60 protein-coding genes and 1 tRNA gene (2 of these 61 cut by a window edge) are annotated in these 54925 nt (G+C 62.8%); 31 read left to right on the top strand and 30 right to left on the bottom strand.

The features are described 5' to 3' along the window. Positions 1-81 carry the end of a GNAT family N-acetyltransferase gene (locus tag Q4G24_RS01870; RefSeq protein ID WP_303364798.1) on the top strand. The gene continues 1056 nt to the left of window position 1, outside the view, so only the last 81 of its 1137 coding nucleotides appear in the window; the start codon falls outside the window, past its left edge; its stop codon occupies positions 79-81. 25 nt (positions 82-106) lie between these two features. Here the strand turns inward: Q4G24_RS01870 and Q4G24_RS01865 are convergent, their stop codons facing one another. Next, positions 107-592, bottom strand: coding sequence for a peroxiredoxin (locus tag Q4G24_RS01865; RefSeq protein WP_303364797.1), 486 nt, complete (start codon positions 590-592; stop codon positions 107-109). Positions 593-667: 75 nt separating this feature from the next. On the opposite strand from Q4G24_RS01865, the gene Q4G24_RS01860 reads away from it, so the two are divergent. Both Q4G24_RS01860 and rsmD read left to right on the top strand, forming a co-directional pair. Beyond that, positions 668-1825 carry an NAD(P)/FAD-dependent oxidoreductase gene (locus Q4G24_RS01860; RefSeq protein WP_303364796.1) on the top strand — a complete coding sequence of 386 codons (1158 nt, stop codon included), beginning with the start codon at positions 668-670 and terminating at the stop codon, positions 1823-1825. Then, a complete protein-coding gene (rsmD, locus tag Q4G24_RS01855; RefSeq protein ID WP_303364795.1) occupies positions 1822-2394 on the top strand; it encodes a 16S rRNA (guanine(966)-N(2))-methyltransferase RsmD in 573 nt (190 codons plus the stop codon). The genes Q4G24_RS01860 and rsmD overlap by 4 nt, the downstream gene beginning before the upstream one ends. Before the next feature lie 126 nt (positions 2395-2520). Here the strand turns inward: rsmD and speB are convergent, their stop codons facing one another. Next, positions 2521-3480, bottom strand: coding sequence for an agmatinase (gene speB / locus Q4G24_RS01850; RefSeq protein ID WP_303364794.1), 960 nt, complete (start codon positions 3478-3480; stop codon positions 2521-2523). A 125-nt stretch (positions 3481-3605) separates the two neighbouring features. On the opposite strand from speB, the gene Q4G24_RS01845 reads away from it, so the two are divergent. Beyond that, positions 3606-4715: a cytochrome-c peroxidase gene (locus Q4G24_RS01845; protein ID WP_303364793.1), complete on the top strand. Its 1110-nt coding sequence runs from the start codon at positions 3606-3608 to the stop codon at positions 4713-4715. 50 nt (positions 4716-4765) lie between these two features. On the opposite strand, the gene Q4G24_RS01840 is transcribed toward Q4G24_RS01845, so the two are convergent. Beyond that, positions 4766-5404, bottom strand: coding sequence for a YceI family protein (locus tag Q4G24_RS01840; RefSeq protein WP_303364792.1), 639 nt, complete (start codon positions 5402-5404; stop codon positions 4766-4768). Positions 5405-5624: 220 nt separating this feature from the next. On the opposite strand from Q4G24_RS01840, the gene rpsF reads away from it, so the two are divergent. Genes rpsF through rplI form a run of 3 tightly spaced genes read left to right on the top strand, consistent with a single transcriptional unit; the run spans position 5625 to position 6818 of the window. Next, the gene (rpsF, locus tag Q4G24_RS01835) at positions 5625-5978 is read left to right on the top strand and encodes a 30S ribosomal protein S6 (protein WP_303364791.1); all 354 of its coding nucleotides are present in this window, start codon (positions 5625-5627) and stop codon (positions 5976-5978) included. A gap of 12 nt (positions 5979-5990) precedes the next feature. Next, on the top strand, positions 5991-6218 hold the full coding sequence (gene rpsR / locus Q4G24_RS01830) for a 30S ribosomal protein S18 (protein WP_085867363.1): 228 nt from the start codon (positions 5991-5993) through the stop codon (positions 6216-6218). Positions 6219-6230: 12 nt separating this feature from the next. Further along, complete coding sequence (rplI, locus tag Q4G24_RS01825; RefSeq protein WP_303364790.1) at positions 6231-6818, top strand: 50S ribosomal protein L9; 588 nt, start codon at positions 6231-6233, stop codon at positions 6816-6818. 58 nt (positions 6819-6876) lie between these two features. Here the strand turns inward: rplI and Q4G24_RS01820 are convergent, their stop codons facing one another. Further along, positions 6877-7320 (bottom strand): GFA family protein, encoded by a 444-nt coding sequence (locus Q4G24_RS01820; RefSeq protein WP_303364789.1) that lies wholly within the window; start codon positions 7318-7320, stop codon positions 6877-6879. A 108-nt stretch (positions 7321-7428) separates the two neighbouring features. Here Q4G24_RS01820 and Q4G24_RS01815 point away from each other — a divergent pair, with 108 nt between their 5' ends. Both Q4G24_RS01815 and Q4G24_RS01810 read left to right on the top strand, forming a co-directional pair. Continuing rightward, positions 7429-8055, top strand: a complete 627-nt coding sequence (locus tag Q4G24_RS01815) for a hypothetical protein (RefSeq protein ID WP_303364788.1) — start codon at positions 7429-7431, stop codon at positions 8053-8055. Next, a complete protein-coding gene (locus Q4G24_RS01810; RefSeq protein ID WP_303364787.1) occupies positions 8055-9065 on the top strand; it encodes a YihY/virulence factor BrkB family protein in 1011 nt (336 codons plus the stop codon). Before Q4G24_RS01815 ends, Q4G24_RS01810 begins: the two co-directional genes overlap by 1 nt. A gap of 120 nt (positions 9066-9185) precedes the next feature. Here the strand turns inward: Q4G24_RS01810 and tig are convergent, their stop codons facing one another. From tig to Q4G24_RS01795, 3 genes are all read right to left on the bottom strand, one after another. Continuing rightward, positions 9186-10520: a trigger factor gene (tig, locus tag Q4G24_RS01805; RefSeq protein WP_303364786.1), complete on the bottom strand. Its 1335-nt coding sequence runs from the start codon at positions 10518-10520 to the stop codon at positions 9186-9188. 20 nt (positions 10521-10540) lie between these two features. Next, positions 10541-10625, bottom strand: a tRNA-Leu gene (locus tag Q4G24_RS01800). Positions 10626-10707: 82 nt separating this feature from the next. Then, on the bottom strand, positions 10708-12231 hold the full coding sequence (locus tag Q4G24_RS01795) for an NAD(P)H-hydrate dehydratase (RefSeq protein WP_303364785.1): 1524 nt from the start codon (positions 12229-12231) through the stop codon (positions 10708-10710). A 140-nt stretch (positions 12232-12371) separates the two neighbouring features. Between Q4G24_RS01795 and Q4G24_RS01790 the strand changes: the two genes are divergently transcribed. From Q4G24_RS01790 to gap, 6 genes are all read left to right on the top strand, one after another. Continuing rightward, on the top strand, positions 12372-12710 hold the full coding sequence (locus Q4G24_RS01790) for a P-II family nitrogen regulator (RefSeq protein WP_303364784.1): 339 nt from the start codon (positions 12372-12374) through the stop codon (positions 12708-12710). Between the two features lie 67 nt (positions 12711-12777). Further along, a complete protein-coding gene (glnA, locus tag Q4G24_RS01785; RefSeq protein WP_303364783.1) occupies positions 12778-14184 on the top strand; it encodes a type I glutamate--ammonia ligase in 1407 nt (468 codons plus the stop codon). Between the two features lie 98 nt (positions 14185-14282). Further along, positions 14283-15599 (top strand): adenylosuccinate lyase, encoded by a 1317-nt coding sequence (gene purB / locus Q4G24_RS01780; protein ID WP_303364782.1) that lies wholly within the window; start codon positions 14283-14285, stop codon positions 15597-15599. Between the two features lie 57 nt (positions 15600-15656). Then, entirely contained in the window at positions 15657-16694 is a 1038-nt protein-coding gene (locus Q4G24_RS01775) for a flagellar motor switch protein FliG (RefSeq protein WP_303364781.1), read from the top strand. Between the two features lie 64 nt (positions 16695-16758). Beyond that, positions 16759-16902, top strand: a complete 144-nt coding sequence (locus Q4G24_RS01770) for a hypothetical protein (RefSeq protein ID WP_303364780.1) — start codon at positions 16759-16761, stop codon at positions 16900-16902. Between the two features lie 117 nt (positions 16903-17019). Then, positions 17020-18021, top strand: coding sequence for a type I glyceraldehyde-3-phosphate dehydrogenase (gap, locus tag Q4G24_RS01765; RefSeq protein ID WP_303364779.1), 1002 nt, complete (start codon positions 17020-17022; stop codon positions 18019-18021). Positions 18022-18074: 53 nt separating this feature from the next. Here gap and Q4G24_RS01760 read toward each other — a convergent pair whose 3' ends face one another. Then, a complete protein-coding gene (locus tag Q4G24_RS01760; RefSeq protein WP_303364778.1) occupies positions 18075-18422 on the bottom strand; it encodes an antibiotic ABC transporter in 348 nt (115 codons plus the stop codon). Between the two features lie 115 nt (positions 18423-18537). Between Q4G24_RS01760 and pyrC the strand changes: the two genes are divergently transcribed. The 8 genes from pyrC to Q4G24_RS01720 all read left to right on the top strand — a co-directional run bounded on the left by pyrC (position 18538) and on the right by Q4G24_RS01720 (position 26951). Continuing rightward, positions 18538-19581: a dihydroorotase gene (gene pyrC / locus Q4G24_RS01755; RefSeq protein WP_303364777.1), complete on the top strand. Its 1044-nt coding sequence runs from the start codon at positions 18538-18540 to the stop codon at positions 19579-19581. Further along, on the top strand, positions 19578-20249 hold the full coding sequence (locus Q4G24_RS01750; protein ID WP_303364776.1) for an orotate phosphoribosyltransferase: 672 nt from the start codon (positions 19578-19580) through the stop codon (positions 20247-20249). The genes pyrC and Q4G24_RS01750 overlap by 4 nt, the downstream gene beginning before the upstream one ends. Positions 20250-20330: 81 nt before the next feature. After that, positions 20331-21812, top strand: a complete 1482-nt coding sequence (locus Q4G24_RS01745; RefSeq protein WP_303364775.1) for a replicative DNA helicase — start codon at positions 20331-20333, stop codon at positions 21810-21812. After that, positions 21803-22159 (top strand): DMT family protein, encoded by a 357-nt coding sequence (locus tag Q4G24_RS01740; protein ID WP_303364774.1) that lies wholly within the window; start codon positions 21803-21805, stop codon positions 22157-22159. Before Q4G24_RS01745 ends, Q4G24_RS01740 begins: the two co-directional genes overlap by 10 nt. Further along, the gene (locus Q4G24_RS01735) at positions 22146-23339 is read left to right on the top strand and encodes a multidrug effflux MFS transporter (protein ID WP_303364773.1); all 1194 of its coding nucleotides are present in this window, start codon (positions 22146-22148) and stop codon (positions 23337-23339) included. Before Q4G24_RS01740 ends, Q4G24_RS01735 begins: the two co-directional genes overlap by 14 nt. 213 nt (positions 23340-23552) lie before the next feature. Further along, complete coding sequence (locus Q4G24_RS01730; RefSeq protein WP_303364772.1) at positions 23553-24938, top strand: short-chain fatty acyl-CoA regulator family protein; 1386 nt, start codon at positions 23553-23555, stop codon at positions 24936-24938. A gap of 200 nt (positions 24939-25138) precedes the next feature. Further along, positions 25139-26470 (top strand): DUF5930 domain-containing protein, encoded by a 1332-nt coding sequence (locus tag Q4G24_RS01725; RefSeq protein ID WP_368660915.1) that lies wholly within the window; start codon positions 25139-25141, stop codon positions 26468-26470. Further along, positions 26460-26951 (top strand): polymer-forming cytoskeletal protein, encoded by a 492-nt coding sequence (locus tag Q4G24_RS01720; RefSeq protein ID WP_303364770.1) that lies wholly within the window; start codon positions 26460-26462, stop codon positions 26949-26951. The genes Q4G24_RS01725 and Q4G24_RS01720 overlap by 11 nt, the downstream gene beginning before the upstream one ends. Before the next feature lie 53 nt (positions 26952-27004). On the opposite strand, the gene Q4G24_RS01715 is transcribed toward Q4G24_RS01720, so the two are convergent. The 4 genes from Q4G24_RS01715 to Q4G24_RS01700 form a co-directional block, all read right to left on the bottom strand. Continuing rightward, on the bottom strand, positions 27005-27799 hold the full coding sequence (locus Q4G24_RS01715; protein ID WP_303364769.1) for a DUF2189 domain-containing protein: 795 nt from the start codon (positions 27797-27799) through the stop codon (positions 27005-27007). Positions 27800-27879: 80 nt separating this feature from the next. After that, positions 27880-28371: a pantetheine-phosphate adenylyltransferase gene (coaD, locus tag Q4G24_RS01710; protein WP_303364768.1), complete on the bottom strand. Its 492-nt coding sequence runs from the start codon at positions 28369-28371 to the stop codon at positions 27880-27882. A 75-nt stretch (positions 28372-28446) separates the two neighbouring features. Further along, complete coding sequence (locus Q4G24_RS01705; RefSeq protein WP_303364767.1) at positions 28447-28905, bottom strand: CBS domain-containing protein; 459 nt, start codon at positions 28903-28905, stop codon at positions 28447-28449. 63 nt (positions 28906-28968) lie between these two features. After that, complete coding sequence (locus tag Q4G24_RS01700) at positions 28969-29868, bottom strand: LysR family transcriptional regulator (RefSeq protein ID WP_303364766.1); 900 nt, start codon at positions 29866-29868, stop codon at positions 28969-28971. Between the two features lie 93 nt (positions 29869-29961). Between Q4G24_RS01700 and Q4G24_RS01695 the strand changes: the two genes are divergently transcribed. The 7 genes from Q4G24_RS01695 (at position 29962) to Q4G24_RS01665 (ending at position 35501) form a co-directional block, all read left to right on the top strand. After that, entirely contained in the window at positions 29962-31461 is a 1500-nt protein-coding gene (locus Q4G24_RS01695; RefSeq protein WP_303364765.1) for a CoA-acylating methylmalonate-semialdehyde dehydrogenase, read from the top strand. 158 nt (positions 31462-31619) lie between these two features. After that, positions 31620-32765 (top strand): acyl-CoA dehydrogenase family protein, encoded by a 1146-nt coding sequence (locus Q4G24_RS01690; protein ID WP_303364764.1) that lies wholly within the window; start codon positions 31620-31622, stop codon positions 32763-32765. 1 nt (position 32766) lies between these two features. Next, entirely contained in the window at positions 32767-33753 is a 987-nt protein-coding gene (locus tag Q4G24_RS01685; RefSeq protein ID WP_303364763.1) for an enoyl-CoA hydratase/isomerase family protein, read from the top strand. Between the two features lies 1 nt (position 33754). Beyond that, entirely contained in the window at positions 33755-34633 is an 879-nt protein-coding gene (gene mmsB, locus Q4G24_RS01680; RefSeq protein WP_303364762.1) for a 3-hydroxyisobutyrate dehydrogenase, read from the top strand. A gap of 78 nt (positions 34634-34711) precedes the next feature. Further along, entirely contained in the window at positions 34712-34858 is a 147-nt protein-coding gene (locus Q4G24_RS01675; RefSeq protein WP_303364761.1) for a hypothetical protein, read from the top strand. A gap of 69 nt (positions 34859-34927) precedes the next feature. After that, a complete protein-coding gene (locus tag Q4G24_RS01670) occupies positions 34928-35224 on the top strand; it encodes a hypothetical protein (protein WP_303364760.1) in 297 nt (98 codons plus the stop codon). 82 nt (positions 35225-35306) lie between these two features. After that, entirely contained in the window at positions 35307-35501 is a 195-nt protein-coding gene (locus Q4G24_RS01665; protein ID WP_303364759.1) for a DUF2892 domain-containing protein, read from the top strand. On the opposite strand, the gene recN is transcribed toward Q4G24_RS01665, so the two are convergent. The 15 genes from recN to ftsW all read right to left on the bottom strand — a co-directional run bounded on the left by recN (position 35498) and on the right by ftsW (position 50597). After that, the gene (gene recN / locus Q4G24_RS01660) at positions 35498-37141 is read right to left on the bottom strand and encodes a DNA repair protein RecN (protein ID WP_303364758.1); all 1644 of its coding nucleotides are present in this window, start codon (positions 37139-37141) and stop codon (positions 35498-35500) included. The genes Q4G24_RS01665 and recN overlap by 4 nt on opposite strands. Positions 37142-37146: 5 nt before the next feature. Beyond that, positions 37147-37995: an outer membrane protein assembly factor BamD gene (locus tag Q4G24_RS01655; RefSeq protein WP_303364757.1), complete on the bottom strand. Its 849-nt coding sequence runs from the start codon at positions 37993-37995 to the stop codon at positions 37147-37149. Positions 37996-38136: 141 nt separating this feature from the next. Continuing rightward, positions 38137-39069, bottom strand: a complete 933-nt coding sequence (gene lpxC / locus Q4G24_RS01650) for a UDP-3-O-acyl-N-acetylglucosamine deacetylase (RefSeq protein ID WP_303364817.1) — start codon at positions 39067-39069, stop codon at positions 38137-38139. Positions 39070-39298: 229 nt separating this feature from the next. Beyond that, positions 39299-40945, bottom strand: a complete 1647-nt coding sequence (gene ftsZ / locus Q4G24_RS01645) for a cell division protein FtsZ (protein ID WP_303364756.1) — start codon at positions 40943-40945, stop codon at positions 39299-39301. A gap of 217 nt (positions 40946-41162) precedes the next feature. Then, positions 41163-42491 (bottom strand): cell division protein FtsA, encoded by a 1329-nt coding sequence (gene ftsA / locus Q4G24_RS01640; protein ID WP_303364755.1) that lies wholly within the window; start codon positions 42489-42491, stop codon positions 41163-41165. Between the two features lie 11 nt (positions 42492-42502). Then, complete coding sequence (locus Q4G24_RS01635; protein WP_303364754.1) at positions 42503-43489, bottom strand: cell division protein FtsQ/DivIB; 987 nt, start codon at positions 43487-43489, stop codon at positions 42503-42505. Then, positions 43477-44355, bottom strand: a complete 879-nt coding sequence (locus Q4G24_RS01630; protein ID WP_303364816.1) for a D-alanine--D-alanine ligase — start codon at positions 44353-44355, stop codon at positions 43477-43479. The genes Q4G24_RS01635 and Q4G24_RS01630 overlap by 13 nt, the downstream gene beginning before the upstream one ends. Before the next feature lie 152 nt (positions 44356-44507). After that, positions 44508-45446, bottom strand: a complete 939-nt coding sequence (gene murB / locus Q4G24_RS01625) for a UDP-N-acetylmuramate dehydrogenase (RefSeq protein WP_303364753.1) — start codon at positions 45444-45446, stop codon at positions 44508-44510. 39 nt (positions 45447-45485) lie between these two features. Beyond that, a complete protein-coding gene (locus Q4G24_RS01620; RefSeq protein ID WP_303364752.1) occupies positions 45486-45914 on the bottom strand; it encodes a hypothetical protein in 429 nt (142 codons plus the stop codon). Further along, a complete protein-coding gene (locus Q4G24_RS01615) occupies positions 45907-46392 on the bottom strand; it encodes a hypothetical protein (RefSeq protein ID WP_303364751.1) in 486 nt (161 codons plus the stop codon). Before Q4G24_RS01615 ends, Q4G24_RS01620 begins: the two co-directional genes overlap by 8 nt. Further along, positions 46385-46675: a hypothetical protein gene (locus Q4G24_RS01610; RefSeq protein WP_303364750.1), complete on the bottom strand. Its 291-nt coding sequence runs from the start codon at positions 46673-46675 to the stop codon at positions 46385-46387. Before Q4G24_RS01610 ends, Q4G24_RS01615 begins: the two co-directional genes overlap by 8 nt. Before the next feature lie 4 nt (positions 46676-46679). Then, entirely contained in the window at positions 46680-46940 is a 261-nt protein-coding gene (locus Q4G24_RS01605; RefSeq protein WP_303364749.1) for a hypothetical protein, read from the bottom strand. Continuing rightward, positions 46937-48361, bottom strand: coding sequence for a UDP-N-acetylmuramate--L-alanine ligase (gene murC, locus Q4G24_RS01600; RefSeq protein ID WP_303364748.1), 1425 nt, complete (start codon positions 48359-48361; stop codon positions 46937-46939). The genes Q4G24_RS01605 and murC overlap by 4 nt, the downstream gene beginning before the upstream one ends. After that, entirely contained in the window at positions 48358-49437 is a 1080-nt protein-coding gene (locus Q4G24_RS01595; protein ID WP_303364747.1) for a glycosyltransferase, read from the bottom strand. Before Q4G24_RS01595 ends, murC begins: the two co-directional genes overlap by 4 nt. Continuing rightward, entirely contained in the window at positions 49434-50597 is a 1164-nt protein-coding gene (gene ftsW, locus Q4G24_RS01590; protein WP_303364746.1) for a putative lipid II flippase FtsW, read from the bottom strand. Before ftsW ends, Q4G24_RS01595 begins: the two co-directional genes overlap by 4 nt. A 149-nt stretch (positions 50598-50746) precedes the next feature. Between ftsW and chrA the strand changes: the two genes are divergently transcribed. Next, entirely contained in the window at positions 50747-51943 is a 1197-nt protein-coding gene (gene chrA, locus Q4G24_RS01585; RefSeq protein ID WP_303364745.1) for a chromate efflux transporter, read from the top strand. 220 nt (positions 51944-52163) lie between these two features. Here chrA and murD read toward each other — a convergent pair whose 3' ends face one another. From murD to murF, 3 genes are all read right to left on the bottom strand, one after another. Then, positions 52164-53561, bottom strand: coding sequence for a UDP-N-acetylmuramoyl-L-alanine--D-glutamate ligase (murD, locus tag Q4G24_RS01580; protein WP_303364744.1), 1398 nt, complete (start codon positions 53559-53561; stop codon positions 52164-52166). A gap of 77 nt (positions 53562-53638) precedes the next feature. Continuing rightward, positions 53639-54721 (bottom strand): phospho-N-acetylmuramoyl-pentapeptide-transferase, encoded by a 1083-nt coding sequence (gene mraY / locus Q4G24_RS01575; RefSeq protein WP_303364743.1) that lies wholly within the window; start codon positions 54719-54721, stop codon positions 53639-53641. Positions 54722-54724: 3 nt separating this feature from the next. Further along, positions 54725-54925, bottom strand: the end of a protein-coding gene (gene murF / locus Q4G24_RS01570; protein WP_303364742.1) for a UDP-N-acetylmuramoyl-tripeptide--D-alanyl-D-alanine ligase. Its footprint extends 1194 nt past the window's final position; the window shows 201 of its 1395 coding nt (coding positions 1195-1395); its start codon lies beyond the right edge, outside the window; it ends in the stop codon at positions 54725-54727.

The following is a 54925-nucleotide window of genomic DNA, read 5'->3' as shown; positions in this document are numbered from 1 at the left end:
CGCGAACGGCAGGCCATCGGTGAGGAACTGGATGCCCTCACCGACTTTGCCCCGTTCCGGCGTGGTCCCTTAGGCGGCTAAGCAGCCATGGGGGGCCTTTGGGCGGTTAAACCGCCTCCAGCAGCGATTCCCCGGCTGAAACCGAGCACATGCCGGGGCTGTCCTCGATCTGAATGACTTCGATCACGCCATCGGTTGCCGCCAGCGCGTAACGCTTGGACCGGCCGAACAGCCCGGCGGGCGGCGCATCAAAGGCCAGCCCCATGGCGCGGGTAAAATCTCCCGCCGCATCAGCCAGAATGGCGATCCCCGCCTTATCCGATCCGGTCGCTTCCGCCCAAGCCGCGCAAACAAACGGATCATTCACCGTCACGCAATAAATCGCATCAAAGCCCTTGGCCCGGAAGGCATCCGCCGTGCGGATGAAACTTGGCATATGCGCATTGCTGCACGTCCCGGTAAAAGCTCCCGGCAGCCCGAAAACCGCCACCCGGCCCTTGGTCAGATCGGCCATCTGCACCTGCTCGGGGCCATCAGCCCCCATCCGCAATACGGTCGCATCGGGCAATTTGTCGCCTTTGGAAACAGCCATTTCACACCTCCTGACATTGCAACACGGCTGCCCTGATCCTAGATTGCCCGGCGAAAATTGCCAGTGGGGGAAACCATGGCCGGAACTCTTATCATCGGCGCGGGACAGGCTGCGGCCTCGCTGGCGGCAAAGCTGCGTGCGCTTGGGGATACCGCCCCGATCACCATTCTGGGCGATGAACCCGCCGCCCCCTATCAGCGCCCGCCGCTGTCCAAAGCCTATCTGCTGGGCGAAATGGGCCTTGACCGGCTGGAACTGCGCGCCCCGGACTGGTGGGCCGAGAACGACATCCGCCTGCTGACCGGCACCACCGCACTGCATATCGACCGTGCCGCGAAAACTGTGGAAACCAGCGCCGCTGCCCTGCCCTATGACCGGCTGGCGCTGACCACCGGCGCCACCCCGCGCCCGCTGGCCGGGGCGCTGACCATTCGCAATCTGGCCGATGTGGACGCCCTGCGCCCCCGGCTGCAACCCGGCCAAAGGCTGGTGGTGATCGGCGGCGGCTATATCGGGCTGGAGGCCGCCGCTGTCGCCCGCAAGCTGGGGCTGGAAGTCACGCTGATCGAGGCTGCCCCTCGCATCCTTGGCCGCGTCGCCGCCACGGAAACCGCCGATATGATCCGCGCCCTACATCAGCGTCACGGCGTCACCCTTCTGGAAAACACCGCCATCACCGGCATCACCCCCACCGCTGTCACCCTGACCGATCGCAACATTCCGGCGGATCTGGTCATCGCCGGCATCGGCGTCACCCCCAACACCGCGCTGGCCGAAACTGCCGGGCTGGCGTCGGACAATGGCATCGCCACCGATGAACAGGGCCGCACCTCTGACCCCGCCATCTGGTCAGCGGGCGACTGCGCCAGCTTTCCGTGGCGTGGGACGCAACTGCGGCTGGAAAGCGTCGGCAATGCCATCGACATGGCGGAACTGGTGGCCGAGAACATGCTGGGCGCGGGCAAACCCTATGTGCCGAAACCGTGGTTCTGGTCGGATCAGTTTGACGCCAAGCTGCAAATTGCGGGCCTCAACACTGGCTTTGACCGTACCGTGACGCGGCCGTCGGATCAGGGCGGCAGCGTATGGTATTTCGCCAAAGATCGCCTGCTGGCCGTGGACGCGCTGAATGATCCCCGCGCCTATATGGTCGGCAAGCGCCTGATCGACGCGGGCCGCAGCGCAGATCCGGCGCTGATCGCTGACGCCCCCGACCTGAAGGCATTGCTATGAGGATCGTCGGCGGTCGCCTGCGCGGATTGAAACTGGCGGATGTGGGCGAAGGCGACCCCGCCGCCCATTTGCGCCCGACCACCGACCGGGTGCGCGAAACAATCTTCAACCTGCTGGAAAACGCCCATAGCCTGCGTCTGGATGGGATGCGGGTGCTGGACCTGTTCGCCGGCACCGGGGCGCTGGGGCTGGAGGCCCTGTCGCGCGGCGCGGCGCGGGTAGCCTTTGTCGATGACGGCGCCAAGGCTCGCGCCCTGCTGCGAAGCAATATCGAAAAAGCCCGCGCCATGGGCGAAACCGATGTCTGGCGGCGCGATGCCACCCGGCTTGGCCCAAACCGGGGGCCGGGCTATGATCTGATCCTGCTGGACCCGCCCTATGATACGGGCCTTGGCGAAGCCGCCATCGCCAGCGCATTGGATGGCAACTGGATCGCCCCCGGTGCCACGATCATGTGGGAAGACGCCCGCCCACCCCTGATTCCCGCGCCGCTGCGCCAGATCGACCAGCGCCGCTATGGCGATACCACAATCACCATCTGCCGGATGCCGGATCCGCTTGTTGGATAAGTAAAGGGGGCTTTGCCCCCTCTTGGCCTGCGGCCAATTCACCCCGGGATATTTAAGGGCAAAAGATAGGATCGCTTTCTTCTTCATAAAAATATCCCGGGGGTGCGGGGGCAGCGCCCCCGCGACTTAACGCCGGGCCGCCGCCGCCAGACAGATCAGCGAGACAGCCACATGCGCCCCGGCTACGGCTGTAATGCCGGTCGGGTCGTAGGGCGGCGAAACCTCGACGACATCGCCCCCCGCAAAATTGATTCCGGCAAGGCCGCGCAGCAAAGCCTCGGCCTGCCAGCTTGCCAGCCCGCCCCAGACGGGCGTGCCGGTGCCGGGCGCAAAGGCCGGGTCCAGCGCGTCGATATCAAAGGTCACATAGCAGGGCCGGTCGCCCACCACGGCACGGATCCGGTCCAGCGTTGCCTCGATACCTGCCTGATGCACCCCCGGCGCATCAAGGATCGTGACCCCAAGCGTGTCCGGGTTGTCGGTGCGGATGCCAACGCTAACCGCAGCCGCCGGGTCCACCAGCCCTTGCCTGATCGCCTTATACAGAAAGGTGCCGTGGTCGATACGGTCCGGGTCGTCATCGACCCATGTATCAGAATGGGCGTCAAACTGGATCAGCGCCATCGGCCCATATTTCGCCGCCATCGCCCGCAGGATCGGCAGGGTGATGAAATGATCGCCCCCCAGCGTCACCGGCACCACGCCCGCCGCCAGAATCGCGGCGATATGGTCGGTGATCCGCCCCGGCGTCTCGCGGACATTCGCGTAATCGAAAGCCACATCGCCGTAATCCACCATCGCAAGTTCCTGCATCGGGTCGAAGCCCCAGCCGAAGGGTGCGTCGAACGGTTGCAGGCAGGATGCCTCGCGGATGGCACGCGGCCCGAACCGGGTGCCGGGGCGATGCGTCACCGCCTGGTCGAAGGGCACGCCGGTGATGGCCAGGTCCACCCCCGCCAGATCCTTGGTATAGCGCCGCCGCAGAAAGCTGGTTGCCCCGGCAAAAGCATTCTCGAAACTCTGGCCGCGCAGGTCGGCGCGGGTGAAGGCGTGGTCGATTTGGGTCGTTGCGTCACTCAGAGACATTCAGGCCACCGTTTGATCTGTGTCAGAACATTGTCGTGAAAATACTGCAATATTCTGCGCGGGCGAGCGGTCCGCAAGGATATTCGCCGGGAAACGCGAAAACCCATCCGTAAGGAGATGTAACGATGAAACGGATACTCCTTCTGACAGGCGCCGCGCTTGCAGTTGCTTCGCCCGCGCTGGCGCAGGATGCAGCCATCGACAATGCGGCACTGCGCGAAGAAGCCTTGGCAATTTTTGAAAAAATCCCCGCAGAGCCGCAACCGATTGCGAAGGCGGGCGCAGATGAAGCCCTGCCGCTGACCCCGGAAAAGGTCGAATTGGGCAAGATGCTGTATTTCGACCCGCGCATGTCGTCCTCGCAGCTGATCTCCTGCGCGACCTGTCACAACCTGTCGCTGGGTGGCGATGATGAGTTGCCGGTCTCGATCGGTCACGGCTGGCAGAAAGGCCCGCGCAACGCCCCCACGGTGCTGAACTCGGTCTTTAACGCTGCGCAATTCTGGGATGGGCGCGCGCCTGACCTTGCCGAACAGGCGAAAGGCCCGGTTCAGGCGGGTGTGGAAATGTCCAATACCCCCGAGCAGGTGGTGACGACGATCAATTCCATGCCGGAATATGTCGAGGCCTTCAAAGCCGCCTTCCCCGGCGAGGCTGACCCGGTGACATTCGACAATTTCGCCCATGCGATCGAGCAGTATGAGGCGACGCTGATTACCCCCAATTCGCCGCTGGACCTGTTCATGGCGGGCGATGACGCGGCGATGACCGATCAGCAAAAAATCGGGATGCAGGCATTTATCGACACGGGCTGCACCGCCTGCCACTATGGCATCAACCTTGGCGGGCAGGATTACCACCCGTTCGGCGTAGTCGCCAAACCCGGTGCCGATATTCTGCCGCCCGATGACGCTGGTCGCTTTGCGGTGACGCAGACCGCCAGCGATGAATATGTGTTCCGCGCCGCGCCGCTGCGTAATATCGCGCTGACCGCGCCCTATTTCCACTCGGGTCAGGTGTGGGATCTGCGGCAGGCGGTTCAGATCATGTCGGATTCGCAGATCGGCACGGAAATGTCGGATGAGGATGCGGATAATATCGTGGCCTTCCTGCACGCGCTGACCGGCGATCAGCCCGAAGTCACGATCCCGGTGCTGCCGAACCGCACTCAGGACACGCCGGCCCCGAACCCGATGGTGCCGCCCGCCCCACCGGCAGAGGCCAGCAACGGCTGACACGAAAAAAAGGGGCGCCAAAGCGGCGCCCCTTTCCCATTTCGCAGCGATTACTGTTTGTTCATCTCGGCGTCGATGCGGATTTGCACCTCATCGGAAACTGCCGGAACAAAAGCGCCCAGGTTGAAGTCAGAGCGTTTGATCTCGGTCGTCGCCTCGAAGCCGACGGTGGCGACATTGGTCATCGGGCTGGGAGCGGCCTTGTTCAGCGTCACATCAAGCACGACCGGCTTGGTCACACCGTTCAGCGTCAGATCGCCGGTGACTTTGGCCTTGTTGTCGCCATCCGGGGCAACTTCGGTCGAAACAAAGGTTACTTGCGTATCCGGTGCCGCACCTTTGAAGAAATCATCCCCCATCAGATGCTCGTCCAGACCCTTGGACACGGTTTGCAGCTTGGACAGCGGGAAAGATGCGGTGATCGTGGATTTTGCCGGATCGGCAGGGTCCAGAACCGCCTCACCCGACAGGCCGTTCACGAAGCCAAAGCTGGTCGAAAAGCCCATGTGATTGTAATGAAAAACGATCTGGCTGTGATCGGCGTCAAAGCCATAGGTGCCAGCCTCGACCGCAGCGGCGGTCGCCTCGGACGCCGGGACAGCCTCGGCGGAAACATCGGTCTGCGCAAAGGCCGACAGCGGCGCGGCGGCAAGGGCAAGGGCGAAGGGAAGGGCCAGAATGTGGCGCATGGGGGACTCCTTTGGTTGTCAGCGCATAACGCAAGCCTGACGGAAACGGTTCCCTTCATCTTTCAGAAGCCACGTTCCGCGATTGCCGTTGCAATCCTGCCGAATCCGGCTATAAGGCTGCATCCTTCCGCATATTGCGAAACCGGCGCAGCCTCTCGTGGCGGGGCGCGGAAGGGGTTTTCCCGCCTGTGAAGCCCGCCTGAAACGAAAAGGGTCTGACATGCCGCTTTATGAGCATGTGCTGATCGCCCGCCAGGACCTGTCCAATACGCAGGCCGAAGGGCTGATGGAACATTTCTCGACCGTGCTGGCCGATAACGGCGGCAAGGTGGTCGAATCGGAATACTGGGGTGTCCGCACCCTGGCCTATAAAATCAACAAGAACCGCAAGGGCCATTACGCCTTTCTGCGTTCGGACGCGCCTTCGGCCGCCGTTCAGGAAATGGAGCGTCTGGCCCGTCTGCACGAAGACGTGATGCGTGTGCTGACCGTCCGCGTGGACGAACACGAGGAAGGCCCCTCGGTTCAGATGCAGAAACGCGAAGAGCGCGGCGAACGCCGCCGCCGCGACTAAGGAGGACACGACATGGCTAACAAACCGTTCTTCCGCCGTCGCAAAGTCTGCCCGTTCTCGGGCGAGAACGCGCCGAAAATCGACTATAAAGACACGCGCCTGCTGCAACGCTATATCAGCGAACGCGGCAAGATCGTGCCGTCGCGCATCACCGCCGTCTCGGCCAAGAAGCAGCGTGAGCTGGCCCGCGCCATCAAGCGCGCCCGCTTCCTCGCCCTGCTGCCCTATGCCGTGAAGTAAGGGGACAGACACATGCAAGTCATCCTGCTGGAACGTGTGGCCAAACTGGGCCAGATGGGCGAAGTCGTCAGCGTCAAGGAAGGTTACGCCCGTAACTTCCTGCTGCCGCAAGGCAAGGCGCTGCGCGCCTCGGAAGCCAACATCAAGGCATTCGAAGCCCAGAAAGCTCAGCTTGAGGCCCGCAACCTCGAAACCAAAGCCGAAGCCGAAAAGCTGGCCGAAAAGCTGAATGGCGAAACCTTCGTCATCATCCGCTCGGCCTCGGACGCCGGTGCGCTTTACGGTTCCGTCACCACCCGCGACGTGGCCGATGTGGCGACCGAAGGCGGCTTCTCGCTGGACCGCAAGCAGATCGTGCTTGGCGCCCCGATCAAAGAACTGGGTCTGCACGGCGTTGCCGTTCACCTGCACCCCGAGGTCGAAGCCGAGATCGTGCTGAACATCGCCCGCTCGACCGAAGAAGCCGAGTTGCAAGCGCAGGGTAAATCGATTCAGGATCTGGCCGCCGAGGCCGATGCCGAAGCCGATTTCGAAATCGCTGAACTGTTCGACGACATCGGCGGTGCCGCCGATGATGAGGACGATCAGCCGGAAGTGTAATCACTTCTGCTGCCGAAAAGCAAACCGCGCCGCATCCCGGCGCGGTTTTTTTCATGGCTCAACGCGCCTCAGCAGCCTGAACCGCAGCATAAAACTGTTCCGGCGCGGGTGATTCGTCAAAGCCGGGGACACCCTCAGGCAATACCACCCACGGCTGTTTGCGCCGCAGCCAGATATGCGCCATCGGTTGCAGCCCCGCGCTGTCCGCCAGCGTGCCAGCCCGCAGAAAGATCATATCCGGCAAGGCACTGTTGCAATTAAACAGCCGGGTAAAGCATGTGGCGCAAAAGACTTCTTCAAAGCTGATGCCATGCGCGGCGCGGGTGCGGCTGACGGTTGCGCCCTGACAGTCGAGAACCGCCGCCGCCACCATCGCATGTTCGGCAAAGGCGCTGCCGCTACGGGTCTGGCAGTTCAGGCAATGGCAGGCATAAACATGCAGCCGCGCAGCAGAAATCTGATAGGTGACAGCGCTACATTCGCAGCTTCCGGTTTGGGACATTGGTTTTCCCTTATCTGTCCTGCCAGCCTAACAGCTATCATTCATCAGCGGAACATTCCTATGGCTGGCGGTGTTGATCCCCGAACACCTTGAACAAAGGGAAGCCCGATGAATGACCGCTATGATAACCGCCCGCGCCTGACGGATGCCGCCGTGACCAGCCAGACCCGCTTTGGCCCACGCCCTGCGCATCCCAACCACCATGTTGCCTCGCCCTACCGGCCCTCGACGCTGGACTCGCGGCGGGTGATCCCCAGCGGCGATGTCTCGCCCGGTGGGGACCGGGTCTGGCCGCGCCCGTCTCTGACCTCGAAGCTGCTGGTATGGGGCGGCATGGGGGTTGCAGCGGCCGCACTGACCGCTGGCGGGATTCTGGCGGCGCGCAAGGTTGTGGACGCGCTGGCCGGTGAACCGCAGCGACCGCAGAGCTTTGGATCGCAGGAGACAGCCCGGCGCCACGCCGCGCCGCAGCGGTTCTTGGATGAGGCGCCGCGTCCCAAGCGCCGCCCGCGCCCGTCTCTGCTGTCCGAGGTCAACAGCACCACGCAGCAGCTTTCCGGTGGGCTGAACAGTGTGATCGGCTCGCTGGCCGGAGCGGTGGCCGGGTTCCGCGCAGTCGCCCGCGATGCCGATGGGATCATCCGCGACTTTAACCAGACCGCCGATTCGATCCGCGCCATGATGCAGCAACGTGATAACCGCCGCCCCGGAGATGACGGGAACGGGTCGGCCTGATGTCCGGCCCCCGCTCGATCAGCGACGCTATTTTCGGCCCGCTGGATGACGACACCCGCCGTCGCTTTGGCCTGCTGCACGATCCTGCCCCGGACCTGCGGACGCAAGAGCAGGCACAGATCGAATCCGCAGGCGGGCCGCAATCCGGCTGGCAGCTTGACCGCACCGACTGGCTGGCCGTCGGCAAGCGCAGCCTTGCCGCGATCAGCAAGGACCGGGTGACTTCCGTGGCCGGGGGCGTGACGTTTTTCGGCCTGCTGTCGCTGTTTCCGGCAATTACCGCGCTGGTGTCGATCTATGCCGTGCTGGCCGATCCAATGACCATCGACAGCCATCTTCAGGGCCTGTCGCATCTGCTGCCCGAAGGCGCGATGCAGATTATTTCAGGGCAGGTTAACAGCATTGCCGCCGCCCCGAAAAATGCCCTTAGCGCCGCCGGGGCGGTTGCAATTCTGCTGGCACTTTACAGCGCCATGGGCGGGATCAAGGCGCTGCTGGAGGCGCTGAATATCGCGTGGTTCCAGCCTGAGACGCGCGGCTTTTTCCAGCTGAATCTGGTGGCGTTTTTGTTCACCATCGGCGCGATTGGCCTGATTATCGCGCTGATCGGGCTGGTGGCCGTGTTGCCGCTGATGCTGTCCTATCTGCCGCTTGGCGGGGGCACGGTGACAGGGTTGCGCTGGCCGCTGATGTTCGGGGCGTTGATACTGGCGCTGGCGGTGCTGTATCGCTGGGGACCAAGTCGGCATGATGCAACTTGGCAATGGATCACGCCGGGGGCGCTTATCGCATCCGTCGGACTGATCGCGGCCTCGCTGCTGTTTTCGTGGTATGCGGCCAATTTCGCCAATTACAATCAGACCTATGGATCGCTTGGCGCGGCGATCGGCCTGATGATGTGGCTGTGGATTGCCGCTATCGTAGTGATGGTCGGGGCCGAGGTGAACTCGGAAATCGAGCGGCAGGTGCGGATACGCGCCGGGTTGCCGGTGCCGGACAGCAAAGACTGAGCCTTGCACCCGCAGCACCGGCAGGTGCCTCCGGCGGGGATATTTAGGGACAAAAGATGCCCCGGAAATAAAAAAGGCCGCGATCCGCTCGCGGCCTTTTCCGTTTGAGATGGGCGTGGATTACAGCTCGTCCAGCGCCTCGATGGCTTTTTCGAGATCTTCTTTCGAGACTTCTTTCTCGGTTACTTTCGCCTGTTCGACGATGTGGTCGATCACTTTATCTTCGAAGATCGGTGCGCGCAGTTGTTGTTGCATCTGCGGGTTTTGCTGGACGAATTCAAAGAAAGCGCGCTCCTGACCCGGATATTGACGGGCGGCCATCATCACCGCCTGGGTCATTTCCTGATCCGTCACCTGAACATCGGCTTTCTGACCCAGTTCAGCCAGCAGCAGGCCCAGACGCACGCGGCGTTCGGCCAGCTTGTTGTGTTCGTCCGTCGGTTCAACGTGCCCGTGGTTATGGTCGTGAACGTCCGGGTTTTCCTCGTGCCAGAGCTGGTGCGCGATTTGCGCCGCCTCAGCCTTGACCAGCGATTCGGGCAGTTCAAAGCTGACCAGCCCGTCCAGTTGATCCAGCAGAGCGCGTTTCAGAACCGCGCGCGAGCCGCCCTGATATTCGGCTTCCAGCCGCTGACGGATCTGGCCTTTCAGCGCGTCGAGGTCTTCGGCACCGAATTTCTTGGCCAGTTCATCGTCGATCTCGGCCGGTTTCGGAGCCTTGACCGCGTGGACCTTACATTCGAACACGGCCTCTTTCCCAGCGAGGTTCGGCGCACCGTAGTTTTCCGGGAAGGTCACGTTGACCTTGACCTCATCACCGGCCTTCGCGCCGATCAACTGGTCTTCAAAGCCCGGAATGAAGCTGCCCGAACCAAGCACCAGCGGGTATTCGCTGGCTTCGCCACCCTCGAACGCCTCGCCATCCACGAAGCCTTTGAAGTCGATCACGACCTGATCGTCTTTCTTGGCTTTGGTGCCGGCCTTGCGGTCGGTGTAATTGGTCGCATTCTTGGCGAGGTTTTCCAGCGCCTCGTCAACGGCGGCGTCCTCAGCCTTGACGGTCAGGCGCTCCAGCTTGATGGCAGAGGCGTCCAGCTCAGGAATCGCGGGCAGGTTTTCATAGGTGACGTTGACCACAACGTCGTCGCCTTCTTTCCAGTTCTCGCCGTTTTCCATCTGTACATCGGGCTGCATGGCCGGGCGGTCGCCCGATTCTTCCATGTGCTTGCGCAGCGCGCCGTCGATCGCCTCTTGCATCGCATCGCCCAACACGCGCGGGCCGAATTGCTTCTTCAGCAGGGCCATCGGCACCTTGCCCTTGCGGAAGCCCTTCAGTTCGACTTCGGGCTGCACCTCTTTCAGCTTCTTGTCCACCTCGGCTGCCAGCTCTGCGGCGGGCAGGGTGAACTGATAGCCGCGCTTGAGGCCTTCGTTCAGGGTTTCGGTGACCTGCATGTTCAATCCTTCATCCATTTTGGTGCGGGTGGAGGGACTTGAACCCCCACGCCTTGCGGCGCCAGAACCTAAATCTGGTGCGTCTGCCAATTTCGCCACACCCGCATATGTCAACGGGCGGGCCGGACGCCCGCCAGAAAATCCGCGCCGTGATAGCAGGGTCAGGCGCGGGGTGCGAGAGGATTTTTCACAGATTCATGTCACGAAACACCGCTGGCAGCATTTCAGGCAGATCATCTGCAATCAGACCGGGGCCAAAGCGGCGCGCAGCAGCAGCGTGCAGCGCAGCCCCATAGCCTGCGGCGCTCAGCGGCGACAGCCCCCGCGCCAGCAGCCCGGTGATGATTCCGGCCAGCACATCGCCCGATCCGGCGGTCGCCAGCCAAGGCACATCGCGGCCCATATGCGCCAGCATTTTCCCATCGGGCGCGGCAATCAGCGTATCAGCCCCTTTCAGCAGCACCGTAGCACCGACCCGTGCAGCAGCCATGCGCAGCGCCTCGGTCCGGGGCAGGCCGGTGTCCATATCCGCCGCCAGATCGGGGAACAGGCGGGTGAACTCTCCCATATGCGGGGTCAGCACGCAGCGGTCATGCAGCGCCAGCTCCATTCCCGCCAGCGCCGTCAGCGCCGTCAGCGCATCCGCATCCAGAACCACGGCCCGACCCGAGGCCAGCACCACCGGCAGCAGCGCCTCTGCCCGCGCGACCCCCGCCCCCGGACCAAGGCACAGCGCATTGATCCGCCCATCCGTCAACAGCGCCGAAAGCGCCCCGGCATCATCCACCCCGCGCCGCATCAGCGCATCAGGCGGGCCAGCATGTTCAAACAGCGCGGCCTTGGGCGGGGCCAGCGTCACCAGCCCCGCGCCCACCCGCAGCGCCGCCCGCGCCGCCAGCCGCGCCGCACCGCCCTGCGCCACACCTCCGGCCAGAATCAGCGCATGGCCGTGGTTATATTTGTGCTGGTCGGGGCTTTTACGCAAAAGCTCAGCGCCAGCGATACCGCTGCCAATCCTGATATCCGCCACCACCACTTTACCGCAATGTTGTGGCCCCTCCCCGTTGACATGCCCCGGCTTGAGGCCGTGAAACGTCACCGTCAGATCGGCACCGGGAAACCAGTCCTGAAACAGCGGGCGGCCGCTGTCAGATGACAAGCCACTGGGAATATCCACCGCAATGATCCGATCAATCTGCGGCGACAACTCGCCATGAACCATATTACAATATGCTTCATTCATATCCTGAAACAGCCCGGCGAAAGCATCCACAGAGCGGGTCAGCCCAATCCCGAACAGCGCATCAATCAGCAGGTCGGTCTGAAAAAACGCCCCCTTCGGGTTCAGCGGCAGAACGGTCCCGACCTCTGCCCAACGCGCATGGCTGGCAGCCGCCGCTGCGGGCAGGCGCTCGACCTCGCCATAAAACAGCACCGAGACTTCCCAGCCGCGCTCATGCAGCAACCGCGCAATCACAAAGCCGTCGCCGCCATTATTGCCCGGCCCGCACAGCACCATGGCGCGCCATGGCAGATGCTTATGCGTCGCATATTCCGGCCACTCATCCAGAATCGCCTGCACGACGGCCGCACCTGCACGTTCCATCAGAGCGACACCATCATCATGGTGCAGACTGATAACCTTGGCTTCGAGCGCCCGCATCTGATCTGCAGTCACAATTTCAGTGATGGCCAGACTCTTTTTGCACATTTTTTCATCACACAGATCAAGTTTCAGGCACAAATCCCGGTTTTCTGCCTATCCACGCGGCCCCTCACCAAGCCCGCATTGTCCCTTTCGATCAAACCCGCCAATCAGGTTTCAAGCAAGCCACAAGGGATCGAACTGCCATGAAAAAGGTCGAAGCCATCATCAAGCCGTTCAAACTGGACGACGTGAAAGAGGCGCTGCAAGAGGTCGGCGTTCAGGGTCTGTCGGTGATCGAGGTCAAAGGCTTCGGTCGGCAAAAAGGCCATACGGAACTGTATCGCGGCGCGGAATATGTCGTTGATTTCCTGCCGAAAGTAAAAATCGAGATGGTCCTGCCCGACGATCAGGTCGATGCGGCCGTCGAGGCCATCATCAACGCCGCCCGCACCGAAAAAATCGGTGACGGCAAGATCTTCGTCAGCCCGGTGGAGCAAGCCATTCGCATCCGCACCGGCGAAACCGGCGATGACGCCGTCTGATTTCGGGCGGCTCTCAACCAATTCTTAACGGAATGGTGCCATACAGGCATCACAGAAAGGACGAATCATGAATGCCAACGATGTTTTGGAGTTGATGAAGGAAGAAGACGTCGAATACGTCGATGTCCGCTTTACCGACCCCAAAGGCAAACTTCAGCATGTGACGCTGGTCGCGGATCTGGTCGATGAGGATTTCTTTGAAGAAGGCTTCATGTTCGACGGTTCGTCGATTGCTGGCTGGAAATCCATCGACCAGTCCGACATGAAGCTGATCGCAGACCCGGCTTCGGCTTATATCGACCCGTTCTATGCGGAAAAAACCCTCTGCGTGCATTGCAACGTGGTCGAACCTGACACCGGCGAACCCTATGCCCGTGACCCGCGCGGCACCGCCACCAAGGCCGAGGCTTACCTGAAATCCTCGGGTGTCGGTGACACGGCTTATTTTGGCCCCGAGGCTGAGTTCTTCCTGTTCGACGACGTGCGTTATTCCGTGACCCCGCAAAAGGTCGCCTATGAAATCGACGCCGACGCGGCTGCTTGGAACACCGATTCCGAATATGAAATGGGCAATACCGGCCACCGCGCTGGCCATAAGGGCGGCTACTTCCCGGTTAACCCGGTGGACGAGGCGCAAGACATTCGCGGCGAAATGCTGTCCACGATGAAGCGCATGGGCATCAAGGTGGACAAACACCACCATGAGGTCGCCACCTGTCAGCACGAACTCGGCATGATCTTTGGCGGTCTGGTTGAGCAGGCCGACAACATCCAGAAATACAAATATGTCATCCACAACGTCGCCCACGCCTATGGCAAATCCGCAACCTTCATGCCCAAGCCGATGAAAGGCGACAACGGCAGCGGGATGCACGTCAATATGTCGATCTGGAAAGACGGCAAGCCGCTGTTTGCAGGCGATAAATATGCCGACCTTTCGCAAGAGGCGCTGTGGTTCATCGGCGGCATCCTGAAACACGCCAAGACGCTGAACGCCTTCACCAACCCCTCGACCAACAGCTACAAACGCCTGATTCCGGGGTTTGAAGCGCCGGTTCTGCGGGCTTACTCGGCGCGGAACCGTTCGGGTTGCGTGCGTATTCCGTGGACCGAAAGCCCCAAGGCCAAGCGTGTCGAGGCGCGTTTCCCCGATCCGGCTGCGAACCCCTATCTGGCCTTTGCCGCGCTGCTGATGGCCGGTCTGGACGGGATCAAAAACAAGATCGACCCCGGCCCCGCCTCGGATAAGGATCTTTACGATCTGCCGCCGGAAGAACTGGCCGAAATCCCGACCGTCTGCGGCTCGCTGCGCGAGGCGCTGGAGGCGCTGGCCGCCGATCACGACTTCCTGCTGGCCGGGGATGTGTTCACCAAGGACCAGATCGACGGCTATCTGAAACTGAAATGGGAGGAGGTCTATGCCTATGAGCATACCCCCCACCCGATCGAATATCAGATGTATTATTCCTGCTAAGGCAGTAACCACGATCACAACAGGCGCCCTCGGGCGCCTGTTTTGGTTGCCGCCCTACCAATCCGGCGCTAAACCCCTGATAACCACAGGAGGCCCCCATGATCCCGCGCTATGCCCGCCCCGAAATGACCGCCATCTGGTCGCCGGAAACCAAGTTCCGCATCTGGTATGAGATCGAGGCCCATGCCTGCGACGCGCAAGCCGATCTTGGGGTTATCCCACGCGCCAATGCCGAGGCCGTCTGGAAAGCCAGGGATGTGCAATTCGACGTGGCCCGCATCGACGAGATCGAAGCCGTCACCAAACACGACGTCATCGCCTTCCTGACCCATCTGGCTGAACATATCGGCAGCGAGGAGGCGCGTTTCGTTCATCAGGGCATGACCAGTTCGGACGTGCTGGACACCACGCTGAACGTCCAGCTTGTCCGCGCCGCCGACCTGCTGCTGGCCGATATGGACAAGGTTCTGGCCGCGCTGAAGCGCCGTGCTTACGAACATAAGGACACGGTGCGCATCGGCCGCAGCCACGGGATTCACGCCGAACCCACCACCATGGGCCTGACTTTTGCGCGGTTTTACGCGGAAATGGACCGCAACCGGAACCGGCTGGAACAGGCTCGCTGGGAAATTGCTACCGGCGCGATTTCCGGCGCGGTTGGCACCTTTGCCAATATTGATCCGGCGGTCGAGGCGCATGTCTGCGCCCAGATGGGCCTGCGCCCTGAACCGATCAGCACCCAGGTGATCCCGCGTGACCGCCACGCGATGTTTTTTGCCACACTCGGCGTCATCGCCAGCAGCATCGAGAATATCGCCATTGAAATCAGGCACATGCAGCGCACCGAAGTGCTGGAGGCCGAGGAATATTTCAGCCCCGGCCAGAAGGGTTCCTCGGCCATGCCGCATAAGCGCAATCCGGTGCTGACCGAAAACCTGACCGGCCTTGCACGTCTGGTCCGCATGGCCGTGATCCCGGCGATGGAAAACGTCGCGCTCTGGCACGAGCGTGACATCAGCCACTCCAGCGTCGAACGCGGCATCGCCCCCGATGCAACTATCACCCTGGATTTTGCCCTGAACCGTCTGGCAGGGGTGATCGACAAACTGGTGATCTACCCCGAAAACATGCTGAAAAACATGAACAAGTTCAAAGGGCTTGTCATGTCTCAACGGGTTCTTCTGGCACTGACGCAGGCCGGTGTCTCGCGCGAGGATGCCTACCGTCTGGTCCAACGCAATGCGATGAAAGTCTGGGAACAGGGCGCAGATTTCAAAGCCGAGCTTCTGGCCGATGCCGAGGTAACGGCGGCGCTTTCGCCTGCGGAAATCGAGGAAAAATTCGACCTTGGTTATCACACCAAGCATGTCGATACGATTTTCGCGCGTGTTTTCGGAGAAAATGACGCCCGCTAACCGGGCGTTAACGTCTTTCTGCCATTCTGACCCCGACGAATCATGCGGGGAAGGCAGATGTTGACCACAATGCTGACACCGCGGCAGAAAGCCGCGGTCATCGTCCGGCTGCTTTTGGCCGAGGGCGGGGAAATCGACCTGAACACCCTGCCCCCAGAGTTGCAGGACGGGCTGGCCGACGAAATGGCGCAAATGGATCTGGTGGACCGCCCCACCCGAGATTCCATTGTGGCCGAGTTCTGTGAAATGCTGGAAAATATCGGCATTTCTTTTCCCGGCGACATGGATGGCACACTGGCGATTCTCGGTGACAAGCTGTCGCCCGACACCACCGACCGGCTGCGACGCATGGCGGCGATGAATGGTGGTGGCGACCCTTGGCTGCGCATCGGTACCATGCCTGTGACTCAGCTTGTGCAGCTTGCACAAAACGAAGCGACCGAGATCGTCGCGGTTATGTTCTCTAAACTGCCCGTCCCCAAGGCAGCCGAAATCATGCAACACCTGCCGGAACAACGCGCCCGCGCCATCAGTTTTGCCATGTCGATGACCGGCGGCGTCCAGTCCGAGGCGCTGCGCCGCATCGGGCGGGCGCTGGTGCTGGCGGCCGAAGCGTTGCCCCGCCCCGCACTGGAAGGGGCGCCGGTGGAAAAGGTCGGTGCGATCCTGAACTTCTCGCCCGCCGGGATGCGCGAATCGGTGCTGACCGGGCTGGATGAGGACGACCCGGATTTCGCCCGCGACGTGCGCAAGGCGATCTTCACCTGGATCAACATTCCCCAGCGCATCGACCCACGCGACATTCCACGGGTCATCCGGGAATGTGACCAACAGGCACTGGTCAAAGCACTGGCTGGCTCGACCGGGGCAGAAACAGCAACGGTGGACTATATCCTTGGCAACCTTGGCTCACGCATGGCCGGTGCGCTGCAAGAGGAAATCTCAGAGCTTGGCAAACTGTCGCGCAAGGATGCAGAAGACGCCATGAGCGACATTATTAACCGTATCCGCAGCATGGAGGACGCGGGCGAGTTGTTCCTGATTGCTGGCGAAGCCAGCGAGGAGGAGGCGCAGATCAGCATGAAAACCGCCTGAACCAGCTTTCCCGAACCAGATGTTTGCCCTAAAAGAGCCGCAGTTTCGCAACAGAGGCCCTGCCATGACCAACAGCATTGCATTTGCGCTGGCTCTTTTGGTCATCGTGCTGACCGTTGCCGATATGATCCTGACAGGCGGGCAGAACCTGATTTTTCTGGGTAAAAAGGTGGCGGATCTGATTAACTGGGTCGCGTTCTGGCGCTGATCCTGTCTTCTTGCTGCGACCTTGTGGCGCTAACATTGTCAAAAGCCCGGCATGACCTTTGCAATCAGGCACAAATGGCGCGATAAAGCCGCCAACCACAAGCCAAGGAGTTCTGCGATGACTGTGAAAGTGGCAATTAATGGTTTTGGCCGGATCGGCCGCAACGTCCTGCGTGCGATCATTGAATCCGGTCGCACCGATATCGAAGTCGTGGCGATCAACGACCTTGGCCCGGTCGAGACCAACGCTCATCTGCTGCGCTATGACTCGGTTCATGGCCGCTTTCCGGCGACCGTCACCGTTACCGGCGATTCGATCGACGTTGGCCGTGGCCCGATCAAAGTCACCGCGATTCGCAACCCGGCAGAACTGCCCTGGGGCGATGTCGATGTCATCATGGAATGCACCGGCATCTTCACCAGCAAGGAAAAGGTCCAGCCCCACCTGTCCACCGGTGCCAAGCGCGTGCTGATCTCGGCCCCCGGCGACAATGCCGACAAGACCATCGTGTTCGGTGTGAACGACGATACGCTGACCGCTGCGGACCTCGTTGTGTCGAACGCCTCTTGCACGACGAACTGCCTGTCGCCGGTCGCCAAGGTGCTGAACGACACCGTTGGCATCACCCGCGGCTTTATGACCACCATCCACAGCTATACCGGCGATCAGCCGACGCTGGATACGATGCACAAAGATCTGTATCGCGCCCGTGCCGCTGCACTGTCGATGATCCCGACCTCGACGGGTGCGGCGAAGGCCGTGGGTCTGGTTCTGCCCGAACTGAAAGGCAAACTGGACGGCGTGGCGATTCGCGTGCCGACCCCGAATGTCTCGGTCGTCGATCTGGTGTTCGAGGCTGCGCGCGACACCTCGGTTGAGGAAATCAACGCCGCAATCAAGGCCGCGGCGGACGGTCCGATGAAGGGCATCCTTGGCTATACCGAGGAAAAGCTGGTCTCGACCGACTTCAACCACGACCCCCATTCGTCTGTGTTCCACATGGACCAAACCAAGGTCATGGAAGGCAAACTGGTCCGCATCCTGACTTGGTATGACAATGAATGGGGCTTCTCGAACCGGATGAGCGACACCGCTGTGGCCATGGGCAAGCTGATCTGAGCTGTCAGAATCACAAAGGCCGCCTCTTTGGGCGGCCTTTTCAATGCGAATGGTTAATGTGCGCGAATTGCGTTTTGGGTCAGGCGACGGGCATTTTCCCGTGTGCGGCGACGATAGGGTTTCAGTGCCGCCGACATGATCTGATCGACGCTTTTGCCATCCGTGGCGGCACGATACACCGCTGTCAGGGATTGCCCGGCAGCATCATGCTTTTCACGCACCATGCGCCGCGATTCCGCCGGAGAATGGGGCAGAAAACCCATCATTCCGGCCACGCGCAACCCGATCACCATTTGCGATTCCAGACCGATACGCGCCATTTCGGCCCAAATCACCGGCACATTCGTCAAGCCGAAAGGGTCCGCAAAGGGCTGACCCAGATATCCAGATTGTTTTGTCATCAGCCACTTTCCTGACTAAACGGCGTCTTTCGCATCAACCGCCCCCGACGACCAGAGCGACCTTGCGGCACTTCACCTCTGGAAACGCGCGGCGGCCCCTGTATAAAGTCAACCCATGAACAAATCGCTAAAGATCCTCCGCCCCGACGACTGGCACCTGCACCTGCGGGACGGCACGATGCTTAACGCCGTCGCGCGACATTCCGCCGCATACGGTCACGCAATCGTGATGCCCAATCTGGTGCCGCCCGTTGTGACCGGCGATCAGGCCCGCGCCTATCGGGACCGCATCCGCGCCGCATTGCCCAAAGACGCGGCACTGAAACCGCTGATGACGCTGTATCTGACCGAAACGACGGATCCCGCCGATGTGATGGCGGCGCAGGCCGAAGGGCTGATTGCTGCTGTCAAGCTGTATCCGGCGGGGGCGACCACCAATTCTGCAAGCGGGGTCAAGGACTTCGATAAGGTGCGCGGCGTGCTGGAAGCGATGGCTGACTCCGGCCTGCCGCTGTGTGTGCATGGCGAAGTCACCGATCCCGAAGTCGATATTTTCGACCGCGAGGCCGTCTTTATCGACCGTATTCTTGACCCGATCCGCCGTGCCACGCCCGGCCTGCGTGTGGTCATGGAACATATCACCACCAAGGAAGGCGCCGATTATGCACGCACTGGCGAGCCTGATCTGGCGGCAACGATCACCACACATCATCTGGTGATTAACCGAAACGCTATTCTGGCTGGCGGTATTCGCCCGCATTATTACTGCCTGCCCGTGGCCAAGCGCGAGACGCACCGGCTGGCGCTGCGTGCGGCGGCCGTCAGCGGCGACCCGACGTTTTTCCTTGGCACCGACAGCGCCCCGCATCCTGACAGCGCCAAGCTGCAACCCTGCGGCTGCGCGGGCTGCTTTACCGCGCCGAACACCATGTCGATTCTGGCGCAAGTCTTTGAGGAAGAAAGTGCTTTGGACCGGCTGGAGGGCTTTACCAGCCTGCATGGCGCCGCGTTCTATCGCGTCGCCCCGAACGCGGATCACATCACCCTGACCCGCCGCGACACACCCGCCGCCTATCCGACGCAGATCACCGCCGGGGACGAAACTGTGACCGTCTTTGACCCCGGCTTCCCGCTTTTCTGGCATCTGGAGGACGCATGAGCCTGCCCTATCCCACCGCGCAGGAAATGGCGCGACTGACCGCCCGCGCCCTCTTGGAAATCAAGGCTGTACATTTCAACGCCGCCGAGCCTTACACCTATGCCTCGGGGCTGAAGGGGCCGACCTATATCGACTGCCGCAAACTGATTTCCTATCCGCGCATCCGCAGCACCCTGATGGATTTTCTGGCCGCGACGGTGCTGCGTGACGCAGGCTTCGAGGCGTTCGACAATATCGCGGGCGGTGAAACCGCAGGCATCCCCTTTGCCGCGCTGATGGCCGAGCGCCTTGGCCTGCCGATGACCTATGTGCGTAAGAAACCAAAGGGTTACGGTCGCAACGCCCGAATCGAGGGCGACATGACCGAGGGCCAGCGTGTGCTGCTGGTCGAAGATCTGACAACAGACGGCGGTAGCAAACTGTCCTTTGTCGATGCAATTCGGGACACCGGCGCGACCTGTGCGCATACGGCGGTGATTTTCTATTACGGCATTTTCCCCGAAACCACCGAGCGGCTGGCCGCGCATGGCGTCCGCCTGCACCACCTTTGCACTTGGTGGGACGTTCTGGCCGAGGCCCGCGCGCAAGAAGCCTTTGACCGCGAGACTCTGCGCGAGGTCGAATCTTTCCTATCAAACCCACGCGCATGGCAGGCCGCGCATCCCTGAACCGCCCGCCCGTCCGTGGACCCCATGGACGGGCGGCCCGCGCTTGTGACATAACCGCATCCTGACAGCCAAGGATGCCCCATGTCCGAGATTCGCGCCATCATCCCCCAGCCTCAGGATGCCGAGGAACAGGCGGTTCCCTTCTCGATTGAGGCGGAGCAGCAGCTTCTCGGTGCGATTCTGGTGAATAACGACGTGCTGGACCGCATCGGGCGGCTGATTGAGGCGGACCATTTTTACGACCCGGTTCACGCCCGCATCTTTACCATCTGCAAGGAACGCATCGCCAAGAATGCGCTGGCCAGCCCGGTCACGATCAAGGCGTTCATGGAAAATGATGAGGGCCTGAAAGAGCTTGGCGGCCCCGCCTATCTGGCGCGTCTGGCGGGCGCGGCCATCGGTGCCTATGCGGCCCGCGACTATGCGCAGATGATCCGCGAGTTCGCGCTGCGCCGGGCGCTGATCTCTCTGGGTCAGGACATTTCCGCCCGCGCAACCACGGTGGCGCTGGATGATGACGCCGAGGACCAGATCAAGGAGGCCGAACAGCGCCTCTATAAGCTGGGCGAGCAGGGCGTTGAGGACAAAGGCTTTCAGTCATTCCTCAAGGCCGTAAACAAGGCCGTCGATGTTGCCAATGCCGCCTTTCAGCGCGAGGGCGACCTGTCCGGCATCCCCACCGGGCTGATTGATCTGGACCGCAAGATGGGCGGGCTGAACAATTCCGACCTGATTATTCTGGCTGGCCGGCCCTCGATGGGGAAAACCTCTCTGGCGACCAACATGGCCTTCAACGTCGCCAAAGCCTATCGTCAGGGCGAGCGCCCCGACGGCACCACCGGCGCGATTCAGGGCGGCGTGGTCGGTTTCTTCAGTCTGGAGATGTCCGCCGAACAGCTTGCCGCCCGGATTCTGGCCGAAGCCGCCGAGGTTTCCAGCCACCGCATCCGCTCGGGCGACATGACCGAGGATGAGTTCCGAAAGTTTTTGCAAGCCGCCCACGATCTTCAGGAATGTCCCCTGTTCATCGACGACACACCCGCCCTGCCGATTAACCAGCTTGCGGCACGGGCGCGGCGGCTCAAGCGGACGCATGGGCTGGATGTGCTGATCATCGACTATCTTCAGCTTCTGCGTCCGGCGACGGCCAAGGACAGTCGCGTGAACGAAGTCTCTGAAATCACGCAGGGCCTCAAGGCGATTGCCAAGGAACTGAACATCCCGGTCATCGCCCTGTCGCAGCTTTCGCGTCAGGTCGAGAACCGCGAGGATAAGCGCCCGCAACTGTCCGACCTGCGCGAATCCGGCTCGATCGAGCAGGACGCCGACATCGTGATGTTCGTGTTCCGCGAGGAATATTACCGCGAGCGGGAAAAGCCCGGCGAACATGATCTGGCCGCCATGGCCGAATGGCAGCAGCGCATGGAAGCCTGTCACGGCAAGGCCGAGGTCATCCTTGGCAAGCAGCGTCACGGTCCCATCGGCACGGTCGAACTGGCCTTCGAGGCGCAATTCACCCGCTTCGGCAACCTCGCACAGCACCGGCAAAGCGAATGGGACTGACCCTGCCCGTCCCCGTCGTGACCATTGGCCTGCTGATCGCCTCGAATGTCTTTATGACGCTGGCATGGTATGGCCATTTGCGGTTCAAAGCTGCGCCGCTGGTGCTGGTGATTTTCGTCAGCTGGGGCATCGCGCTGTTTGAATATATGATGCAGGTTCCCGCCAACCGGATCGGTTATGGCTATTTCAGCGCGGCGCAACTGAAAACCATTCAGGAAGTCATCAGCCTGTCTGTTTTCATCCTGTTTTCATGGTTTTATCTTGGCGAAAAGATCGGCTGGCAGCATGGTGTCGGCTTTGGCCTGATCTGCCTTGGCGCATGGTTCGTGTTCCATGACTGGGGTTAAGGCGCCCTCGCTTCTGACGCTGGTGGCGATGGCCGGGCTTGGGGCGCTGGCCACCAATATCTTTCTGCCCTCGCTGCCGCATATGGCGCAGGATTTCGGCACTGATTACGCCACGATTCAGCTGTCCATATCGGCCTATCTGGCGGCAAGTGCGGTGCTGCAACTGATGATCGGTCCGATCAGCGACCGCTTTGGTCGCCGCCCGGTGATGATCGGGGCGCTGCTGATCTTTCTGCTGGCAAGCGTTGGCACGCTGATCGCCAGCGATGTGTGGGTTTTCCTGCTGTTTCGCATGGCGCAGGCCGTATCCGCCGCCGGGATGGTCCTGTCGCGGGCAGTGATCCGCGACATCTCCGGCACCGAACAGGCCGCCAGCCGCCTTGGCTATGTGACCATGGGCATGTCCGTAGTGCCGATGATCGCCCCCGCAATCGGCGGCATGATCGAGGAAAGCATCGGCTGGCACGGAAGTTTCGTCGTCATGCTGATTGCCGGGCTGGTGGTTCTGGTGCTGGTCTGGACAGACCTGCGCGAGACCGCGACCGGCGGCGGCGTACCGATGCGCCAGCAGATCGCGGGCTATCCGGTGCTGGCGCGCTCCGTGCGTTTCTGGGGCTATGCGCTGGCGGCAACAACGTCTTCGGGCGCGTTTTTTGCCTATCTGGGTGGCGCGCCCTTTGTCGGGCAAGAGGTCTATGACCTGACGCCGGGGCAGCTTGGCTGGTGGTTCGGTGCGCCCTCGGTCGGGTATTTTCTGGGCAATTATATCTCGGGCCGATGGTCGATGCGGTTTGGCATTAACCGGATGGTGCTGGCTGGCTCGATTATCGTCGCAGCCGCGCTGCTGGTCGGGCTGGCGCTGGACCTGTGGGGATTACGTTCACCGCTGACCTTTTTCGGGCCGGTGGTGGTGATGGGGCTGGGTAACGGGCTGGTGCTGCCCAACGCCAATGCCGGCATGATGAGCGTGCGCCCCGAACTGGCTGGCACGGCCTCGGGCTTGGGTGGGTCGATGGCAATTGCAGGCGGTGCCGTGCTGGCGGCGCTGTCCGCACGGCTGCTGGATGCCGATGCAGGTGCCGCGCCGTTACTGACGATCATGTCGCTCTCGGCGCTTGGGTCCGTGCTGGCGATTCTTTGGGTCATGGCACGCGAAAAGCAGATTTTGCGGTCTGGTTAGCCCGCTCGCATCAACCTTTCCTTAGTGATTATCCGCTAGGCTGACAGGATGATCGCGACTCTTGATATGTTCCTGGTGATTCTGGCGGCGATTGGCACCGCTCTGACCCTGATGCTGCCCGCATCAGGGCGTTGTGCCATTTTAGCCCAAGCCCCCCTTGCTGAAGCCTGTTTGCAAAGGCTACAGCCGTATTTGCAAATCGCGGGGACAAGCATGGCTTTGCAGAAAATCTACGCTGGCGCGGCTTTGCGCGAAACGCGGGCGCGTGCCGGGCTGGCGCAGCGCAGCTTTGCCGAACGCTTGGGCGTGTCGCTGCCTTATCTGTCCCAGATGGAAAACAACCACCGCCCGATTTCGGCCGGGGTGCTGCTGCGCCTTGCGCAAGAGTTTGGGACCGACCTGTCCGCCCTGACTGCGGGGGACGCCGAACGGCTTGTCATCGACATGCAGGAGGCGCTGGCCGATCCGCTGTTCGACGCCACCCCACCGCTGACCGATCTGCGGCTTGCGGCCTCGAACGCACCGACATTGGCACGGGCGTTTCTGGACCTTTACCGCGCCCATCGTCAGGGGCAGGAACGGCTGGCCGCGCTGGATGAGGCTATCGGCGCGGCGGGTCAGAACAGCAGCTCAACCCCGTGGGAGGAGGTGCGCGACTTTTTCCACTATTGCGACAATTACATCGACGCGGTGGACCGGGCCGCCGAACGATTCGCCACCACAGAAGGGCCAGAGATCGAGACGCGGGCCATCGCCGCGCTGGCCCGGCATGGGGTGGGGGTCAGCAGTTCGGATCTTGACCCCCTGACCGTTTACCACCGGCAGGACAACGACCTGATTATGAATGCAGCGGCTGAACCAGAAACCCGCCGTTTCCAGCTTTTGCATCAGGTCGCACTGATCGACCAGGGGCCGCTGATCGAGGCGACGCTGGACCTTGCCCGTTTCCGCTCGGACACGGCCCGCGCTATCGCCCGCATCGGCATGGCCAATTATTTCGCCGGGGCTGCTCTGATGCCCTACCGCCGCTTTCTGCACGCTGCACGCGACGAACGACACGATCTGGAGCGGTTGGGGCATCTGTTCGGGGCCTCGCTGGAACAAGTCGCCCATCGGCTTTCGACCCTGCAACGCTCCGGTGAAAAGGGTATCCCGTTCTTTTTCGTCCGCGTCGATCAGGCTGGCACGATCACCAAGCGCCATTCGGCCACCCGGCTGCAATTCGCCCGGTTTGGCGGGGCCTGCCCGCTGTGGAACGTGCATCAGGCGTTTGAAACACCGGGCCGGTTCTTGCGCCAACTGGCCGAGACGCCTGACGGGGTGCGCTATCTGCTGCTGGCGCGGGACGTTTCGAAATCAGCCGGGCGTTTCAATGCACCGATTCGACGCTTTGCCATCGCCTTGGGCTGCGAGATCAGCCACGCCCATGCCATCACTTATTCCGACGGGCTGGACCTTGGCACAAGGGGCGAACCCATCGGCATTTCCTGCCGGATCTGCCCGCGCCGCCAGTGCCACCAACGCGCGGTTCCCCCCATCGACCGCGATTTGATCGTCCCGCAAGAGCGCCGCAGCCCCCTGCCCTATGAGGTTTTATGACCCCGATTCCCTGTCCCCGCACCAAAATCGCCCGGATATGTCCCTGCAATCTCGGTATGATAACTGAGGATAATAGGCTTAACCCATGAAACAATCGGCAGGTTCCAGCCGAAACACGCTGAATCACCTCTGCTTCACAGCGATGTGGCCCACGCCCTGTTGCGCCGCCGCCACGGATTGATTTTAACCTGCCCAAATTGATGCCGGGCCTGCCCGGCCTGCGAACCCCGAGGTTTCTTTTGCCCAGACGTATTGCAAGCCGTTTGAACTCTGCGCTTGAACGCTGGCTGCCCGAGCAGCGCCTGTTCCTCAAGTCCGACGATACCACCCGCTTTGTCCGGCTACGGCCCATGACGCAATTCGCGGCACTTGGCGGGCTGGCACTGCTCTGCGGCTGGACGATCATCGCCTCCGCGATTTTGGTGATTGATGCGATCAGTTCCGGCTCATCCCGCGATCAGGCGATGCAGGCGCAAAGCGCCTTTGAACAGCGCCTGAACGACCTGTCGGCAGAACGCGACGCCCGCGCCGCCGAGGCCGTGGCGGCACAAAACCGCTTTGCCGTGGCGCTGGAACAGGTCTCGCAGATGCAAACGCAACTGCTGGATTCCGAAGAACAGCGCCATGAATTGCAGACCGGGCTGGCGGCGATGCAGCAATCCCTGCATCTGGCGCTGGCAGAGGCGGGCAAGACTGACCTGTCCCCCGATGATCTGACCGGGCAAGCTGGCCGCGCCGAGGAGTTTTCGCTGGCGCTGGATATTCTGTCCGATGAGTTGCGCGATGCCGCCAACGCCCGCGACGAGGCCCGGACTGAAGCCGCCAAAGCAACCCTGACCGCCGAAGCCATCCGTCAGGACCGCGACCGCATTATTGCCCGTCACGATGAAATCTTCGCGGAGATCGAAGATGCCGTCACCGTGTCGCTGAAACCGCTGAACGACGTCTTCACCTCAATCGGGATGAACCCCGACACCGTGCTGGAAAAGGTCCGCGAAGGCTATTCCGGCACCGGCGGACCACTGACCTCTGCCGCGGTTTCAACCAGCGGCGATGCGGATTTTGGCGTCGGCGCGGGTCGTGCAACGGAAATTATGATCTCACTGGATCAGTTGAACACCTATCGAATCGCGATCGAAAAAATGCCGCTGGCCATGCCGGTAAAGTCGAACTTTCGCTATACATCAGGCTTTGGCCGCCGCTGGGGTCGTGCGCATGAAGGTATGGACTTGGCCGGACCGGTGGGCACGCCGATCTATGCGACAGGTGATGGTGTCGTAACTTTTGCAGGCTGGCAGAACGGTTACGGCAACCTGATTAAGATTGAACACGCCCTTGGGACCGAAACCCGCTATGGCCACCTGTCGCGCATTGGCGTGAGGGTGGGTCAAAAGGTGTCGCAAGGCGAGCAGATCGGTGCTATGGGAAACACCGGACGCTCGACCGGGCCGCATCTGCACTATGAGGTGCGTGTCAATGGCCGGGCTGTTAACCCGACAACCTTCATAAAGGCGGCGCAAAATGTTTTCTAAAACCCGTGTGACCGAACCCGGCCCGAGCAGTCAACCCACCCATGAGCCGGAGCATCGCCCAATGGACACGACCTCTGATTACACCACCTCGACCCGCAGCCGCAGCCCGGTTTCCGTGCTGTCCGCAGACCTGACCGTGACCGGCGACATCAAGACCGAAGGCGATATTCAGGTCGAAGGTCAGGTCGATGGCGACATCCGCGCCCACACTCTGACGGTTGGCGACAGCGCCACCATCCGGGGTGAGATCATGGGCGAAGACGTGATCGTGAATGGTCGCGTGATCGGCCGCGTGCGCGGCATCAAGGTGCGCCTGTCCTCGACCGCGCGTGTCGAAGGCGACATCGTTCACAAGACCATCGCCATCGAATCGGGGGCTCATTTCGAAGGCTCGGTTCAGCGTCAGGAAGACCCGCTGGCCGCTGGCGGTGCCAAGAAACTGGCCCCGCCGACGACTGATTTCGACCCTTCGGACGATTGATCCAGAGCGAATCGCAATCAAGGGCGGCCTTCGGGTCGCCCTTTTGCTATGGTTCAGCCGGGCATCAGCCGACGATACATGTGCCAGCTTGCGTGGCCCAGAACCGGCAGCACGATGAACAGCCCCAGAAAAACGGGCAAAATCCCCAAAAACAAACCACCGGCGATCACGGCTGCCCAGCGCATCATCACCTCCGGGTTCGCCCGCACCGCCGCAATCGAGGCAATGATGGCCGAGATGAAATCAACCTCCCGATCCAGCAACAGCGGCAGACCAACCACGGTGAAACAGAACAGCGCGATGGCGAACCCTGCACCGATCAGCCCGTTCACCAGCAACATCACCAGCCCCTGCCCCTGAAACAGAAGCTGCGGCGATGTGGTGATATTGGTCAGCGCCGACAGGCCCATGAACAGCGCAAAAATCGTATGAGCGACAAACACCCAGAACATGAACAACAGCAAAATGACCATCGCCATGGATGGCAACTGTCGGTTGCGCTGCGCAAAGACCACCCCAAGCACCGAGGCGCGATCCAGTGGCAAACCGGCTTCCAACCGGCGGCTGACCTCATAAAGACCAATCGCGGCAAAGGGGGCCAGCAGCGGAAAGCCGACGACAAACGGCATCAGCCACCATTCCTGACCTGCAGCAACCGCCACCATCAGCAGGACCAGCCCACCAAGGACATAAAACCCCGAGAAAAACAGCCCCCATCCCGGCGCCTGACGGAAATCGCGCCAGCCAGCGGCCAGAACCTCGAGAATCACCCTCGGGCCGATATGGGCCGGGTCAGGAATCGGATCAGGTGTCAGCCGATTCGGGTCGGGTGCGTCAATATGTGTCATTGCAGGCTCCTCCTCCCTTGAAAGGCTAGGGGCGAAACCTGCTGCAATCAACGAAAAGCTGTAAACGGGTAAAGGCGCGGTTAACGAAACCGCGCAATCAGCGCCTCATTCACCGCCGGGCTGACAAACTTGGATACATCCCCACCCAACCGGGCGATTTCCTTAACCAGCTTCGAGGCAATCGCCTGCCGCCGCGCATCAGCCATCAGGAAGACCGTCTCGACCGATGAATCCAGCGCCCGGTTCATGCCGACCATCTGAAACTCATACTCAAAATCCGCAACCGCACGCAGCCCGCGCACAATCGCCTGCGCCCCGACATCGCGGGCGCAGTCGATCAGCAGGTTCTCGAACGGGTGAACGACGATCTCACCGCCGGTCTGTGCGATGATATGGTCACATTCGGCCCGCACCATTGCCACCCGTTCGTCCAGATCGAACAACGGGCCTTTGTCGCGGTTGATCGCCACGCCGATCACCAGCCGATCCACCAGCGCCATTGCCCGCTGGATAATGTCGATATGCCCCAGCGTGATCGGGTCAAACGTCCCCGGATAAAGCCCGATGCGCATGGCATTCCCCCTGCTTGGCCGCATTCCGGCGCAGGCAACAGCAAAGGCGACCCGAAATCAAGGCCGCCCGCTGCGTCAGGCCCCCATAATCATGCCGGTGAGTGCTTCTTTCTCGGCGTGAAGCTCGCGCAGGCGCCCCGAAACGGCATCACCAATCGAGATGACCCCGAGCATTTCGCCATCCGCATCGACCACCGGCATGTGCCGGAAACGACCTTCGGTCATGCGCTCCAGCACGGTCAGGGCATCGTCGCCCTCTCGGCAGGTCTGAACCGAGGTTGTCATCAACGCGCTGACCTTCTGGCCGCGCAAATCGTCGTTGCGCCCCATCGCCCGCACAATGTCCCGCTCGGACAGGATGCCATCCGGGCGCTTGCCGTCAGCCGACACCACCACCGCACCGATGCGCTTTTCGGCCAGCACCTGCACGGCCTCGCCCACGGTCGCATCGGGGTTCAGGGTAAAAATCGCCCTCGCCGTCACCTCGGGCTTGCCCGAGTCATTCTTCAGCGCCAACATCTGCTTAACGATCATTGCGCAAAACCCTCGCTTTTTAATATGTATCTTGCCGCAGGGTCGCGCGATTGCTGCCATCCGTCAAGGATTCTGCATCGCCAGCCGTTGCAGCCGTGCGATTTCCCGCCGGAATGTCCGTGAAAGCGCCTCGGCCAGTCGGGTCAGCCGGTCGCTGCGGCGGTCATCGGCGTGGCGGATCAGCCAGAAGCTCCGGTTCAGTTCGACCTGATCGGGCAACACACGGACCAGTTCCGGCGCGGCGGGCATGGCGAAATCATGCACAATCCCCAGCCCCGCCCCGGCCCGGATCGCCTGCATCTGCACCGAAACCGAGTTCGAGGTCAGCCCCGCATGTTCCACCCCCAGCGCCGCCAGATAGTCCAGTTCGCGGTCAAAAATCATATCCGCAATATAGCCCACAACGCGATGCGCCCGCAGATCCTCGCGCTGCAAAATGGGCGGACGCGCGGCCAGCCAGTCGCGGCGGGCGGCCAGAAACAGTTGGTAATCCGCCAGTTTCTGCACCACCAACCGTCCCGTATCGGGGGGCGAGACGCCAATCGCCATATCGGCCTCGCGCCGGGACAGGTTGAACACACGCGGCAGCGCGATGATCTGCACCTCCAACCCGGGATGCGCGTCGCACAGCGCGGCGCAGACCTGCGGCAACAGATAATTCGCACAGCCATCCGGCGCACCGATCCGCAATTGCCCGGTCAGCGGCCCCTGCCCCGACAGCGCCTCGGCCGCATCTGCCGCCGCGCGTTCGGCAGCCTCAGCATGAGGGATCAGGCGGCGGCCTTCCGGGGTCAGCGCATAGCCCTGCGGTGTCTTGGCAAACAGCACCGCGCCAGCGTCGGCCTCCAGCCGCGCGACCCGCCGCCCAACGGTTGAAGCGTTCATCGCCAGCCGCCGCCCGGCCCGCGACAGGCTTTCATCCCGCGCCACGGCCAGAAATACCCGCAGATCGTCCCAATCCATGTTTTGCAATCCTGCAAAATGCTTTTGCTATATCCTGCCTTTATTTCGCGAAATCGCAAGCCTATCCTGACCGGAACGCAAAGGGAGGACATCATGCGCAAGGTTCACCACTGGATCGACGGCAAAGAGGTGGCAGGCACCTCCGGTCGCACCGCCGACATTTACAACCCCGCCACCGGCGAAGTTCAGGGCCAGGTCGATCTGGCCAGCAAGGCGGAGCTGGACGCCGCCGTGGCCTCTGCCGCCAAGGCGCAGAAAAAATGGGCCGCAACCAACCCGCAGCGCCGTGTGCGCGTGCTGATGAAAATGGTCGATCTGCTGAACCGCGACATGGACAAGTTGGCCGAAGTGCTGTCCAGCGAACACGGCAAGACCTTCCCCGACGCCAAGGGCGATATTCAGCGCGGGCTGGAAGTAATCGAGTTCTCGATCAGCGCCCCGCATTTCCTGAAGGGCGAATATACCGACAGCGCCGGGACCGGCATTGACCTTTACTCCATGCGCCAGCCGCTTGGCGTGGTGGCGGGGATCACGCCGTTCAACTTCCCGGCCATGATCCCGCTGTGGAAAATGGGGCCGGCACTGGCTGCGGGCAATGCCGTCATCATCAAACCGTCCGAGCGCGACCCCTCGGTTCCGATCATGCTGGCGAAACTGTGGCAAGAGGCCGGCCTGCCCGATGGCGTGCTGCAAGTCGTCAATGGCGACAAGGAATCGGTCGATGCGATCCTTGATAATGACATTATTCAGGCCGTGGCCTTTGTCGGCTCGACCCCGATTGCGCAATATATCTACGAACGTGCCGCAGCGACGGGCAAGCGGGCGCAGTGCTTTGGCGGAGCCAAGAACCACATGATTATCATGCCCGACGCCGATCTGGATCAGGCGGCGGATGCGCTGGTCGGGGCCGGGTTTGGCGCAGCCGGCGAACGCTGCATGGCGATCTCGGTCGCGGTGCCGGTGGGCCAGAAAACCGCCGATGCGCTGATTGAAAAGCTGATCCCACGGGTGGAAAAGCTGAAAATCGGGCCGTGGACGGCGGGCGACGACGTGGATTACGGCCCGGTCGTGACCGCCGCCGCCAAGGCAAACATCGAACGGCTGGTGCAATCCGGCGTCGATCAGGGCGCGAAACTGGTCGTCGATGGCCGCAATTTCAGCCTGCAAGGCTATGAGAACGGCTTTTTCGTCGGCCCCAGCCTGTTCGACAATGTGACCACCGACATGGACATCTACAAGACCGAGATCTTCGGCCCGGTTCTGTCCACCGTCCGCGCCGAAACCTACGAGCAGGCGCTAGCGCTGGCCACCGACCACGAATACGGCAACGGCGTGGCGATCTTTACCCGCGACGGCGACACCGCCCGCGACTTTGCCAGCCGGGTGCAGGTCGGCATGGTCGGGATCAACTTCCCGATCCCGGTGCCGCTGTCTTACTTTACCTTCGGCGGCTGGAAACGCTCGGCCTTTGGCGACCTGAACCAATACGGCCCGGACGCCTTCCGTTTTTACACCCGCACCAAGACGGTCACGATGCGCTGGCCCTCGGGGATCAAGGAAGGCGGCGAGTTCAACTTCAAACCGCTGGACTGACGATGCCGGGCCGGGCGCACCCCCGGCCCCATCTTTTGTCCATAAATATCCATGCGGCGCCTGCCACGGGTGCCGCGTGACGGTCTTGCAACATTGCTGCAAAACTTGGACCATAAACCGGGCCGCAGAGGGGGCGGCCCCCGACCGGGAGGGAACACATGGATTTCGCACTCAGCGAGGAACAGCAGGCCATTTTCGACATGGCGCGCGACTTTGGCACCGACAATATCGCGCCCCATTCGCGCGATTGGGAACAGGCCGGGACAATCCCGAAAAGCCTGTGGTCGGAACTGGCAGCGCTTGGCTTCGGCGGCATTTATGTGGCCGAGGAATACGGCGGCTCTGGCCTGTCGCGGCTGGATGCCACGCTGATCTTCGAGGCGCTGGCCATGGCCGATCCGGCAGTCGGCAGCTTCCTGTCGATCCATAATATGTGCGGCGGCATGATCGACAAGTTCGGCAGCCCCGAGGTCAAGGAAAAATGGCTGCCTGCCCTGTGCAGCATGGACAAGATCTTCAGCTATTGCCTGACCGAACCCGGCAGCGGCTCGGACGCGGCCAGCCTGCGCACGCGGGCCGAGCGCCGCAATGACGGTTTCCTGCTGAACGGAGCCAAGGCGTTCATCTCGGGCGGCGGCTATTCCGATGTTTACGTCACCATGGTGCGCACCGGCGAGGACGGCCCCAAAGGCATCAGCACTGTGATCGTCGAGGATGGCACCCCCGGCCTGTCCTTTGGCGCGAATGAACATAAGATGGGCTGGAAGGCCCAGCCGACCTCTCAGGTCCAGTTCGACGACTGCCTCGTGCCGTTGGAAAACCAGATCGGGCAGGACGGCAAAGGCTTTACCTATGCGATGGCCGGGCTGGACGGCGGGCGGCTGAACATCGCCGCCGGGGCGCTTGGCGGCGCGCAGGCCGCGCTGGACCGCACCCTGACCTATATGTCGGAACGCCGCGCCTTCGGGAAATCGCTGGACCAGTTTCAAGCCCTGCAATTCCGCCTGGCCGATATGGAGGTCGCGCTGCAATCCGCCCGCACCTTCCTGCGTCAGGCCGCGTGGAAGCTGGACAATCAGGCCCCGGATGCGACCAAGTTCTGCGCCATGGCGAAACTTTACGTTACCGACCGCGCGTTCGAGGTCGCCAACCAATGCCTGCAACTGCATGGCGGCTATGGCTATCTGGCCGATTACGGCGTGGAAAAGCTGGTGCGTGACCTGCGCGTTCACCAGATCCTTGAAGGCACGAATGAGATCATGCGCCTGATTACCAGCCGCGCCCTGCTGGCCGAGCGGGGCTGACATGGCCGATCTGCACATCCGCAAGGATCGCCGTGCCGGGCGCATCACCTTTGCCCGCCCCGCCGCGCTGAACGCCCTGTCGCATGAGATGGCGCTGGCGATCGAGGCTGCTCTGGACGGCTGGCGCGATGACCCCGAAACCGCGCTGATCCTGATTGATGCCGAGGGTGAGCGCGCCTTTTGCGCAGGCGGTGATATTGCCGCGGTTTACCGCGCCGGAGTGGCCGGGGATCACTCGGTCGGGCAAGCGTTTTTCGCCGATGAATACCGGATGAATGCCAAGATTGCCGATTACCCCAAGCCGGTGGTCGCCTTTATGCAGGGCTTCGTCATGGGCGGCGGCGTTGGCGTCGGCGGTCACGCCAGCCACCGCGTCATCGGGGACAGCACTCAGGTTGCCATGCCCGAAAGCGGCATCGGCCTGATCCCGGATGTGGGCGGCACCTGGCTGCTGGCCCATGCGCCGGGACAGATCGGGGAATATCTTGGCCTGACCGGCGCCCGCATGGGTGCTGGTGACGCGATCCACGCCGGTTTCGCGGATCACTATGTCCCGGAAGCCGAATGGCCCGCCGCGCTGGAGCAGATGGCAGCCTCGGGTCAGGTGCAAATCCCGCAGCATCCCGCACCAGAGGCCCCCCTGGCCAACCGCGACCTGTCGGCTTTTGCCGCCCCGGATGTCGCGGCAATCATGGCTGCGGCGGATGAGGCTTCGCTGAAAGTGATGCGCCGCAACTCGCCCCTGTCCATGGCCGCCACGCTGGAGATGATCCGCGCCGCCCGCAAGGACGCCCGGATTCAGGACGCTCTGTCGCGTGAACATCGCTTTACCCACCGCGCCACCGCACAATCGGATTTCCTTGAAGGCGTGCGCGCGCAGATCATCGACAAGGACCGCAACCCGCAATGGGCCGCGGCCTCGGACCCGGCGGCGGTGGCCGCCATTCTCGCCCCCTTGGGCGATGCAGAACTGAAATGGGAGGCATGACATGAAGATCGGATTTATCGGTCTTGGCAATATGGGCGGCCCGATGGCCCTGAATCTGGCCCGCGCGGGACATGAGGTGCAGGGCTTTGACCCCGCAACCACCCCGCCCGAGGGCATTATCCCCTGCGCCAGCGCAGCCGAGGCTGCCGCCGGGGCGCAGGTCGTGTTCACCATGCTGCCCAACGGCCAGATCCTGCGCGGCGTGGCTGATCAGGTGATCCCGGTGATGGCTCCCGGCGCGGTTCTCAGCGATTGTTCGACCGTGGATGTGGACAGCGCCCGCGCTGTCGCCGATCAGGCGCGCGCAGCGGGGCTTGGTGCGCTGGATGCGCCGGTTTCGGGCGGTATCGGCGGGGCTGCGGCAGGCACGCTGACCTTCATGGTGGGCGGCGATACGGACAGCTTTGCTCAAGTCGCGCCACTGTTTGAAATCATGGGCCAGAAAACCGTGCATTGCGGCGAAAGCGGTGCCGGACAGGCGGCAAAAATCTGCAATAACATGGTCTTGGGCGTCACCATGCTGGCCACCTGCGAGGCGTTCGCACTGGCCGACAAACTGGGGCTGGACCGGCAGAAAATGTTTGACGTGGTGTCCACCAGCTCGGGCTATAGCTGGTCGATGAACGCCTATTGCCCCGCCCCCGGCGTCGGCCCGCAATCGCCCGCCGACAACGGCTATCGTCCCGGTTTCGCGGCAGAACTGATGCTGAAAGACCTGCGCCTGTCGCAACAGGCCGCCGAAAGCGCCGATGCAGCCACCCCAATGGGCGCGCTGGCAACCGGCCTTTACACCCGGTTTGTCGAGACCGAGGACGGGCGTGGACGCGATTTTTCCGCCGTTCTGCCTTGGCTGGGCGAAAAGCCAAACGGCGCAGTTTAAGGGAACCCAAGCCCGGCAAGCCGCGTTGGTGCGTGAAACTGCGCGAACAATGCTTTGCCTGCCGGGCAAGGGAACACCATGAAACACGACACGAACCCCGCTTCAGCGGTTGTTTTTCTTTGCTTTCCGGCGGCGGGTCAGTCCCGCCGCAAGGTTTTTTGCGCACCCTGTCAGCACCGGGCGGTCATTTTCTCGGAAAAATCATCGCAACGGCTTGCAAAATGACCGTCATCAAACTTTTGTTAAGCCCTGTGTGCTAAGCCAGACTGACCTGATCCAAGAAACGCCAAAGCCATGCGCCTGTTAACCATTCTGCTGACGACCCTGCTAATGCTGCTGCCCCCCGCCTTTGCAAATCCGCGACAGGGCGGGCCAGCGGGGGAAAGCCGCTCCGGCGCGGACAGCCATTTGATCGGCAATTCCCTGCGCGGCGGCAGCTTCCATGAGGTGACGCGGCCCGGTCGTTACGGCCTTGGCAACCCACCAACAGGAATGGGCTACGCAGTGGTTGATGGGAAACTGGTCCGTTATGATCTGAAAACCATGCAAATCATGTCGGTGCTGCGACAGGTTGACAAGGTAATCGACTAAGCTGCGGCAATTCGGACCTTGCCTTTTGATACATATGTGAAATCATATATATTGATTCTTGCACTTATATCGGGAGGCACGCATGTTCCGTCAGAATATGGGAACCATCGACCGCGCAATTCGCATCATCATCGGCTTGGCACTGATTGCCGGGTTCTTCCTTAACCCCACAGCCAGCTATCGCTGGGCCTACCTGTTGGGAATCATCCCGCTTGCAACCGGACTGATGGGAAGTTGCTGGCTGTATTCGCTGCTTGGAATCAGTACCCGGCGTTAACCGTCGATCAGCGCCCGCGCCGCCTGCCGGGCTGCATCTGTCACCGTATCGCCCGAAATCATTCGGGCGATTTCATCGACGCGCTGCGCCTCGGACAAGCGCGCCACGTCGCTGGTGGTCATGCCGTCGCTGACCGATTTTGCCACACGGAAATGCGCTCCGGCCCGCGCTGCAACCTGCGGGCTGTGGGTAACAACCAACACCTGCGCCCCTTCGGCCAGCCGCGCCAGACGGCGGCCCACCGCATCGGCGGTTGCACCGCCAACACCCCGGTCAATCTCGTCAAAGATCAGCACCAACGCATCATTGCCCCGCGCCAGACAGACCTTCAGCGCCAGCAGAAACCGCGAAAGTTCCCCACCCGAAGCGATCTTGTCCAGCGCCCCCGCCGGCGCACCGGGGTTGGTGGCGACCGTAAAGGCAACCGCATCCTGACCGTCCGGCCCCGGTTCAGCGGCGGAAACATCGGTGTGGAAAACGGCACGCTCCATCTTCAGCGGTGCCAGTTCCGCCGCCATCGCCTGATCCAGCCGCCCCGCCGCATCTGCGCGCGCCTTCGAGACGGCCGCAGCCGCCTGCGCATAGGTAGCATCAGCCTGCGCCACGGCAGCCTCCAGCGCGGCAATCCCCTCGGCCCCGGCGTCGATCTGGCCAAGGCGCTGGCGCAGGTCATCGGCCAGCCCAGCCAGATCATCGGCCAGCACATCATGCTTGCGGGCCAGCGCACGCAGGGCGAACAGCCGTTCCTCTGTGCGTTCCAATTCCTGCGGGTCGAAATCCATCGCGGCCAGGGCGTCCTCGACCCCTTGCGCAGCCTCGCCCAATTCGATCTGCGCCCGCGACAGCGCCGACAGCGGCGCCTCCAGCCGCCCTTCGGCCTGATCGGCGGCCCCCTCCAGCCAGCGGGCGGCATCATTCAGCGCGCCTTCAGCCCCTTCATGCCCCAGAATGGCCAAGGCGCGGGCGACATCGCCGCGAATCCGCTCAGCCGTCTGCATGGCGCGGCGGCGGGTATCGAGTTCGGCTTCCTCGCCCGCCACCGGGGCCAGATCATCCAGTTCGGCAACGGCATGGCGCAGGAAATCCTCATCCGCGCGGGCCTTTTTCAACGCCGCTTGCGCCGCCGCCAGATCAGCGCGGGCCTGTCGCCGCGCCGCCCAGGCAGCCCTGACCGGGGCCAGATCCAGCCCGGCGAACGCGTCCAGCAGCGCACGGTGGCCGCGCGGGTTCAGCAAGCCACGGTCATCATGCTGGCCGTGCAATTCAACCAGCACCTCGGACAAGGCCCGCAGCACCTCGCCCGACACGCGGCGATCGTTCACATAGCCGGTCTTGCGCCCATCCGCGCCATTCACCCGGCGCAGGATCAGCTCATCCCCGCCCGGCAGCCCCGCCTCGGCCAGCACGGCATGGGCCGGATGGCCGCCCGGCAGATCGAACACCGCCGTAACTTCGCCATTTTCAGCGCCGTGACGAACCAGCTCAGCCCGCCCGCGCCAGCCGAGGACAAAGCCCAGACAGTCCAGCAGAATGGATTTCCCTGCCCCGGTTTCCCCTGTCAGCGCGTTCAGGCCCGGCGCGAAATCCAGCGCCAGCCGGTCGATCAGCAGCATGTCGCGGATATCCAGCGAGCGCAGCATTGCCTTTACAGCCAGCGGCCCTGCACCATCTGGCGGTAAATATCGGTCAGCCAGCTTGTCCCGCGCGGTTCAGGCGACAGCCCACGGCCCCGCAGCGTGTTATAGGCATCCTGATAGAAGGGCGAGGACTGGAAGTTATAGCCCAAAATCGCCCCCGCCGTCTGCGCCTCATCGGTCAGACCAAGCGCCAGATAGGCTTCGACCAACCGCAGCAGCGCCTCGGGCGTCTGGTTGGTGGTCTGATAATCCTCAACCACCACGCGGAAACGGTTGATCGCGGCGGTGTAATGTCCAGCCTTGAGGTAATAGCGCCCGATTTCCATTTCCTTGGCCGCAAGGTGGTCGAAGGCCAGGTCGAACTTGAGCATCGCGCTGCGGGCATATTCGCTGTCGGGATATTGTTCGATCACATCGCGCAGCGCCCGCAACGCCTGAAATGTCAGGCCCTGATCACGGCCCACGTCGTCGATCTGGTCGTAATAGGACAGCGCCAGCAGGTATTTGGCATAGGCCGCGTCCTCATCCCCCGGATAGGTGTCGATGAAACGCTGTGCGGCGGCGCGGGCCTCATCGTATTTGCGAGCTTTGTGATAGCCATAGGCTTCCATGATCAGCGCACGCTTGGCCCATTCGGAATAGGGATACAGACGCTCGATCTCGGCGAAATATTTGACGGCCTGATCGGGGCGGGCGCTGTTTTCCAGCTCATATTCGCCGCGCTTGTAGATCTCCTCGGCGGTGAAGTTTTCCAGATTTTCGATGCGGCCCGAATCGCCCGAACGCGAGCAACCCGCCGCAACCGAGGCCGCCACCAAAAGCGCGACCAAAGAACCCGCCGTTTTCATGCCCGCCATCGTCATCCGCCTGTCATCTGGTCAACCGCCACGCGCCCCGAAAAAGGGGCGCGGGTCGGGCTGTCCTAGCATAGAAAATTGCAGGGCGCAAAAGGGCATTCACCTGAAAAATCCGCGACCTGCCCCATGATCTGCAAGCCGTCAGGCCACCGCCAGCGGGTGCAAGTCGTGTTGGTCCACCCCCGCCCCCGGCAACCGCGCCTCATGGCGGCGGCTGACGGTCTGCCAGCACCACGCCGACGGGTCAGCGAACAGCGCCCGCAGCAGCTTGTTGGTCATCGCATGACCCGCACGATTGCCGGTGTAGCGCGCCAGCAGCGGCGCACCGGCCAGCGCCAGATCGCCCATTGCATCCAGCATCTTGTGGCGCACGGGTTCGTCATCATGGCGCAAACCACCCGGCGAGAGCACCTTTTCGCCATCGACCACCACCGCGTTCAGATAGGTGCCGCCCAGCGCCAGCCCATTCGCCCGCATCGCATCCACATCCGCCTGACGGCAGAAGGTGCGGCTGTCCATCAGCTCACGCACGAAAGCGCCGTTGGCCATGTCCAGATGCTTTTCCTGATGGCCGATCACGGCATCGGCAAAGTCGATCGAAAAGTCGATTTCCAGATGGTCCGCCGGGTCCAGCCGCGCAAAGCCCGCGCCGTCACGCAGCTCCACCGGCTTCAGCACCCGGATCGCCCGCAGCGGTACCGCCTGATGCTTGATCCCGGCGTTCAGGATGCCCTGAACGAATTGCGCGGACGACCCATCGAGAATCGGCACTTCCGGCCCGTCGATTTCCAGCACGGCATTGTGGATACCAGTCCCGGCCAGCGCGGCCATGACGTGTTCCACGGTCGAAACGGTTGCCCCCTGCCCATTGTCCAGCAGCGTGCAAAGCGGCGACAGGCGCACCAGATCCCAGCGCGCCGGGATCACCCGCTGCGTCAGCGGCAGGTCCAGATCAGAACGGCGGAACAGAATACCGTGCCCTGCCGGAGCCGGCATGATGCGCAGCACCGCCGGCTTGCCGGAATGAAGCCCGACGCCGGTAAAAATAACGGTTTTTGCGATAGTGGCCTGCATCGTCTTGCCCGAATCGTCTGTTACTGTTTTCCGGCGCATGTCCGGCTTGCGTATCAGCTAGGCAGAGGGGGCGCGGTTCTCAATTAAACTCTTGTTTCGAACTGTAACATGACGCCGCGCGGCTGAAACAACCCCACCGGAAAGCGTCCCAAAACCATGATTCCAAAAAGAAAACGGGGCCACGCGATGCGGCCCCGCCTTGTGATCCATGTCACGTGGATGTTACAGATCAGTTTGCCTGACGGCGCAGGAAGGCCGGAATCTGCACATCATCTTCGCCACGTTCGGGGCTGGCGAGATCGTCCAGATTCGGCTCGATCTGCGCCTTGCGGGCGGCAACGCGCTCGCTGACGCGTTCGGCCAAGGTACTGGCCGACGGCTTTTGCGCGACAACACCTTCGGCCAGACCGGCCATACGCTCGAACATGCGGCTCAGCCCGCCTGTGCGGTGCTGTTCGCGCTGCGCCTGTTCCGCCTCGGCTTTACGAATCGCGGCTTCGCGGCGGGCGCTTGCATCAGGATCGCCAGCGGCCTGCGCAACGCGGCCCAGACGCTCCATCGCGGCGGGCGAGGGCTGACCGCGGGTCGCGGCAGGTTGCGGCGCGATGAAATCGGCGGCCTCATCCACACGCGCACCGCGCGGCTGATAGGCGGGCTGGGGCAGATCGTCGTCCAGATCTTCGGTCAGCGGCTCATCATAGCCGATCTGATCGTCCAGCAGCGACGCCTGCGCCGGGCGCGGCTCAGCGGCGGGACGATCCATCAACGGGGGGGCCATCGACGGGGCATCCATACGCGGCGCAGCGGCGATGCGGCGCGGCGGCAGGTCGTCCTCGACCTCGGCCACCGGGCGGCGGGTTGCAGGGGCTTCGACACGGCTGCGCGGCGCGGGCGGTTCGGCCACGCTGGCCTCGGCGTCGATGCCGGTGGCCACGACGGACACGCGGATGGTGCCTTCCATGTCCGGGTCCAGCGTGCTGCCGACGATGATATTCGCGTCTGCATCCACCTTTTCGCGGATGACATTGGCGGCTTCGTCCAGCTCGAACAGGGTCATGTCATAGCCGCCGGTGACGTTAATCAGCACACCCTTGGCACCATTCAGGCTGATTTCATCCAGCAGCGGGTTGGCGATGGCAGCTTCGGCGGCCTGAATGGCGCGGTTGTCGCCGCCCGCTTCGCCGGTCCCCATCATCGCCTTGCCCATCTCATCCATGACCGAGCGGACATCCGCGAAGTCAAGGTTAATCAGGCCCGGCTTGACCATCAGATCGGTCACGCCCTTGACGCCCTGATACAGAACGTCGTCAGCCATGGCAAAGGCTTCGGTAAAGGTGGTCTTTTCATTCGCCAGACGGAACAGGTTCTGGTTCGGAATGATAATCAGCGTATCGACGACCTTTTGCAGCGCCTCGACCCCCTGATCGGCCTGACGCATCCGCTTGGTGCCTTCAAAGCTGAACGGTTTGGTCACGACGCCGACGGTCAGGATGCCCATTTCACGCGCAGCCTGAGCGATGATCGGGGCCGCGCCGGTGCCTGTGCCGCCGCCCATCCCGGCGGTGATGAAGCACATATGTGCGCCGGTCAGGTGATCCACGATGTCTTCGATGGTTTCCTCGGCAGCCTTGGCCCCAACGGCAGGCTTGGCACCTGCGCCAAGACCTTCGGTGACTTTCGGCCCCATCTGGATCTTGCTGACGGCCTGAGACTGCGCCAGAGCCTGCGCGTCAGTGTTGGCAACCACGAAGGTCACACCATCCAGTTGCTTTTCGATCATGTTGTTGACGGCATTGCCGCCCGCGCCGCCGACACCGAAAACGGTGATGCGCGGCTTCAGATCGTCTTCGTCTTCGACCATCAGATTAAGATTCATGTGTTCCGCCTGTTATTTTCTGACCGCGCCTGACCACGACCGATTCACGCTGTTTCACCGACCATCTTAGCGCGAACGACATGCAGCGTCACCCGGAAATGCACATATACCCACAAGATATGCGATAAGAATCCCATGAGCTAGGCGGTATCTCGCCCAAACCACAGGATATAGTGGGCGCAAAGGCGGCCACCACGCAACTGCCGGTCCGGCAGCGTCACCAGTTGTTGCGGAACCAGCGATATGTCCAGCTGAGGCCACGCATCGGGTAAGCCTCGGCAGGAACCTCGAAATCCCACCATTCGTCTTGCGGATGCGCCGCCAGCAGCGCCAGCCCGACCGCCGCCGCGCAACCCGGATGCTGCATCTGATGCGGCAGCCCGTCGATTCGCAGCGGTCGCCCGATGCGCACCGTCTGCCCCAACATGCGCGAGGCCAGCCCGTCCATCCCGGCAATCTGGCTGCCGCCACCCGTCAGGACGATCTGACGTGCGGGCATATAGTCGAACCCGGCAGCGTCCAGAACCTTTCGGACTTCTTCCAGAATCTCCTCGACGCGGGGACGCATAATGCCGATCAGGTCGGCGCGGCTGACCAGACGGCGCTCACCGTCCATGTCGTCGCCGTCCAGCTCGATCATCTCGCGGTCATCGCGGCCAGTGGCCTCCAGCCCGCCGTTCAGGGTTTTCAACCGCTCGGCCACGGCAAAGGGAACGCGCAGCCCGTGGGCAATGTCGCTGGTCACAAGATCGCCGCCCATGCGGATGCTGTCGGCAAAGATCATGTGCTTGCGCACAAAGATCGAAACCCCGGTCGAGCCGCCGCCAAGGTCAATACAGGCCGCGCCCAATTCCTGTTCGTCCTCGACCAGCGCCGCACGGCCTGCGGCATAGGACGCGCTGGCCACCCCGGCCAGGTCCAGATCACAGCGGCGCAGGCAATGCACCAGATTGCCGATGGCGTCGCTGCTGACCGTCAGAACATGCATATCGCAGGCCAGCCGGTTGCCCGCATGTTCACGGGGATCACCCAAACCGCTGCGCTGATCGACGGCAAAGTTCACCGGCTGCGCGTGCAGCACCTCGCGCCCACGCCCAAAGTCCGGCACATCGCAAGCCGCCAGCACCGATGCCACATCGCCCTCGGTCACTTTCCCGGTTTTCAGCGGAATATCCCCCGCCAGCCCATAGGACGCAGGCCGCGCCCCGGAAATGCAGGCAATCACATGATCCAGCCGCACGCCCGCCAGCTTTTGCGCCTTGGCCACCACGGTGCGCACAGCGCGTTCCGCCTCGGACATGCTGTCGATCTCGCCAAAGCGGATACCGCGCGATTGCGTGGTCGCGGCGCCAATCACCCGGAAATCCGCCTGCCCCGCCAGCGAGCCGACGCCATCATCCGAACGGCGCATCGGGGCTTCCTCGAATTGCAGCACGATGCAGGTAATCTTGCTGCTGCCAATATCCAGCAGCCCGATCACGCCGCGTTGCAGGGCGGCCTTGCGGATTGCCCGCATCGCACGCTGTTTCTGATACAGATCCTTCATCCCCGCCCCCGTCAGCTTTTCTTGTCCTCGGGCGGCAGTTCCCGCCCGTCCGGCCCCAGCAAAGGTCGGCCGCGCGCCGCCCGCAGCCCGTTTTGCCCGGCAATACCGATGCGCAGCATGGGCCGGTCGCCATCACGCAGATCGACGGCCAGCACGTCACGGCCCAGCACGTCCTGTTTCTCGTTCAGCACCAGAAACTCGCGCAGCGCCCGTTCCGCGTCATCCGCAGGCAGCATGATGCGCTGACCATTGTCCAACACCACATCCCAGCGGCGCTCGCCCCAGCGTTCCAGCCCGCGCAGCCGCGGCAGGATCGGCCCGGCGATTTCAAACAGGGCCAGCGCCTGCGGCGTGGCCTTGTCACCGCCAAGCCCGGCAATCAGTGGCAAATCCTGACGCAATTCGCGTGTGGTCACGCTGGCGACGCGATGCCCGCCCGCATCCAGCATGTCGATGCCGCCCGTGTGGCGCCACAGGATCGCCGGGGTGCGTTCCGTCACGATGGCTTCCAGCACGCCACCATCCTTGATCCGCAGGTCCAGCGTTTCAATCGCATCCAGCGACAACGCCTGCTGACGCAGCGCCTTGAGGTCCAGGTCAAAGCTGGAGGCAGGCAAATCCACCGGCAGCATTGCCCGCAAACCTTCGTCCACGGCGGGCGATGCACCCTGAATCTGCATCCGCTTGACCATGAACGCTTCGCGGTGCTGCACATCCTGCACCCGGTCCTGAACCCAACCGCCGATGGCCGAGCGGTTGCCATCATCCGCCAGCCAGCCACCGACCAGCAGCGCGACCAGCAGCACCGGCCCACCGATGCGGAACGCCCGCCGCCAGCCGGGCCGCATCATCAGCCGGTCGAAACGATATTTCAGCCGCGACGGTGCCGGGTCACGGCGGCGGCGCGGCGGCTCTGCCGTGGCGGCATTGCGGATCACCCGGAACCCCGAGGGCGTCAGCGGTGCGCCATCGACGCCATGGCGGGTCACTTGCGGCATAGCGCCTCCTCGACCAGCCAGCGGCACAGTTCGGGATAGCTGATCCCGGCATGGGCAGCCTGTTCCGGTGCCAGCGAGGTCGGGGTCATGCCCGGCTGGGTGTTGGTTTCCAGCAGCACCAGCCCGTCCAGCCCACGCGCCTCGTCCCAGCGGAAATCGGTGCGCGACATGCCCCGGCAACCAAGCGCCTGATGCGCCCGCACGGCATAATCCAGACAAGCGGCGCTGATCTCGGCCGGAATATCCGCCGGGATCACATGGCGCGAACCCCCGGTCTTGTATTTGGCGTCATAATCATACCAGCCGGTCGTGATGATCTCGGTCACGGCAAGGGCGCGATCACCCATGACGGCGGTGGTCAGTTCGCGCCCCGGCGCATAGGTTTCCACCATCACGCGGGCAGGCATCTTGTCGTCCAACTGCGGCGGGCCGTTATTGTCCAGCCCGACGATATAAACCCCCACGCTGGAGCCTTCGTCATTTGGCTTGACCACATAGGGCGGCGGCAGGACGTGGCGGGTGCGCACGTCATCCGCATCAGCGATCACGCTTTCGACCACCGGCAAGCCCGCATCGCGATAAACCTGCTTGGCCCGCGTCTTGTCCATTGCCAGCGCCGAGGCCAGCACCCCCGAATGGGTATAGAGCAGCCCCAGCCATTCCAGAAGGCCCTGAACACAGCCGTCCTCACCCCAGCGGCCATGCAGAGCGTTGAACACCACATCCGGCCGGACAAACGCCAGCCGTGCGGGCAGATCATCGCCCGCGTCGATTTCCACGACATCATAGCCCGCCAGCCGCAGCGCATCCGCGCATCCGCGCCCCGAGGACAGCGAAACCTCGCGCTCGGCGCTTGGTCCGCCCATCAGGACAGCTACGGTCAGGGGCGTGCTGCTCGAATTGCCCGCCACTTTCGCCTCGTTTTCTGGCCCCGATTTCGGGACACGCGCCTGTTTCGACGCTTATGCGGCAAGAATAACCCGAAAGTGACGGATTGGAAAAGAGTCTTTCGCCAGTCTCAGGCGGATTTCCCCGCTGCGGGGTCGCCAATGCGGATCACTTCCCACGTCAGCAGGTGGCCGCTGGTGTCCTGCACCTTCTGGCGGACGTATTCACCGAGCGATTCCAGATCCGCCGCCGTGGCTTCGCCGGTGTTCAGCAGAAAGTTCGGGTGCTTTTCCGACATCTGCGCCCCACCAAGCCGATAGCCGCGCAGGCCCGCATCCTCGATCAGCTTCCACGCCTTGAGGTCATGCGTATCATCCGCCCGCCCGGTCGAAGAAAACCCCACCGGGTTGCGGAATGTCGAACCGGCGCTGCGGTCCTTGACCGGCTGGGTCGCGTCGCGTTTGGCAAGCTGGTCCTCCATCCGGGCCTCCAGCGCGGCCGGATCGGCGCGTCCGGCGCGGAACCGGGCCGAGACCAGCACCGCACCGGGCGGCAGTTCCGAATGACGATAGGCAAAGCGCAGGTCAGCAGGCGTCAGCGTGACCAGATCGCCCGCGCGGGTGATGGCGATCGCGTCGATCAGGTGATCCGCGACATAGGAACCATAGCAGCCCGCATTCATCGCCACCGCGCCGCCGATACTGCCCGGAATGGTGCGCAGAAACGTCAGGTCCAGCCCCGCCTGCGCCGCCTTGCGGGCGACATGCGCATCCAGCGCCGCCGCGCCTGCGGTCACAATGTCGCCGTCAACCCCGATCCCGTTAAAGCCCCGGCCCAGCCGGATCACCACGCCCCGGATGCCACCATCCCGCACGATCAGGTTCGAGCCGACGCCCATCGTGAACACCGGCACATCAGCAGGCAAATCATGCAGGAAAGCCGCCAGATCATCCGCATCGGCAGGCTGGAACAGCCAGTCAGCAGGCCCGCCAACGCGCAGCCAGGTCAACCCGTCCAGCGGGCGGTCCGGCGTCAAGGCGCCGCGAACAGGGGGGAGGGTCATGCTCATGCGCCGCTTGTGCCACGGTTGCGGGTGGCGCTCAAGCCGTCAGCGCCGCAGCAGGGCAATGACCAGCCCGCCAATCGCCCCGGTCAGCGCCGGAATCCCCACAAGCAAGATCCAAAAGACATAGACCGCTGATGAAAAATACGCCGCCGGATGCGTCATCCGCACACCCAGCCACCCGGCCAGCACATAGACCAGCGGCAGGGCAATCACCGCCGCCGCCTGCCCTCGTCGTCCAACCCGCCACAAAACCCAGCAGATGCGGCCAAAGCACAGGCAGACCAGCCCCATCAGCAGGCCGGGCAGCACGTTACCTTCGGCCTCGGGCAAAGTGACAATCAGCACCAGCATCGCAATCACCACCGCCAGCGCAATCAGCAGCGTGTTGCGCTGCGCCGGATGCAGGATCAGGCTGGCAACTGCGCCGATAACTGCGGCAAGGACCAAAACGATGCCAATGATCTCATACATGCGGGGCTTTGACCTGACGCCGCGCCCGGATCGCGGCCCAGACAGCCCCCAGCAACGCGCCAACCGTCATCGGTATTCCCGCCAGATATGCGCCAAGCACAAAGCCCAGGTTGGGGAACAGCCCCTCGGACGGCTCTACCAGTTCAACCGCAGCAAAGCCCGTGACCATATAGCCAACGCTCAGCACAACCAACAGCACCGCCAGCCAGCGTCGACGCGGCCATGCCAGAAAGCTCAGCCGGAAGAAGCACAGGGCGCATAACACCAGCAGCAGGATAAAGGCCGTCACCTGAACCTGACGCGGCAGGAAATCACCGAAAATCAGACTGACCACGGCCACGCCTGCCAGCGCCAACACCAGCGCCGTCAGACGGGGCGGTGCCGGGCGGCGCAGCAGGCTGGCCAGAGCTGCGAAAACTCCTGCCACCAGCAGCACGATACCGCCCCAGAGGTAAAGCAGCTCGAACATCTCAGCCACGGCGGCTCAGATGCGCCCAAATCCCGGCGGCCAGCCCGACGATCAGTGCCGTGATTCCCGGCGCAATCAGGAAATACAACAGGATATGGCGCGAGCGCATGGCCTCGCCATAGGCGGGTTGCTGATAGGCGTTCCAGCCCCAGATGCCCAGCACCGCCACCGCCGCCAGCACCACCCACAGCGCCATGATGCCCCATCGCCGGCCGGCGAAAAAGCCAATGATGGCAGTGACAACCAAAACCGCCAGTGATTGCAGGACCGGGATCAGAAAAGGGTTGTCCATCGCGTTACTCTCCGACGTGATGCGTGTTGACGTGATGGGGGTTATAGGGCCGGCGCAACAAAAGCCATGCGCCCGGTGCCAGCGCCACCAGTGCCGGAATCGGGCCAAGCACCCACGTCATCAGCCCGACCAACAACACACCGCTGACCACCAGAACAGCCAGCATCTTGGGCCGCTGCGGTTCCCGCAAACGCGGCAGGCTGGCGGCACCGGCGATCCAGACCAGCGCCAGCATCAGCACCAGATAGGGTAAGGCCGCGCTCATGCAGCCTCGTCGCGCAGCATTTGCGGCAGGTTATTGGCCCATGTGCTGATCGTCCCTGCGCCAAGGCAGACAACCATATCCCCGGCACGCGCCTGTTCGCGCACCAGCCGGGCAAGGTCGCCTTCGGACAGGATGGCGCGGGCGTGACGGTGGCCGTGGGCGATCAGGCCCGCCACCAGATCATCGCGGGATGCGCCGGGGATCGGGTCTTCGCCCGCCGAATAGACCTCGGCAATGGCGACCACATCGGCCTCATTGAAACAGGTGCAGAAATCCTCGAACAGATTGGACAGGCGCGAATAGCGGTGCGGCTGATGCACGGCGATGATGCGGCCCCTGGTCGCCTGCCGCGCGGCTTTCAGCACCGCCGCAATCTCGACCGGGTGGTGGCCATAATCGTCAATGATGGTCACGCCATCGACCTCTCCCACCTTGGTAAAGCGCCGCCCCACGCCGCCGAACCCGGCCAGCGCCTCGCGGATCTCGGCCCGCTTCATGCCAAGGTGACGCGCCACCGCCACCGCCGAAAGCGCGTTGCTGACGTTGTGATCGCCCGGCATCGGCAAGGTGCAGCCCTCGATCACGGGAGCGTTGCCGTCCTCGTCCCGCTCCCCCTGCAGCGCGATGTCAAAATGCGCGACGCCGTTCTCATAGGTCAGGTTGACCGCCCGAACATCGGCCTGCGCATTAAAACCGAACGTCACCACCCGACGGTCGGTCAGCTTGCCGACCAGCGCCTGAACCTCGGGGTGGTCGGTGCAGCAGACCGCCAGCCCATAGAAAGGAATGTTACTGACGAAATCGTAGAACCCCTTGCGCAGCGCATCGAAAGAACCCCAATGCTCCATATGCTCGGGGTCAATATTGGTCACGATGGCGATGGTCGCGGGCAGACGGTTAAAGGAACCGTCGCTTTCGTCGGCCTCGACCACCATCCATTCACCCGCACCGGCCCGCGCGTTCGAGCCATAGGCATGGATCACCCCCCCGTTAATCACGGTTGGATCGAAATTGCCCTTGTCCAGCAAGGTCGCAACCATGGTCGTGGTCGTGGTCTTGCCATGCGTCCCAGCCACGGCGATGTTGGATTTCAGGCGCATCAGCTCGGCCAGCATCTCGGCACGGCGGACGATGGGCAGGCCACGGCGGCGGGCCTCGGCCAATTCGGGGTTGGTATCGCGGATAGCGGTGGATTTCACCACCACACCCGCCTCACCCACGTTATCCGCTGACTGGCCGATGAACACCCGCGCACCAAGACTTTCCAGCCGCTCGGTGATCTTGCTGGCTTTGGCGTCGCTGCCCTGAACGTCATAGCCCAGGGTCATCAGCACCTCAGCGATGCCCGACATGCCAATGCCGCCAATGCCGATAAAATGGATGGGGCCAAGCTCGCCGGGCAGTTTCGTGGCTGCGTTCATTGGGCAATATCCTTTACGATTTGGGCCAGACGTTCGGCCGCATCAGGGCGACCAAGGGCCAATGCCGCCTGCGCCATCTGCTGCGCGCGGGCGGGGTCGGTCAGAATGGCGCGGATGTCGCGCATCATGGTTTCAGGGTCAAGCACCGATTCCGGCACCACCAGCGCCGCGCCGCTATCCGCCAGCGCCCGCGCATTTGCTGTCTGATGATCGCCGGTTGCGGCAGCATAGGGGATCAGGATCGAAGGCCGCCCAATCACCGTAATATCCGCAACCGAGGACGCGCCCGACCGGCTGATCACCAGATGGCACCCGGCCAGCCGCTGCGGCACATCGTCAAAGAACGGGCGGATTTCGGCCTGAACGCCTGCGCTTTCATAGGCTTGGGTGACGCGGGAAGCATCCTCGGCCCGCGCCTGATGGCTGACGCGCAGCCGGGCGCGGATGTCCTCAGGCAGCGCCGCAATCGCGGCCGGGATCACATCCGACAGCACCCGCGCGCCCTGCGACCCGCCAATCACCAGCAGGTTCAGCGCATCCTCACCCGGCGCAACATAGGCCGCCCCCGCCTGCGCCAGAACCGCAGCCCGCACGGGGTTGCCAGTATGGATACCCTGCACCCCGCCCGGCAAATCGGTCGGCCAGATACCGCAAGCCACACGCGCGACACGCGGCGCAAAAATCCGGTTCACCCGGCCCATGACACCGTTCTGCTCATGGATCATCGCCGGAATCCCCAGCAGACGCGCCGCCGACAGCGCCGGAATCGTCGGATAGCCGCCAAAGCCGACGACAACCGAAGGCCGGTCCCGCCGCAAAGCCAGCACCGCCGAAGCCACCCCGGCCCCAATCCGAAACGGGGCCACCAGCTTACCAACCGCCCCGCCCCGCGCCGTCGTGGCCGAGGTCACAACCTGCCGCACCACGGCATCCGGGAAGGCCCCGGCGTAACGCGCGCCGCGCTCATCGGTGGACAGGGTGACGCGCCACCCCTCGACCAGCAGCACCTCGGCCAAGGATTGCGCCGGGAACATATGGCCGCCGGTGCCACCCGCTGCGATCAAAGCGTAACTCATTTCCCGCGTCCCAGAATATCGGCAATCTCACCCTGCGGCCTGGTCCGGGTCAGCGCCAGCAGCATCCCTACCGCGATACCCGAAGCCACCACGGACGAGCCGCCATAGCTGACAAAAGGCAGCGTCATCCCCTTGGCCGGCAGCAGCCGCACCGCCACCCCCATGTTAATCAGCGCCTGCACACCAAAGGCACAGGCCAGCCCGGTCCCGGCGATACGGGTGAACGGGTCGCGCTCGCGCCGCAAGCGCCACAGGCTGCGCACCACGATGGTTGCGTAAAGCGCGATGATGAACAGCACCAGCAGCAGCCCATATTCCTCGGCCGCAACGGCAATGATAAAATCGGTATGCGCATCGGGAAGCTGCCATTTGACCGTGCCTTCACCCACGCCGACGCCGAAAAAACCGCCCTCCTGAATGGCATTGGTCGCATAGCCGATCTGCGTGCGCGGATCGACCGTAGGCGACAGGAACCCATTGATCCGGCGGGCGAAATGTTCTGACGCGCCATAGGCAAAGATGCCGCCCATCACGGCCAGCCCAGCGACGCCCCCGAGCAGCCAGATCGGCGCCCCGGCGACAAAGAACATCACGCACCAGGCAAACAGGATCAGCGAGGCCTGCCCGAAATCCGGCTGCATCGCCAACAGCACCACGATCAGCGCTGTCAGCATGAACGAATAACGCCGCCCCGGCGGGCCACCGACCTCGAAACTGGCGGCCAGCAGCCATGCGGCCATAGCGATGAAACCGGGCTTGAGGAACTCGGACGGCTGCATCGAAATGCCCGCGATGCTGAGCCAGCGCACCGCGCCCTTGCCGTGATCGCTGCCGATGATGGGCAAAAGCAGCACCAGCACAAAGGCCACGGCAAAGCCTAGCACCCCGATCCGCCGCACCATCCGCGGCGATTGCATCGAGATCAGAACCGCCACACCCAGCCCCATGGTGCCGAAAATCGCCTGCCGGATCACATAGTAAAACGGCGGCTGCCCCAGCCGCTCAGCCAGTGGCACCGAGGCCGCCAGCCCCAGCAGCAGCCCGATGGCAAACAGCCCGAACACGCAGGCCAAGGCCCAGCGGTCCACCGTCCGCCACCAGCGGGGAAGAATCGGGTCGCCCACACGCGCGGGTGCTGCGCCGAATACCATTTCGGTCATGTTTTACTGCCGTCACTGCCTCGGGTCCGCCCGGTTTTCCGGGTCGTTGACGGCAAGAATAGCGCGATTTTTGGCCTCATACCAGCCTGCTTGCCGAAACATGGCAGATTTTCACCAAACCTTAGGATTTCGAGGGTAACTGTCAGAGCATGATTCGTGATGACACCCAACCCGCAGGGCTTTGGCACCTGTTCCTGATCTTCCTGCGCCTCGGGCTGACCAGCTTTGGCGGGCCGGTGGCGCATATCGGCTATTTTCGGGACGAATTCGTGATCCGGCGGCGCTGGATGACGGATCATGCCTTTGCCGACCTTCTGGCGCTTTGCCAGTTTTTACCCGGCCCGGCCTCCAGCCAGATGAACTTTGCCATCGGCTATGCGCGGGGCGGGATATGGGGGGCGATGCTGGCTTTTGCCGGATTCACCCTGCCATCGGCACTGGTGCTGATGCTGCTGGCGGCACTATGGGGGACAGCACCGCCGGACGGGTTGGCGGGCGGCCTGATCCATGGGCTGAAGCTGGTCGCGGTGGCTGTCGTGGCCCATGCCCTGCTTGGCATGGCCCGCAGCCTCGCGCCAGACGGGCCACGCGCCGGGGTGGCGCTGGCGGCGCTGGCGGTTGTCTCGCTCTGGCCCGGCATGGGGCTGGCGCAAATCGCTGCAATTGCGCTTGGCGCGGCAATTGGGGCGGGGCTGCGGCTTGGCCCGTCGGTCAGGGACGGACAAATGGAGCCGGGCATCATGCCATCGCGCCGCACCGGGACGATTTGTCTGGCGCTGTTTGCCCTGCTGCTGGCAACGGTCCCGCTGCTGGCGCAAGCCGGGCTTTGGGGACAAATCTTCGCCAGCTTCTACGGGGCCGGGGCGCTGGTCTTTGGTGGCGGCCATGTGGTGCTGCCGCTGCTGGAAACCGGAACCGTCAGCACCGGGCTGGTCAGCGCCGACAGCTTTCTGGCCGGCTATGGCGCGGCGCAGGCGGTGCCGGGGCCGCTGTTTACCTTTGCCGCGTGGTTGGGTCAGGTCGCGGGCGGGGTTCCGGGCGCATTACTGGCACTGGCCGCCGTGTTCCTGCCGGGCCTGTTGCTGGTGATGGGCGCCCTGCCCTTTTGGACACAGATCTCCACGCACCCGCAGGCACGACACGCCATGGCCGGAGCCAATGCGGCAGTGGTCGGCATCCTTGGCGCGGCGCTTTATCAGCCGGTGTTTACCAGCGCGGTGCTATCGCCTGCGGATTTTACGCTGGCGGTCGGGCTGTTCCTGATGCTGACGATCTGGAACCGCCCGGCATGGCAGGTCGTGCTGGCCGGGCTGATTCTTGGCACGATACTAACCGGGATTCGCTAACCGCCGGGTTGCAAGGGTGATGGAAACCGCGCGGATGGCCCGGGCCTGATGCCGCCCTGCGGACCACCCGGCGCGACCAGTCAGTCACCACCGCTGATCTGATCGCAGGCCAGAAATTGAATCAGGGTTGGGTTCGTCACTGGCCGCATGAATAGCGGCGAGGAATGGCTGTAACGCTGTTACACGCCCCCGGCGGTGACGCCGGGCTGCATGAGCGGCCTCACCCCTCCTGAAGCGCGTTTACCAGATTGGTGAAATCTTCGCCGCGCTTCTCGAAATTGGGATATTGGTCGAAACTTGCGGCGGCAGGTGCCAGCAGGACCGTTTCCCCCGGCTGCGCATCCGCCGCCGCATGGGCCACGGCCTGCGCCATGGTTTCCGAGATTTCATAGGGAACCCCCGGCAATTGCAGGGCAAAATCCCGCGCGGAATGGCCGATAAGATAGGCTTTCACCACCTGCTCCAGATGAGGGGCCAAAGCAGCAATGCCACCATCCTTGCCAAGCCCGCCCGCGATCCAGCGGATGCGTGGAAACGCCTTCAACGCCTGTTCGGCGGCATCGGTATTGGTCGCCTTGCTGTCATTGACCCAGCGCACACCGTTCAGTTCCCGCACCGTCTGGCTACGATGCGGAAGGCCCGCAAAACTATGCAGCGCAGCCTCGATCTGACGCGGGGCGATGCCGACGGCACGACAGGCGGCATAGGCCGCACAGGCGTTCTGATGGTTATGCGCACCGGGCAGGCCGCGCATCTCGCGCAGGTCAATCGAGGCCACCTGACGGCCCTTGCGATATTCCGACAAAAAACCCTTGCGGGCAAAGACCGACCAGCCCGGCCCGTCCAGTTTCATCCGCGCCGAGACCCGGATCACCCGGTCATCTGCGGCGGCAACCGCCATCTGATTGGCCAGATAGCGACCCTCGACCTCATCGACGCCAATCACCGCCCGTTCCGGTCCGCCTTCAGCAAACAACCGCCGCTTGGCGGCGAAATAGCCGCCCATGCCGCTGTGCCGGTCCAGATGATCCGGCGACAGATTGGTAAACACGGCCACATCCGGGGTCAGCGCCCGCGCCAGATCGGTCTGATAGCTGGACAATTCCAGAACAATCACCTCACCATCATGGGCCGGGTCCAGCGACAGAACCCCGGTGCCGATATTGCCGCCCATCTGCGTGGGCCGACCCGACTCTTGCAAAATATGGTGAATCAGCGCGGTCGTGGTGGATTTGCCATTGCTGCCGGTGACGGCAATCACCTGCGGGATGGTGTCGAAATTATCCCATTCCGGCGTGGCAAAGCTACGAAAAAACAGCCCGATGTCGTTATCAACCGGCACCCCAAGGTTCAGCGCATGGGCAACGACCGGGTTCGGCTGCGGATACAGATGCGGGATGCCGGGGCTGACGATCAGCGCACCGATCCCGTCCCAATTTGCAGCTTTGCTCAGATCCAGCAGGGTCAGATCGCCCGCCTGTTCGCGCGTCTCGGCGCTGTCATCCCATGCGATAACATGCGCCCCGCCCGCCGCCAGCGCAGCAGCGGTAGCCCGCCCCGAACGGCCAAGACCAAGGACAGCAATCTTGCGGTTTTCAACGCCTTGGACGGGGATCATGCGCGGCTCCGGTGCTGAGCGAAGGACCGGGGGTTTTCCACCCCCGGACCCCCGAGGATATTTTCAGACAAAAGATATCAGCGCAGTTTCAGCGTCGCCAGACCGATCAGCGCAAGGATCAACGAGATGATCCAGAAGCGAATGACGATTTGCGGTTCGGCCCAGCCCTTTTTCTCAAAATGATGGTGAATCGGGGCCATCAGGAACACGCGGCGGCCGGTGCGTTTGAAATAGAACACCTGAATGATGACCGAGAGCGCCTCAACCACGAACAGCCCGCCGACGATGGCAAGGACGATTTCGTGTTTCGTCACCACCGCAATGGCGCCAAGCGCGCCGCCAAGGGCAAGGCTGCCGGTGTCACCCATAAAGACCGCGGCAGGCGGCGCGTTATACCACAAGAACCCAAGCCCGCCGCCGATAAGGGCCGAGACAAACACCAGAATCTCGCCCGTGCCGGGGACGTGGTGAACGCCAAGATAGTTGGCATAATCCACGCGCCCGACCAGATAGGCAATGACGCCGAAGGTTGCCGCAGCAATCATCACCGGGCCGATGGCCAGCCCGTCCAGACCGTCGGTCAGGTTCACCGCATTGGCCGCGCCAACGATCACCACCATGGCAAAGGGAACGTAAAGCAGGCTGAGGTTAATCAGCGTATCCTTGAGGAACGGCACCGCCAGTTGCCCGGTCAGCCCTGCCGGCTGCATCCATGCCGCAGCCGCTCCGGCCAGCGCCGCAATCACCAGACCGATGCCCATGCGCACCCGGCCCGAGACCCCGGCGACGCTGTGTTTCGTGACCTTGGCATAGTCATCGGCAAAGCCGATCGCGGCAAAGCCCGCCGTCACCAGCAGCACGATCCAGATGTAGCCATTGTCCAGCCGCGCCCACATCAGCGTCGAGAAGAACAGCGCAGACAGAATCAGCAGCCCGCCCATGGTCGGGGTTCCGGCTTTGACGAAATGGCCTTCGGGACCGTCATCGCGGATCGGCTGGCCTTTTTTCTGCTTGACGCGCAGCCAGTTGATCAGCGGCCTTCCGAACAGAAAGCCAAAGATCAGCGCCGTAAAGAAAGCCGCCCCCGCGCGGAAGGTGATATAGCGGAAAAGGTTAAAGATATCGCCGCCATCCGACAGCCCGGTCAGCCAGTAGAGCATAGACTATTCCTGTTCTTGCGTGGCGCTGCTGTTGCCTGCCTGACGCAGCGCGTCAACCAGTTTCGTGATACGCGAAGATTTCGAGCCTTTAATCAGCACAATATCGCCGCTTTGCACCAGCATTGCGGCTTGGGTGGCCAGGTCTTCGGCGCTTTCCGTGACCTGTCCGCGCCGGGCGTCAGGCAGCGCCTGTGCCAGATGGCG

It is taken from the genome of Paracoccus sp. (in: a-proteobacteria) (assembly GCF_030538695.1).
Lineage (GTDB): Bacteria > Pseudomonadota > Alphaproteobacteria > Rhodobacterales > Rhodobacteraceae > Paracoccus.
Note: the sequence above shows the minus strand (reverse complement) of the source record. Positions and strands in the feature narration are given on the sequence as shown.

Bases quoted from the DNA above. Each gene is read 5' to 3' on its own strand.
- Q4G24_RS01865 (WP_303364797.1), bottom strand. From the start codon at position 592: ATGGCTGTTTCCAAAGGCGACAAATTGCCCGATGCGACCGTATTGCGG.
- Q4G24_RS01860 (WP_303364796.1), top strand. From the start codon at position 668: ATGGCCGGAACTCTTATCATCGGCGCGGGACAGGCTGCGGCCTCGCTG.
- rsmD (WP_303364795.1), top strand. From the start codon at position 1,822: ATGAGGATCGTCGGCGGTCGCCTGCGCGGATTGAAACTGGCGGATGTG.
- speB (WP_303364794.1), bottom strand. From the start codon at position 3,480: ATGTCTCTGAGTGACGCAACGACCCAAATCGACCACGCCTTCACCCGC.
- Q4G24_RS01845 (WP_303364793.1), top strand. From the start codon at position 3,606: ATGAAACGGATACTCCTTCTGACAGGCGCCGCGCTTGCAGTTGCTTCG.
- Q4G24_RS01840 (WP_303364792.1), bottom strand. From the start codon at position 5,404: ATGCGCCACATTCTGGCCCTTCCCTTCGCCCTTGCCCTTGCCGCCGCG.
- rpsF (WP_303364791.1), top strand. From the start codon at position 5,625: ATGCCGCTTTATGAGCATGTGCTGATCGCCCGCCAGGACCTGTCCAAT.
- rpsR (WP_085867363.1), top strand. From the start codon at position 5,991: ATGGCTAACAAACCGTTCTTCCGCCGTCGCAAAGTCTGCCCGTTCTCG.
- rplI (WP_303364790.1), top strand. From the start codon at position 6,231: ATGCAAGTCATCCTGCTGGAACGTGTGGCCAAACTGGGCCAGATGGGC.
- Q4G24_RS01820 (WP_303364789.1), bottom strand. From the start codon at position 7,320: ATGTCCCAAACCGGAAGCTGCGAATGTAGCGCTGTCACCTATCAGATT.
- Q4G24_RS01815 (WP_303364788.1), top strand. From the start codon at position 7,429: ATGAATGACCGCTATGATAACCGCCCGCGCCTGACGGATGCCGCCGTG.
- Q4G24_RS01810 (WP_303364787.1), top strand. From the start codon at position 8,055: ATGTCCGGCCCCCGCTCGATCAGCGACGCTATTTTCGGCCCGCTGGAT.
- tig (WP_303364786.1), bottom strand. From the start codon at position 10,520: ATGCAGGTCACCGAAACCCTGAACGAAGGCCTCAAGCGCGGCTATCAG.
- Q4G24_RS01795 (WP_303364785.1), bottom strand. From the start codon at position 12,231: ATGTGCAAAAAGAGTCTGGCCATCACTGAAATTGTGACTGCAGATCAG.
- Q4G24_RS01790 (WP_303364784.1), top strand. From the start codon at position 12,372: ATGAAAAAGGTCGAAGCCATCATCAAGCCGTTCAAACTGGACGACGTG.
- glnA (WP_303364783.1), top strand. From the start codon at position 12,778: ATGAATGCCAACGATGTTTTGGAGTTGATGAAGGAAGAAGACGTCGAA.
- purB (WP_303364782.1), top strand. From the start codon at position 14,283: ATGATCCCGCGCTATGCCCGCCCCGAAATGACCGCCATCTGGTCGCCG.
- Q4G24_RS01775 (WP_303364781.1), top strand. From the start codon at position 15,657: ATGTTGACCACAATGCTGACACCGCGGCAGAAAGCCGCGGTCATCGTC.
- Q4G24_RS01770 (WP_303364780.1), top strand. From the start codon at position 16,759: ATGACCAACAGCATTGCATTTGCGCTGGCTCTTTTGGTCATCGTGCTG.
- gap (WP_303364779.1), top strand. From the start codon at position 17,020: ATGACTGTGAAAGTGGCAATTAATGGTTTTGGCCGGATCGGCCGCAAC.
- Q4G24_RS01760 (WP_303364778.1), bottom strand. From the start codon at position 18,422: ATGACAAAACAATCTGGATATCTGGGTCAGCCCTTTGCGGACCCTTTC.
- pyrC (WP_303364777.1), top strand. From the start codon at position 18,538: ATGAACAAATCGCTAAAGATCCTCCGCCCCGACGACTGGCACCTGCAC.
- Q4G24_RS01750 (WP_303364776.1), top strand. From the start codon at position 19,578: ATGAGCCTGCCCTATCCCACCGCGCAGGAAATGGCGCGACTGACCGCC.
- Q4G24_RS01745 (WP_303364775.1), top strand. From the start codon at position 20,331: ATGTCCGAGATTCGCGCCATCATCCCCCAGCCTCAGGATGCCGAGGAA.
- Q4G24_RS01740 (WP_303364774.1), top strand. From the start codon at position 21,803: ATGGGACTGACCCTGCCCGTCCCCGTCGTGACCATTGGCCTGCTGATC.
- Q4G24_RS01735 (WP_303364773.1), top strand. From the start codon at position 22,146: ATGACTGGGGTTAAGGCGCCCTCGCTTCTGACGCTGGTGGCGATGGCC.
- Q4G24_RS01730 (WP_303364772.1), top strand. From the start codon at position 23,553: ATGGCTTTGCAGAAAATCTACGCTGGCGCGGCTTTGCGCGAAACGCGG.
- Q4G24_RS01725 (WP_368660915.1), top strand. From the start codon at position 25,139: ATGCCGGGCCTGCCCGGCCTGCGAACCCCGAGGTTTCTTTTGCCCAGA.
- Q4G24_RS01720 (WP_303364770.1), top strand. From the start codon at position 26,460: ATGTTTTCTAAAACCCGTGTGACCGAACCCGGCCCGAGCAGTCAACCC.
- Q4G24_RS01715 (WP_303364769.1), bottom strand. From the start codon at position 27,799: ATGACACATATTGACGCACCCGACCCGAATCGGCTGACACCTGATCCG.
- coaD (WP_303364768.1), bottom strand. From the start codon at position 28,371: ATGCGCATCGGGCTTTATCCGGGGACGTTTGACCCGATCACGCTGGGG.
- Q4G24_RS01705 (WP_303364767.1), bottom strand. From the start codon at position 28,905: ATGATCGTTAAGCAGATGTTGGCGCTGAAGAATGACTCGGGCAAGCCC.
- Q4G24_RS01700 (WP_303364766.1), bottom strand. From the start codon at position 29,868: ATGGATTGGGACGATCTGCGGGTATTTCTGGCCGTGGCGCGGGATGAA.
- Q4G24_RS01695 (WP_303364765.1), top strand. From the start codon at position 29,962: ATGCGCAAGGTTCACCACTGGATCGACGGCAAAGAGGTGGCAGGCACC.
- Q4G24_RS01690 (WP_303364764.1), top strand. From the start codon at position 31,620: ATGGATTTCGCACTCAGCGAGGAACAGCAGGCCATTTTCGACATGGCG.
- Q4G24_RS01685 (WP_303364763.1), top strand. From the start codon at position 32,767: ATGGCCGATCTGCACATCCGCAAGGATCGCCGTGCCGGGCGCATCACC.
- mmsB (WP_303364762.1), top strand. From the start codon at position 33,755: ATGAAGATCGGATTTATCGGTCTTGGCAATATGGGCGGCCCGATGGCC.
- Q4G24_RS01675 (WP_303364761.1), top strand. From the start codon at position 34,712: ATGAAACACGACACGAACCCCGCTTCAGCGGTTGTTTTTCTTTGCTTT.
- Q4G24_RS01670 (WP_303364760.1), top strand. From the start codon at position 34,928: ATGCGCCTGTTAACCATTCTGCTGACGACCCTGCTAATGCTGCTGCCC.
- Q4G24_RS01665 (WP_303364759.1), top strand. From the start codon at position 35,307: ATGTTCCGTCAGAATATGGGAACCATCGACCGCGCAATTCGCATCATC.
- recN (WP_303364758.1), bottom strand. From the start codon at position 37,141: ATGCTGCGCTCGCTGGATATCCGCGACATGCTGCTGATCGACCGGCTG.
- Q4G24_RS01655 (WP_303364757.1), bottom strand. From the start codon at position 37,995: ATGGCGGGCATGAAAACGGCGGGTTCTTTGGTCGCGCTTTTGGTGGCG.
- lpxC (WP_303364817.1), bottom strand. From the start codon at position 39,069: ATGCAGGCCACTATCGCAAAAACCGTTATTTTTACCGGCGTCGGGCTT.
- ftsZ (WP_303364756.1), bottom strand. From the start codon at position 40,945: ATGAATCTTAATCTGATGGTCGAAGACGAAGACGATCTGAAGCCGCGC.
- ftsA (WP_303364755.1), bottom strand. From the start codon at position 42,491: ATGAAGGATCTGTATCAGAAACAGCGTGCGATGCGGGCAATCCGCAAG.
- Q4G24_RS01635 (WP_303364754.1), bottom strand. From the start codon at position 43,489: ATGCCGCAAGTGACCCGCCATGGCGTCGATGGCGCACCGCTGACGCCC.
- Q4G24_RS01630 (WP_303364816.1), bottom strand. From the start codon at position 44,355: ATGGGCGGACCAAGCGCCGAGCGCGAGGTTTCGCTGTCCTCGGGGCGC.
- murB (WP_303364753.1), bottom strand. From the start codon at position 45,446: ATGAGCATGACCCTCCCCCCTGTTCGCGGCGCCTTGACGCCGGACCGC.
- Q4G24_RS01620 (WP_303364752.1), bottom strand. From the start codon at position 45,914: ATGTATGAGATCATTGGCATCGTTTTGGTCCTTGCCGCAGTTATCGGC.
- Q4G24_RS01610 (WP_303364750.1), bottom strand. From the start codon at position 46,675: ATGGACAACCCTTTTCTGATCCCGGTCCTGCAATCACTGGCGGTTTTG.
- Q4G24_RS01605 (WP_303364749.1), bottom strand. From the start codon at position 46,940: ATGAGCGCGGCCTTACCCTATCTGGTGCTGATGCTGGCGCTGGTCTGG.
- murC (WP_303364748.1), bottom strand. From the start codon at position 48,361: ATGAACGCAGCCACGAAACTGCCCGGCGAGCTTGGCCCCATCCATTTT.
- Q4G24_RS01595 (WP_303364747.1), bottom strand. From the start codon at position 49,437: ATGAGTTACGCTTTGATCGCAGCGGGTGGCACCGGCGGCCATATGTTC.
- ftsW (WP_303364746.1), bottom strand. From the start codon at position 50,597: ATGACCGAAATGGTATTCGGCGCAGCACCCGCGCGTGTGGGCGACCCG.
- chrA (WP_303364745.1), top strand. From the start codon at position 50,747: ATGATTCGTGATGACACCCAACCCGCAGGGCTTTGGCACCTGTTCCTG.
- murD (WP_303364744.1), bottom strand. From the start codon at position 53,561: ATGATCCCCGTCCAAGGCGTTGAAAACCGCAAGATTGCTGTCCTTGGT.
- mraY (WP_303364743.1), bottom strand. From the start codon at position 54,721: ATGCTCTACTGGCTGACCGGGCTGTCGGATGGCGGCGATATCTTTAAC.